Genomic DNA, 56,818 nt, shown 5'->3' on the forward strand with positions numbered 1-56,818 from the left:
GCCAGTTCACGGCGCCGGTGGAGTGTTCCATGAGCAGCCAGGGGCCGCCCGCGAGCGATCGCGTCAGGTCGCCGCTGAGCGCGACGTCGATCTCCGACGCCGGGTCGGCCGACATCAGGTAGTGGTCGTTGGACACGATGTCCAGCTCGGGGGCCCAACGCCAGTAGTCCAACGCGTCGAAGTTCTCCATCACCATGAAGTTGGTGGTGACCGGTGTCGACGGTGCCGCGACGCGCAGCGCGTCCCGCTCCGCCGTGTACAGCGAGAGCAGTTCGTCGGAGCAGAAGCGGCGCCAGTCCAGTTGGTGCGTCGGGTTGGGGACCGCGCCGGTGGCGCGGGGCGGCAGGATCTCGTCCCAGTCGTAGTACCACTGGCTCCAGAAGGTGGTGCCCCAGGCGTGGTTGAGGTCGCTCAGGTCCTCGTAGCGCTCGCGCAGCCAGCGGCGGAAGGTCTCGGCGCTGGTGTCGCAGTAGCAGGCCGCGTTGTGACAGCCGTATTCGTTGTGGACGTGCCACATCACCACGGCGGGATGCTCGGCGTACCGCTCGCCGAGCGTGCGGGTGATGCGCAGGGCGGCTTCCCGGTAGGCCGGGCTGCTCGCACAGAACGTCTGCCTGCTGCCGTAGGACAGTCGGCGACCGTCCCGGTCCACGGGGAGTGCCTCCGGATGGGACCGGAAGAACCAGGCCGGCGGTGCGGCCGTCGGAGTGGCCAGATCGGCGGCGATGCCGTTCTCCCGCAGGAGGTCCAGGAGGCGGTCCATGCGTGAGAAGTCGTAGGTCCCCTCGGCAGGTTCCAGAAGGGCCCAGGAGAAGATGCCGACGCTGACCATGGTCACACCGGCTTCGCGCATCAGGCGCATGTCTTCGGCCCAGACCTCTTCGGGCCACTGCTCGGGGTTGTAGTCCCCGCCATAGGCGAGGCCGGGGACGGACAGGGTGCGTTCGGTGGTCATGCGGCCCCTCCGGAGGACAGCAGGCGGCGCGTGGTGTCCACGCCCCATGGGTCGAGCGACAGCAGGCGGTCGCTTGAGGCCATCAGCCCTCCGGTGGCCTCCACGTGGGCGGCCCAGCGTTCCCGTGTCTCGACCTGGGGGCGGGCCATGAGGCAGTCGGGGTCGTTGATCCATAGCCGACCGTGCTGCCATTGCCGGCCGACGCCGGTGAACTCGGCCGGGTCCTGGCCGGGTTGGCTGTAGTCGTCCGCCTCGGATCGCCGGTGCGGGGCCGTGTCGGGGCTGACGCGCATGGCGTCGAAGAGCCCTGTGGAGGGCAGCGTCGGCGCGCCGCAGCCGAGCAGGTACGCGTCGTCGCCGATGGCCTCCCGGATGAGAGAGATGCCGGCCCGGTACGCGGACAGGGCGTCGCCGTCGGTGTGCCGCGCGCCGTCCAGGGCTCCGGCGTAGAGGAAGTCGATCTTGAAGTAGTCGTATCCCTCCGCGCGCAGGGTGGCATAGACGTCCGTCAGGTAGGCGGCCGCGTCCGGGTGCGTGGTGTCGAGGACGTACAGGTCGTGGTTCCAGTTGCGGCCCGCGTGCAGGGGCGCGCCGTCGCCGTCGCGCACGAGCCAGTCGGGGTGCCGGTCCGCCAGGTCGCTGTGCGGGGCCACGAGGTAGGGGGCTGTCCAGATTCCGGGGCGGCGGCCGTGCGACCGGATGGCTTCGGCGATGCTCCCGCGTGAGCGGAAGCGTTCGGAGAGCGTGAGCCAGTCGCCGAGGGCGCTCTGGTAGCCGTCGTCGATCTGGACGACGTCGACGGGCAGGTCGAGGGTGTCCATGGCGTCGAGGTTCTCGTGGATGTCGTCCTCGGTGACGGCGGTGAAGTACTCGTACCAGGAGCACCACACGGTCGGGGCGGGGCGGGGGGCGACCAGGTCGAGGCTCTCCGCCCAGCCGGCGAGGGCACCTTGAATGCCGTGGCCGCCGGCATAGGAGAACTCCTTGACCGGTCCGTCGGCGCTGACCTCGGCGTGACCGCCCACCGACTTCAGCCGTATCGAGGGGACGGCGAGCAGCGGGTCCGCGGCGGCCCACAGCCGGACCGGCGAGCCGTCGCCGGCGTCCAGGGCGAGCAGTCCCTCTCCCTGGAAGGTTGCGGCGGGAACGCTTCTGCCCGGGCGGTAGCAGACCGTCGCCCAGTTTTGGTTCGTCGGACGGTGGGGAGCGGCGTCGAGTCCGTAGCTGCCGCTGGGGCTCCAGGACTGCCAGCCCTCCTCGTGGACCCGCGCGGTGCGCGGATCCACTCGTACGGAGGCCAGCGGGGTGAAGGTGTGAGACACGGTGGTTGTCTTTCCCATGGGTCCAGGACAGGTTCAGGAAGAGTCGGTCAGCCCTTGTTGGCGCCGAGGGTCAGTCCGCTGACGAACTGGCGCTGGAGCGCGAAGTACACGATCAGCGTCGGGATCGCGGTGAGCAGGGCACCGGCGGCCACCAGGTTGGGGTCGGTGAAGTACTGCCCGGAGAGGTTGTTCAGGGCCGAGGTGATCGGCATGTTCTCACCGGTCGATATGAGGACGATGGCCCAGAAGAAGTCGTTGTAGATCCAGATGGACAGCAAGGTGCCCAGGGCGGCCATCGCCGGCTTGCACAGCGGCAGCACGATCTGCCAGTACATGCGCCACACCGAGGCGCCGTCGACGAGCGCGGCCTCGGTGAGTTCGTGGGGCAGTGAGCGCATGTAGTTGCTGAGGACGAAGGCGCAGAAGCCGGACTGGAACGCCACGTGGATGACGACCAGGCCGAGCGCGGAGTCGTAGAGCTTGCCGCTCTCCGTGATGCCGGGCAGATCGATCAGGAGGTACAGGCGGTAGAGCGGGGTGATGATGACCTGCTGCGGCAGCAGGTTGCCCGCGGTGAACACCAGCAGCAGCGACAGGTTGATGCGGAAGTCGAAGCGGCTGACGTAGAAGGCGACGCAGGACGAGAGGAACAGCGTCAGCAGGACGGCGGGGACCGCGATCAGCAGGGTGTTGCCGAAGTAGCGGGTCATCTCCGACTGCTGGAACGCGTGGGTGAAATTGTCGAAGCTTAGCTTGTCCGGCCAGGACACGTATCCCTTGTCGCTGGTCTCGGAGTACGGGCGCAGGGCGGCGTAGACGGCCCAGAGCAGCGGCGTGATCCAGGCAAGGGATGCTCCGGCGAGGAAGAGGTGGAGCAGGAGCCGGGCCGGACGCACGGGTGCGCGCTTCTTGAACGCGAGGGTGGAGGCGCTCACGATCGCCGCTCCTTCCGGAAGGTGGCCACCAGGTACGGAATGATCACGACGAGCGAGACCACCAGCAGGACGACGGCGATCGCCGATCCGTAGCCGATCCTGCTGGACTCCCCGATGATGTTGTTGGTCACCAGGATGGACAGCAGCTCGGTGCCCTCGGCGCCGCCGTTGAAGACGTACACGAGGTCGAAGGCACGCAGCGCCTCGATGATCGTGACGACCAGCACGATCGTGTTGGTCGGTCGCAGCACCGGGAAGGTGACATTCCTGAACGCCTGCCACTCGTTGGCACCGTCCAGCGCCGACGCCTCGCGCAGCGACGGGTCGACGCCCTTCAGGCCGGCCAGGTACAGGATCATCATGTAGCCGGTGTGGCGCCAGGAGGCGGCGATGAGGATCGCCCAGAGGTTGAGGTCGGGGTCCCCGATCCAGTCGATGTAGTGACCGGGCCTGTTGGCCCCGATGACGCTGTTGATCAGGCCGGTGTCGGGGTTGTAGACGAGCTGCCAGATGAACCCGATGACCGCCATGGACAGGACGACCGGCAGAAAGAACGCGGTCTGGTAGACCCGGCTGAAGCGGATCTTCTTGTCCAACTGCACGGCCAGGAACAGGCCGAGCGGCGTGGGGATGAGGATGAGGACGCCGAACCAGATGACGTTGTGTTCAAGGGCCGGCCAGAACTGCGGGTTCTGGGTGAAGAGTTCACGGAAGTTCTGGAGGCCGACCCAGTGGATGGAGTCGAAGCCGATGCCGTTCCAGGTCGTGAAGGCCAGAGCGATCGAGGCGAGGGCGGTGACCCAGACGAGCGCGACATGCAGGAAGGTGGGCAGGGCCGCCATCAGACCCAGCGTGATGCGGTCACGCCGGGTCAGAAGGCGGCGATGGCCCTGCACGGTCCGCCCCTTGGCGGGTTCGACGCCCGGGAGCGCGGTCGCCTCGTCCTCATGGTCCTTGGTCGGAGTGTCAGTGATCATGAGGAGGCGAAGATCGTCTTCTTCTGGCGCTCGATCGATGACAGCAGACTGTCGATGCCCTTGGGATCGCGGATGAACTTCTGGAGGGCGGGCTGCATGACCGTCGCGGTGAAGTCCGGTCGGCTGTCGCGGTCCATGAACTGGGTGAGGTGCTTGGCGCCGCTGATCATCTCGTAGGCCTTCTTCTGAAGGGCGCTGTACGAGGAGGTGTCCGCCTTCGTGGAGGCGGCGACGACGTTCGGGTCGGACGTGAGGTAGATCTGCTCCGCGGCCGGGCTGCCGAGGTACTCCAGGAGCTTGACGGCGCCGGAGCGGTTCTTCGGCGCCTTGGAGAGCAGGAAGCCGTCGGTGGGCGCCTCCACGGTGTCCTGTCCGTACGCGGAGTCGATCTCCGGGAAGGCGAAGAAATCGAGGTCCTCGCGGTCGGCCTCGTTGGTGAACTGCTGGCCCACGAAGGTGCCCAGCAGATACATGCCGGACTTCTTCGCCGCGAGGCTCTGTGCGGCGTCCTGCCAGGTGCGTCCGACCGCGCCCTCTTGGTGGTAGGGAAGAATCTCGGCCCAGTGGTCGAAGGCGGTGCGCACCTTGGCGTCGGTCCAGGCGGCCTTGCCGGCCATGAGATCGACGTGGAAGTCGTAGCCGTTGGTGCGGAAGTTGATCTGGTCGAACGTGCCGAGAGCGGGCCAGGCGTCCTTGTCACCGAAGGCGATCGGGACCAGGCCGTCCTTCTTCATCTGCTTGCACAGGTCGACGAACTGGTCCCAGGTGGTGGGGACTTCGTAGCCGTGCTGCCGGAAGACGCTCTTGCGGTAGAAGATCGCCCAGGGGTACGTGTAGAGCGGCACGAAGTAATACTTGCCGTCCTCGCCCTTGCTGAGCGCCTTCATGGCGTCCGGGAAGTTGCCGCCGATCTTGTCCCACACGTCGTCGATGGGCGAGGCGAGCTTCTTGGACGCGAAGAACTGCATGCGGTAGCCGGCGAACCAGTTGAACACGTCGTCCGGGGTGCCCTGGAGGTAGGAGTTGATCTGCTCCTGGAAGGTGTTGTGGTCCTTCGTGTTCACGTCGACCGTGACGCCGGACTGCTTCTTGAACGCCGTGTAGATGTCGGCGAAGGCCTTCTTCGGCACCGCGTCGGAGGCGTTGGAACCGACGCTGACCGTCTTCGGGTCCGCGGCGCTGCCGCTGCCGCCGCACGCGCTGAGCAGGGGTATGCCCACGCCGAGCGCTGCCGCGCCGCCGATTCCTCGCAGCAGCGTGCGGCGACTGGGAGTCGGGGCGGAATGGCCCGGGAAGTGAAGGTTCATGACGGCTCCTGAGGGTTGGAGTTGGCAGGACGGCGACAGAGAAGGTCCGCCGAAAGCGATCAGAAACAAACTCGTTCAAACATCGTGGCGGCAATAAGAGCGGGACCCGCCCCCGCACGTCAAGACGTGGACTGGCACTTGTTCGAAACGTGACCGAGACGTGGACCGTCGTTTCAGCCAACAGCTCGTCGCACTGCGACACTTGGCTGACCTGCAAGGATGCTTATCTGACGGCGCACGGTGGCAGCCGAAGGGGGGAAGTGGCACCGAACGGCTGCGAACTGACGCGGCGTGACAGCGCTCGACCACCCACCGAGTTGAGGCCGTTCGAACGCGGCCACCACCGCGGGTCACATGAGCAATGACGTCAAGGAGCCAGGAAACGAACAGGGTCGATCAAATCTAAACGCACGCAGGGGCCCCTCTGCGATAGACCAACAAGGCGCTCACGTCATCCCATAGGCCGTCAAAATTGACGCACGGCAGCCCCGACGGAGGCGTCACGGCCGTTCCGCGGCATCAGTCTCGCGCAACGTAATCGATTACGCCAGCATCAGAGGTGATCGATTCCCCACGGGATCCCGCGGGCCGGGAGGCTGAGGGAGACCTCGGCACAGACCGGCGTCAGACACTCGCCCGCGACACGAAATGGGCAGCGACACGAACCGTGCGGCTCTCCGTCCGCCCGTCGATCTGCTCCAGCAGCAGGCGAGCCGCGGCGGCGCCGACCTCCCGAGCCGGGTAGCGGATCGTGCTGAGCCGAGGCCGCACGAGAGCCGCGATATCGATGTCATCGTGCCCGAGCAGCGCAACGTCGCCGGGGATGTCCAGACCGAGGCGCTCCGCCGCATCCAGCGCGCCGACCGCCGTCACGTCGTTGACGCACAGCACGGCTTCGGGGCGATCAGGCGAGAGCATCAGCCTCTCGAAGCCTTTCGCTCCGGCCTCACGCGTGTGTTCCCCATGAACGATGTGCTCAGGCGACACCGTCAGGCCCAGAGCAGCCCCGTGCCTGGTGATGCGATCGAGCCTGGGATCGCCGCCGGTGGCATCGCTGGGCCCGGCGAGGACGCCGACACTGCGGCGGCCGGAGGCCGCGACATGGGTCATGGCGTCGACGACGGCTCCGTCCGAGTCGGGAGTCACCAGGTCGACGTCCCCGAACGGCGTGTCAGCGCTCACCACCACGGGGATCCCCGCTCCGCGAATCCCTTCGAAGGCGTCAGTGGCAAGTCGGAAGGGCGTCATGACCACGCCGGCGAAGCGCTGATGGAGGACCTCCTCGAGCAGTGCTTCCTCCTCACCCCGCTGTGCTCCGGTATTGGACACCACCACGTGATAGCCGCAGCCGCGCAGTTCGTCCTGTATCGAGCGGGCGAGCAACGCGTAGAAAGGGTTGGCCAGGTCAGGAACCACGAGAGCAACCATCGTGGAACGGCCCGTACGGAGACTGCGCGCCACAGGATTGAGGGTGAAGCCGAGACGCTGGATGGCCGATTCCACCGACTTGCGCGTCTCCTCGGCGACCGGACGCTTGCCACTCAACACGTACGAGACGGTCGCCGACGACACTCCGGCCGCACGCGCCACATCGTTCATGGTCACCCGTGGCGCCATGCAGACACACCCCTTCATCAACCCGTCCCGACAGCTGACCCTCCGGCCGACAGCCGCCATCACCGCAGCTTCCCATGTTCCCGCCCCGCGATCACCATCTCCCGCACTGCTGCCCACGGGATGGCAGGGCGCGCCCCCGCGGCCCGCCTTCCGGCTCGCCGCCGGTCCGCCTCACCGGCGACATACGGGTCGCTCCCTTGGACGGTGCTCCATCGCCGCGGCTCACAACATCGCGCCTGAGTAACTCCATCAGTTCCCGGCGGAGCCGTCGGCCCTGGCGCCGCCGCCTCGGCCGGACCGCCCGCGAGCCGACACCGCTCCGACCTTCCCCTGTGTGCCGCCCATGAATTCCTTGCCGCTCCGATGAGTCAGAGCCGCTCCCCATGCGTACTCCTCGACGTCCGCCCCCACCAGGGACGACAGCAGAGCGGCGGACAAGCCAACGGGTAGGAGAAACGGTGCAGCGCTCGCGGAACGTGATCGGAACCCTCTTTGTGGGCGGCGCTCTCACCCTGACACTCGCCGCCCTCGCGTACCCAGCGATGCTCGGCCTCGACACCGTGTCGACCTCGAACGACCGGATCATCGCCAACACGCAATGGGGCCCGCTCACGGAAGGCGAGCGGGACTTCGTGGTCAAGGTGCGCGCGGCCGGCCTGTGGGAGCACCCCCTCGGTCAGATCGGACTGCAGAAGGGGCAGAGCAAGGCCGTAAAGATCGCGAGCCAGCACCTCGTCGACGGGCACGCGGCCCTGGACACCAGTTGCCGCAAGATCGCGCCGATGCTGAACATCACGCTGCCCAACGTGGCGAGCCCCCAGCAGGAAGGGTTCGTCACCCAGCTCAAGGGGGAGTCGGGGCAGCAGTTCGACGTCGACTTCGCCAACATCCTGCGGATGACCCACGGCTCCATCTTCAACACGATCGCCAAAGTCCGCTCGACGACGAAGAACACGCTGATCCGCGCTCTGGCCGATCAGGCGAACAACACGGTCCTCGACCACATCACCGTGATGGAGAAGACGGGCCTCATCGACTTCGACACGACGGTCTTCAACCAGACCACCCCGCCCAAACTGCCGAAGTCCGACATGACCCCACCGGCCCCGGCACCCGGCCAGCCCCAAGTCGTCCTCAACCCGCCGCCCAACCCGACCTCCACACCGCTGGACCTGAACGCCGCCGTCAACGGCGGCAAGCCGAACGGCGGCTGATCCCACGAGCGCCATCGAGGCGCGGGCCGACCGCGGACCGACGCGCAAGTCGACTTCGCCGCAGATGCGGCTCCCCGACGATGGCGTCGGCCAAGCCGACGATCCCGGCGGTGGCGAAGCGCTGCTACGCAGACGGACCCTCGGTCCGTCGATGGACGTCGCCAACCGCCATGAAACGCTACTGAGGCCTCACCAACGGCAGCTGATGAGGCCTCACAGGTGAAGGGGGCGGCGTCGGCGGTCTCCGCTTCACTCGCCGGGATTCGGCAGGCCGCTTCGACGACACGATCGCGCGCGCTACTTCAGCGCGTGCGCCGCAGCCTGTGCGAGGGTGCTCGCGGCGTCGGAACGCGCCGCCTTGGTCGACTTCTTGTCGGCCAGCACCTTGGCGGCAGCGGTGAGAACCTTCTTGCCGGGCCTCCGCGTCGAGGTGCCCGGAGACTGGGCGAGGGCGCTGGCCGCGGCGCTCTTCTCGGACTTCGATCGCTTCTTGGCCCGCACGGTCCTGCCCGCCGCCGAGGCCGACCCGGACTTGGTCGTCTTGGCGTCGGCCGTGCCCGCCTTGCCGGAGGTCTGCGACAGCGCGCTCGCAGCGGCGGTCCTGCTGCTCTTCGACTTGCCACCCTTGGCGGCCCGGCCTGCCGCCGAGGCGGCCTTCGGGTGCGTAGTGCCGGATGCCTTCGTCTTCGCCATGGCGCTCTCCATACTCGTCCGTCGGTTGTCGTCCCAGCCGAGTACCCGAACTTCCCCGCCTGGAACGGCTGGAGGCCGGACGACCCGGGTGGCGATCAGTCGCGTGGCGGCTCCGGCGGGTCGTCCGACGCCCGCGCCAGTCGTCCGTCGGCGCGGACAGGCACCCTCATCCAGCCCGGCCGGATGACGAAGCCGCGGTGTCGCGAGATGCCCATCCGGCTGACGCGGCGGCCGGCCCCGCCCTACGATCGATGCGTGGCCACCAACAACTTCGCGTTCGACGCCTGTTGCCGCCCCTCGCGCAGCAACTCCTGTTGTTGTCCGGGCTCTTCGATCTGACGTCCTCCCTTTCGGTGACAGGCCTGGTCGACATTCCGCGTCGCTGACCGAGCGGTCCCCCTGAGCGTCCGATCCCCTCCTTCTCGCGAGCTTCGGCACGCGTCCCTCGGAACCCTCCTGCCGGCCGCACCCGTGCGCCCTCGTACGGCGCCGCGGCGCGCCCGCGCTGTCCTTTCCATCCCCCCAGGGAGCAGATACCTCATGCCTATCGACGAGTCCGCGTACGACCGGCGCCGCCTGGGCCAATGGCTGGCCGGTGAGGCCAGGGCCGAGGGAGTGTCCCGGCGTGATCTGCTGCGCCTGGCCGCCGCGGCCGGCGTACTGACGACGCTCGCGGCCCAGCCCAACCCCGCCGTCGCCGCCGCCGACACCCCGGTACCGGCGCCAGGGATCGTCAAGCCTCTGCCACCGGAGCTGTTCACGATCCGGGGCACCAACGCGGAGACGAACTGGTCCGCGCTGCGAGGAACGGGTTTCCACACGCCCGTGGACCGGTTCTTCGTCCGCAACCACACCTCGACACCACGCCTGGACGCGGCCGGCTGGCGGCTCAAGGTATGGGGCGGCGGGCTGCGCGGCGCGCCGGGCCTCGACAAGTCGGTCGAGTTCGATCTCCACGATCTCAGGCGGCTGCCCTCGGTGACGATCGACGCGTTCGTGGAATGCGCCGGCAACGGCCGGAGCTACTTCGCCACCCAGCAGGGGGACACCGTGACCGGGACCGCCTGGACTCTCGGTGCGGTCGGCACAGCACGCTGGCGAGGCGTCCCGCTCTCCCATGTCCTACGGCTCGCCGGGCTGACCCGGCACGCAGTGGACCTCCAACCCCGTGGTCTGGACGACGAGTACGTGACCGGCGGGATCAACCTCGGCCGAGTCCGTCGGCCGCTGCCGGTGGCCAAGGCCCTGGACGACGTGATCCTCGCGTACGAGATGAACGGCGAGCCGCTGCCGTACGACCATGGCCATCCGGTCCGGATCATCGCCCCCTCCTGGGTGGGCATCTCCAACATCAAGTGGGTCGGCGACATCGAGGTGTCCGACCAGCCGCTCTACTCGCCCTGGAACACGGACTTCTACCGGCTGTTCGGGCCCGCCTACCCGGCCGAGGGCAGCGCCCCGCTCACCGGACAGACCCTCAAGAGCGCGTTCGAGACGAGCGGCGGCGCTACGTTCGCGGCGGGGGTACGCCATCGCCTGACCGGACGTTCCTGGTCGGGCGCCGGGGGCATCCGGCACGTCGACGTCAGTACGGACGCGGGTGTGACGTGGAGGCGAGCCGACCTCCACGACCGCCCCCGGACCGGGACCTGGTCCCGCTGGTCCCTGGACTGGCGCCCCACCTCACCCGGCGCGACCGCCCTGCTGGCCCGCGCCACCGACACCGCGGGCCGTACCCAGCCCGCCACCACACCCCCCAACACCCAGGGCTACCTTTTCGACGCGGTGGTCCGGCATCCGGTCACCGTGCTCGAACCGGTGCCGGTCTAGGTCATTCTGCCCAGGGCGCGGTTCCTCCGGGAACCGCGCCCACGGGGTCCGTTGCCGCAGTCGGCCTATCCGTGGTGCCCGGGGGCAAGCGGGGTGCCGGCCTTGCGGACGACGTCGGCGATCCAGGCCATGGCCTCGGGCACGTCGTAGTTGCCGGCGTGCGGCTGGTTCCAGGCGAGCTGGTAGTTCACGTTCTTGACCTGCTTGTCCGCTTCGAGCGCCCGGTCGAGATTGAGCGAGATGATGAACGCGGTGTCCCGGTCGCGGGTGCCGTTGCGCACATACCAGTTCGGCGCGGTGTCGGCGCCCGTGCCGACGAAGTCCATCGGGTCGATCAGGTGGACCTGGTCGTCGACCGTGGTGCTCTTCTTGCTGGTGTACTGGTCCCACGTCAGCCCGGTGTCGTCGATGCCGCTTCCGTCGCCGGCGACGTTGTTGTGATTCCAGCTGTACTCGGTGTAGTTCATGTACTTCTGCGTCGGCGGGCCGAAGAGGTTGGTCTCGGTGCCGCTGGTGGTGTTGCCGTTGACGCCCACGGCGTCGAAGGCCGGAGTCGTCTTGAGGGTGGCCTGGGTGGCGACGAAGGCGAGGTACTTCGCCATGTCGACGGAGAGCACCTTGCCGGTGGTGTTGTCCGCGTCGATCCAGTCGTTGACGTACGACTTGGTGGTGGGCGGGCCGCCGGGGCCGCCGGACTGGATTTCGAACGTGCCGCCCAGGGGCGGGATCGTGTTGGCGGGATCAGCCTTCAGGTAGGTCTCCGCCGAGCGGATGACCTCTTGCCTGATGGTGTCGAGCATGTTGGCGGCGGTGAGCCGGGAGCCGTCGGGGTTGCGCAGCCCGAGGTTCTTCTCGTACGCGGGAAACTGGGCCGCGATGGCGGCAGCGTCCACGGGCGAGGGGTTCTCACTGGTGGTGTCGCGGGTGCCGAGGATGTTGTACAGCCACTCATAGGCGCTGTCGGCGTTGCCCAGGTCGGTGATCGGGCAGTACGCGTTGACGGCGAACACGTCATCGCGCAGGGTGCTTCGGTCCTTCGCGTCGATGCCGGCCGCGCCGATCGCGGCAAGGTAGGGGTTGTACTCATCGCTGTTGCCGGACGCGCCCAGGATCGAGGACAGTGCCCCGCCACCGCTGGTGCCGTTCACGACGATCCGCTCGGCGCTGCCGGACATCGCCGCGTCGTTGAGGCGGAGGTAGCGGACGGCGGCCTTGGCGTCGACCACCGGGGCAGGGGCTTTTCCGGGAGAGGTGCCGTCGGCGCCGATCAGTCCGCGGCTGCGGTTGGCGACGTCGGCGAAGACATAGCCGGCCTTCAGAGCGGCGCCGACGTTGCTCGTCGCGCTGGTGTAAGAAGCGCCGTTGGTCACGCTCGCCTTGAGGTAACTGGCCATCCAGCCGCTGTTGTTCACCGCGAAGTAGATCGGGGCCTGCTGGTTGCGGAAGGCGCTCTCGGGGACGAACACGTTCATACTCTCGTAGCCGCACGCGGTGTTGGGGATCGTGGTGCTTCCGCCACCGGGACCGCTGGGTTGCTGCGCGGCCGCGGCGACCGGGCTCGCGACGTAGCAGATCTCCTTGTACCAGCGCACGTTCATCGGCCGGCCGTCGACCGAGACGGTGATCGTCGTGTAGGCGGTGGAGTCGAACGCGAGCGCGGCGTCCTGCGGGTCCGTGCCCTTGACGCTTTCCCGCGAGTGGCCCGCTCCGGTGCCGGCCGCCGCGAAGGAGGCAGGCACGGGGCCGGCAGCGAGGGCGAGGGTGCCGGTGATCGCCACGACTCTCAGGAAGTCTCTACGGATCGCGGGGTGTCCTTCGCTTCTGGCCGTCGCTCGGGTCACTCCATCGCGTCCGAAGGACGCGGAGGGCCGCTGCATGGGAGGTCTCCCCTCGTTGAGCACCAAGTGCTCCGCCGATGCCTTGGGGCCAAGGCGTGAGGGACGCTACAAGATTGTTAACAATATGCCTAGCGATCCGTCGGACAATATTGCCGACGTTTACCCTCCTGCCGGCCGCGGCACTCGTCCCGGTCGCCAACTGCGCGCGGCGTGAAGCCCGGCCGATCGGTCCAGCCGTCTTGATCGTTGCCGGTCCCGCTGATTGATTGGTCGGCATGACCGATCTCGGACCCGTCTCCTGGCCACCTGCCCCGATCAAGACCGGGCGGCTCGTACTCCGCGCGCCCGAGGCCCGGGACCGTGCGACGTTCGTCGAACTGCTCGCGTCCCCGGAGGCGCACACCTACCTCGGCGGGCCCCGGCCGCGTCACGACCTTGAACGCGAGTTGCCACGGGTGCCCGAGCGGTGGCCCGGGAGCTTCGTCGCGGAGCTCGACGGGTCGATGATCGGCCAGATCCTGCTCAGGAGGGCGACGGAGCACCGTCGCGCGGCCGCCATGGGGAAGGCGGATCTCGGCTACCTGTTCCTGCCGCGGGCGTGGGGATTCGGGTACGCCACCGAGGCATGCGCGGCGGCACTCGGCTGGCTCGCCGACGCGCTTCCCGGCGAACCGGTGGTGCTCGCCACCCAGACCGCCAACGCCGCCTCCATGCGTCTCGCGGCGAAGCTGGGGTTCACCGAGGTGGAGCGGTTCGAGGCCTGGGGCGCCGAGCAGTGGCTGGGCATGCGGACCCCGCTCACACCGTCCGACTGAGTTCACGCCCGACAGCGATCCCGCGACTCGACGAGGAGCGGGCCCAGTTCAAGGGGCGCGCCACCGATCGACTGCCCTACGAGCCGGCCTCGAACGCGGTCCCCGTGTGGCTACTTACGGAGGAAGCCCGTGTAGTTGTGCTGCTCCACCTGGCTGTTGATCTGTTTGACCGTCTCCAGACCGACACTCACGATGATCAGGACGCTCGTGCCCGTCAGCTGGTTGGCGCCGCCGAAGCTGGCGAAGGCCACAGTCGGGACCAGGGCGATCAGGCCGAGGTAGAGCGATCCCGGCCAGGTGAGCCGGTTGAGTACGTAGCCCAGGTACTCGGACGTGGCCCGGCCCGCCCGGATCCCGGGGATGAACCCACCGGCCTTCTTGATGTTGTCGGCCACTTCCTCCGGGTTGAACGTGATCGCCACGTAGAAGAACGCGAAGAACACGATCAGGAGGAAATAGGCGGCGATGTAGAAGGGGTGGTCCCCGCGGGTGAAGTTGCGGTTGATCCAGGTCGTCCACCCGGCGGACGAGTCGGCGAACTGCGCGATCAGTGCCGGGATATAGAGGAGCGACGAGGCGAAGATGACCGGGACCACACCCGCCTGATTGATTTTCAGCGGGATGTAGGTGGCTGTTCCGCCGTAGGACTTACGGCCGATCATCCGCTTCGCGTACTGAACCGGAATACGGCGTTGCGCCTGCTCCACGAAGACGACCAGCCCCACCATCACGAACCCGATGAGAAGGACCAGCCCGAAGTTGACCCATCCGCCGGCGATGGTGCCCTCTTCCTTCACGGTCCACAACGCGCCGGGGAAGGTGGAGGCGATCGAGATGAAGATGAGCATCGACATTCCGTTGCCGATACCGCGTTCCGTGATGAGCTCGCCGAACCACATCACGCAGGCGGTCCCCGAGGTGATCGTGAGCACCATGACGATGGTGGTGAAGATCGACTGGTCGGGGACGATGTTGCCGGCTGTCGGGCAGTTGGGGAAAAGAGCACCGCTCCGGGCCGTGGCGACCAGACCTGTGCTCTGGAGGAGGGCAAGCCCGACCGCCAGGTATCGGGTGTACTGCGTGATCTTCCCCTGTCCGGCCGCGCCCTCCTTCTTCAGGGCTTCCAGCCGGGGAATCACCACCGTGAGCAGCTGCAGGATGATGCTTGCCGTGATGTACGGCAGGATTCCCAGGGCGAATACCGTGATCTGCAGCAGAGCCCCACCGCTGAACTGATTCACCAGGCCCAGCAGTCCGGTCCCCTTGGACACGGCACTCACGCACGTCTGGACATTCTGATAGTCCACGCCGGGGATCGGCACGTGCGATCCCACGCGGTACAGAACAATGATGCCGAGCGTGAAGTAGAGCTTCTTACGCAAGTCGGGCGTGCGGACGACCTGGACGAAAACGTTGGGCACGGCTTCCTCCTCCGCCCCCACGCAGGAACGTCAGGGGTGAAAAAAGCAAAGAACATTCACAGCATAAGTGGACATTAGCCGCATATGACTGGCGCCTCGCCCGCACAGGTTCGGAATGCCCTGTTCGCCGCAGTCCGTCGATCTGAGGCTGGGTCATGGAACAGCCGGCCCCATGGGCTGTCCAGCCAACCGCTCCGGAACAAGAGACAGCCGTCGGCACATGGAGCATCAGATGCCGGTGCAAGCAGACACGCTGGTGAGCGCGAGCCGTCGGGCCCGCGCTCGGACGACCTCAGTGCCCCGCGCTCTGCCCGCCGTCGACATGCGAGATCTCGCCGGTGACGAACGGGGCCTGCTCCAGGTAGAGGATGGCCCGCACCACATCGTCCACTTCGCCCATCCGGCGGACCGGGTGCAGCGCCGCCTGTTCGCCGCCGGGATCGGTCGGGTGCATCGAGGTCCGGATGACCCCGAGCGAGACGGCGTTCACGCGAATGTCCCGGGTGGCGTACTCGATCGCCAGCGACTTGGTGACGGCGTTCAGTCCCCCCTTGGTCAGGGACGCTAGCGCTCCCGTGACCCGGGCGTCGGCGTTGTCGACCAGGCTGGTGGAGATGTTCACGACATGGCCGCCACCTTCGCGGGACAGCATCGCGTCGATCGCACTCCGGGAGACCTCGAAGAAGCCGCGCACGTTCACGCCGACGACCGAGTCGTAGTCCTCGTCGGTGTAGTCGGTGAACGGCTTCGCGACGAACACTCCCGCGCAGTTGATCAGCGTGTCGAGGCGGCCGAACCGATCCATCGTCGCCTCGACGATCCTCGCGCCTGCCCCGGGCGCGGCCACATCGTCGGCCACGGAGAGCACATCCGGATCGTCCGACGGCTGAATCGAGCGGGCGACCGCGGTGACCATGTAGCCGAGCTGCCGGTAGGCCGCGACCACGCCTGCCCCGATGCCTCGCGAGGCGCCGGTGACGACGGCGACTTTGTGCGTGTTGTCCATGAGGGATTCTCGCCCGGCAGGGTCCTGCCGGTGCGCGCGTCGCCGTGCGTGTCGCGACACTCGGCGGCCGGGTGGACCGGCGGGGTCACGGCACCGGCTCCGTGCGATCGGTTCGGCGACGGGCGCGGGGCATCGGATCCGAATGCCAACCACCTGCGCCGCCCCTTCCCCCCGGTGCTCCGGGAACAGGTCCTGCGCAGTCCGAGTTCACCGTGCATCTATCGGCAGGAGCGGTACGCTGAAGAAAGCGGCATACCGCCCAACGGGGGACTTACTGTCGTCCCGCGGTCCAGATCCCTTCTTTTTGCGGGCAGTTGAGTACGGGCCCAGGTCATGCGTCCAGGGTCATCGAGCCCGCAGGCGTCTCGTGCCGCGGAGGGATCACGGCGTCGCCCATGCGCCGTCGAAACTGCATCTGGAGTCATCGCATGTCCCATCATCTCGATTCGCCAGCGGCCAGGGCCGATGCCCGGCTGAACATCTCCGACACGTACGTGTTCCGAGGTGACCGCGGAACCGTCCTGGTGATGAACGTCTGCTCCGACTCCGCGGGTCCTGACGCGCCGAAGGGGTTTCACCCCGAGGCTCGATATGAATTCAAGATCGACAGCACAGGCGACGCGGTCGAGGATCTCGCCTTCCGCTTCACCTTCGGGGAGTCGGATGCCGACGGCTCGCAGACGGTCGAGCTGAGCCGCATCGCCGGTGCGGACGCGGCCGACGACTCGGCGGCCGGCACCGTACTGCTCGCCGGCCGGACGGGGCGAGAGCTCAGCACCGATGCGGGTCTGCGGGTCTGGACCGGTCGGGCCAGCGATCCGTTCTGGATGAACCCGGCCGTCGTGGAGGCCGTCGGCCAGGCCTTCCAGCACGGCACCGACGTCGAACTGCCCGAGCCGGATTCCTCCGAGGTCAAAAGCCTGTTCTCCGGCATGAAGGTGCGTTCCATCGTGCTGGAGGTGCCCGACTCCGAACTGCTGGCTCACACGGACGGCCGGGATATCGGCGTATGGGGTGTGACGGCACTGGCGACCGATGCCGGCGGATGGCACCGCATCAACAGGTGCGGACTTCCGATGGTGTCGCCGATCTTCGCGCAGTTCGACGACGAGCTCGCGGAACTGCTGAACCAGACCCGACCGGCCGACGACACCCGCGTCCTGAGCCGGGAGATCACCGGCCGCGTCGCCGCGGTCGTCGGCGCCCGCGGCACCACGGCGGATCCCCATGTCTACGGCCAGGAAGTGGCCGAGCGGATCCTCCCCGACGTCCTTCCGTACACGGTGGGCACTCCCGCCGTCTTCGGCTTCGCGAAATTCAACGGCCGGGCACTCACCGACAACGCGGGCGAGGTCATGTTCTCTCTCGCGACCGACAGCGCCCTGAGCGTCGGACTGGGCAAGGAAGCGGTAGACGCGCCGACCACGGCGTCCTTCCCCTACGTGGCCCCGACCGTCTGACAGCCCGACGTCCTCGGAGCACTCGGGCCCTGTGCGCTGCCCGTCGGCATTCCGGTGGCCGAGGCTCCGGTGGGCACCGGTACGCGCGGTGCGACCGCCCCGGCGAATCGAGGAACCCTGTGTTCACGTGGAATGAGCTACATGACGGTGAGACAGCCGTCCTCGGCGAATGGCCTTCAGGTGTCCACCATCAAGCCTGATGCGCGCCCCCAGGGAAACCGGGCGACGCTCTCCTCCGCCGTGGCGAACCTCAACCCGGGCGCGCTCTCGTTCGTCATGGGCACGGGGATCGTGTCCACCGCGCTGTACGTCAACGGCGCCGGCACCGCTTCCGCGGCACTGCTCTGGGTGGGACTTGCGGGTTTCGCGGTGCTGCTGCCCGCTTACGGTTGGCAACTGCTGCGCCGGCGGGAGCGGTTCGTCGCGGGCCTGCTCGGCCCTCGCTCGTTCGCCTTTCTCACCATCGCCATCGCCTCCAACGTCCTGGCCGCACGACTGGTCCCGAGCGGACACACAGCGGTGGCCGGGGCGTTCCTGGCGTTCGGAGCGGCGATGTGGCTGCTCCTGGGTTACGCGATTCCCCTCGGACTGATCACCACCACACGGCGACGCCCCTCGATCGACCAGGTGAACGGAACCTGGTTCCTCTGGTCGGTGGGCTCCGACTCCATAGCCGTCGGGGCGGCCTCCCTGGCTCATGTGACCACGGGCGACCTCTTGCCGGTGGTGGCCGTGGTGTGCTGGGCCATCGCCCTGGTGCAGTACCTGCTGGTCGCGGGGATCGTCCTGGCCAGGCTGCTCGTGCGACCGGTCGCACCCGGGGATCTCATGACGTCGTTGTGGATCTTCATGGGTGCGGCGGCCATCAGTGTCCTCGCCGGGACGAGGCTGCTCGAACTCCCACCGGACAGCCTGCTCATTCCTCACGCGGTGCTCACCGGCTGGTCCGTCGTCCTGTGGTCGTTCGCCAGCTGGCTGATCCCCCTGCTGCTGGCTCTGGGCGTATGGCGCCACGGGGTGCAGAAGATTCCGCTGCGTTACGAGTTCGGCTGGTGGAACCTCGTCTTCCCGATCGGCATGTACGGGGTCGCCACCCACGAACTGGGACGCACGACCGGGACATCATGGATGACCTCGATGGGTCGTGGGGAAATCTGGGTCGCCACCGGAGTCTGGGCCGTCGTGATCGTCGCCATGGCCGCTTCCGCGGTCGGCCCCTACGCCAGGACCGGCCGTCGGGACGATGCGCCCACTCGCCCGCATTAGACGCGATGTCCTGATCTGCCGCTGATATGGCATTCAAGACTATCTATCCAGGCTGCGCCGGAGGCATATTGTCGGTGACCCGACACGGGCGAATGCCCAGCTCCCACAACGGATGTCCGGCGAAGACGAAGCTCGCGATCACCACGAGTGACGAACCGGATTCCGGCAGTGCCGGCCGTCGGTTGTTCCGAATGAGGAAGGAAGGCGATCCACACCGTGGCGTCGCAATCCCGTGCCGCAGAGCCGGCCCTGAAGGGGCTGGACTTCGGCATCAACGAATGGCTCGTGGACGAACAGTACGAGCGCTTCCTGCACGACCCCGACTCGGTGGGCCGGACCTGGAGGGAGTTCTTCACCTCCCCGGTCTCCCTTCCGGCTCAGCGGGCGGGACGTCGCGCGACAACTGCTCATGCCGGGTCGGACGAGGCTGCGATCAAGGCGGTCCGCGTTGCCGCACTCATCGACGCCTACCGGGCGCGCGGCCACCTGGCGGCCGACACCGACCCGCTCACGAACGGGCGCGGGGACACGCAGCCGGATCTCGACATCACGGCGTTCGGACTCCGAGACGACGACCTGCCGGAAGAGTTCGCCGTCGACGGGTTCACCGGCCGGACCACCATGACGCTCCACAGTGTGCTGAACGCTCTGCAGGAGTCCTACTGCCGTACGGTCGGCACCGAGTACACGCACATCCGCAGTTCCCAGGAACGCCTCTGGATCCAGCAGCGCACGGAAGCGACTTCCCCCCGGCCGGATGTCGCCGAACAACTGCAGATTCTCTACCGGTTGGGCGCGGCAGAAGCTTTCGAGACGTTCTTGCAGACGAAGTACGTGGGCCAGAAACGGTATTCGCTCGAAGGCGGGGAGTCGGCGATCGTGCTGCTCGATGCCCTGCTCCTCCGCTGCATCAGGCAGGGCATGAGCGAAGCCGTCATCGGCATGGCCCACCGAGGCCGCCTCAACGTACTGGCCAACATCATCGGCAAGTCCTACTCGGACATCTTTCACGAGTTCGAGGATGCCGCTGACGTCCGGTCGGTCCAGGGATCGGGCGACGTGAAGTACCACCTCGGCGCTGAGGGAACCTACCGCGCCCTGGACGGCCACGCGCTCGCCGTCTCCGTCGTGGCGAACCCCTCGCATCTGGAGGTCGTAGGACCTGTGGCACAGGGCGTGGTGCGCGCCAAGCAGGACCAGGCCGTGGGCGGTGCGCAGACCGACCCCATCCTGCCGATCGTCATCCACGGCGACTCCGCCTTCGCCGGTCAGGGCGTGGTCTCCGAGACGCTGAACATGTCGCAGCTGCCCGGGTACCGCACCGGCGGGACCGTTCACGTCGTCATCAACAACCAGCTCGGCTTCACGACCTCGCCCGCCAACGGCCGTTCCAGCACCTACGCCACGGACGTCGCCCGCTCGGTCGACGCGCCGATCTTCCACGTCAACGGAGACGACCCCGAAGCAGTCGTACGGGTCGCGCGCCTGGCGTTCGACTACCGAGAGACCTTCCACAAGGACGTGGTCGTCGATCTGATCTGCTACCGGCGCCACGGGCACAGCGAGGTCGACGACCCGTCCATCACGCAGCCGGCGATGTACGACCGGATCAACGACAGGCCTTCGGTACGCAAGCTGTACGCCGAGGCGCTGATACGCCGAGGGGACATCGGTGAGCGCCAGGTGGACGGCGCGTTGCGGGATTACCAGGGTCACCTGGAGCGGGCCTTCACCGAGACCCGGGCGCTGCCGGTCGCCCCCTCCCCCGTGCCGCAGCACTTTGCGGACGTCCAGAAAGCGGCACCCTCCGCGGTGTCCACCGCCATCACGGAGGCCACGGCCCGGCACGTCGTCGCTGTGCAGACCGATCCGCCGGAAGGGTTCACCGTCCACGCGCGCGTCGCTCCGCAACTCCTGCGGCGTGCAACGATGTTGGACGCGGGCACGATCGACTGGGCCACCGCGGAATCACTGGCCATCGGCTCCCTGTTGATGGACGGGGTGCCGGTGCGACTCGCCGGGCAGGATTCCCGGCGTGGCACGTTCGGCCAGCGGCACGCCGTGCTCACCGACCGGCACAACGGCGTGGAGCACACACCGCTGAACTCCCTCGGTTCCGGTGCCGCCGAACTCGCCATCTACGACTCTTCGTTGTCCGAGATGGGGGCGCTGGCCTTCGAGTACGGCTACTCGCTGGCGCGGCCCGACGCCCTGGTGCTGTGGGAGGCCCAGTTCGGCGACTTCGCCAACGGAGCACAGACGGTCGTCGACGAGTACATCTCGTCATCCGAACAGAAGTGGGGTCAGCGCTCGGGGCTGACGCTTTTGCTGCCGCACGGTCTGGAAGGACAGGGACCCGACCACTCCTCCGGCAGGATCGAACGATTCCTCCAACTGTGCGCGCAGGACAACATGACCGTCGCCATGCCCTCCCTGCCGGGCAACTACTTCCACCTGCTTCGTCGGCAGGCGCTCGGCGATCGCAAGAAGCCGCTGGTCGTCTTCACTCCGAAGTCGATGCTGCGATCGAAGGCGGCCACCTCGGGCCTGGCCGAACTCACCGACGGTGCGTTCCGTGCGGTCATCCCCGATGACACCGTGGACGCCGACCGGATCAAGCGCGTGCTGGTCTGTTCGGGCAAGGTCTTCTTCGACCTGGACGCCCACCGGCGGAAGGCGGACCAGACGGACACGGCGATCGTTCGCCTGGAGCGTCTCTACCCCTTTCCGGAGGAGGAGATCACCGCGGAGCTTGCCCGCTTCCCCGCCGGCGCCGAGGTGCGATGGGTGCAGGAGGAAGCCCAGAACCAGGGGGCGTGGTCTTTCGTCGGGCCCCGTCTGGAACGGCTGGCGGACCAGCCCGTCGCGTGCATCAGCCGACCGGATGCGCCGGCCCCCGCCGTAGGGTCTGCCCGACGGCATTCCGGCGAACAGAGGGATCTCGTGCTGTCAGCGTTCAACTGACCGCACGACCGCTCCCGACGCGGAGGACAGCAGCCGCAGCGTACGCAGAACCGTGCTCTCGGGCATTCCTCGGACCGCTTACGAGGAATGCCCGGTGCGGAAGGCGGCACATCGTGCGCCGTACTGCCGAGCAGCAGTGCCCGCGGTGACGGCTCAGTCCGCCGCCGTCTCCGTCACCGGTCGATCGTGCACCGGCAACGGGGGCAGCACGGCGGGCACCAAGTCCTTCCCAGCCGCGTGAGTCGTCCGGAAACCGGCCCGGAAAGCAGCGGGCGTCACACCCAGGTTGCGCACGAACGACCTGCGAAGCGACTCGGGTGAGCCGAACCCCGTGCGCCGGGCTATGACCGGCATGGAGTCGTCACTCGTCTCCACCAGCGCCTGGGCCGCTTCGAGTCTGACCTGCTCGACATAGCGCGCCGGGGTGGTTCCGACCTCTTCGTGGAAGAGCCTGGTCACGTGACGGACGCTGATGCCCGCTCTGGAGGCCATGGCCGCCAGCGTGTGATTGGCCCCCGGATTCTCGGCGACGGCATCCAGGAGCCGGCGGAGCACGTCCTGGGTGGTGTGCGAGGTTCGCGAGCGGACGCTGAACTGGGACTGGCCACCCGGCCGTTGCATGAACACGACCATGTCCTTGGCGACCGATCGAGCGACCTCCGCCCCGTAGTGCTCCTCCACGAGCGCCAAGGACAGGTCGATGCCGGTGCTGACACCGGCTGACGTCATCATCTTGCCGTCCCGCACGAAGATGGCGTCCGGGTCGACCCGCACGGACGGGTAACGAGTCGCCAGCTGACGCGAATACCGCCAGTGCGTCGCGGCGCGACGGCCGTTCAGCAGCCCGGCGGCGGCCAGCAGGAACGCTCCCGTGCACACCGATGCCGTGCAGTGGCTCTTCTCGTTCAGTCTCCGGACGACATCCAGAACCGCATCGTCCTTGATCAGCGATTCCCATTCCGGACCGCCCGGCACGACCAGCACATCCAGGGGTTCGCGCACTTCGTCGACGGAGAGGTCGGCGCCGAGGCGGGTCCCGGCGGAAGTCATCACCGCCGATCCGTCCTCCGAGGCGATCCGCACCCGGTAGCGCCCGCCGAACTCGTTGGCCGTCGTGAACACCTCTACGGGGCCCGTGACGTCGAGCAGCCGCACCCCCGGAAACACGAACACCGTCACCGTGATCGGATCCGCTCCAGGGCGCTTGCGGTGCATCGAATGCCTCCCGGCGGTCCGCGGCGTGAACACTAGATCGCTACGTGGTCGATGGCAGCATGCTCACCAATGATCGCCACTCCGCCACGGAGATCTCGGCGATCACGGACCGAGGGCAGCGCGGCGCCGCCGCGTCGGCCAAGAGCCACACATCAACTATGCGCCCGTAACCCGGACCGCGACCATGACCGGTTCGCTCCCTGCTGGAAGGCTCAGCCTCTCAGCCGACGTCATCGGCAGCCGACACCACCTGACGGACCCCGGCCGGGTCCGCGACCAGGTGTGCACGGACGATCGAGTTCGCCGTCCCCTCCACATCGGCGAACCGGGCCCGTCCGGCCGGAGTCAACGTGACCCGCACCATGCGTCGATCCCGGTCGAATCGACTGCGTTCGACCAGCCCCAGGCGCTGCAGGCCTCTCAGGAGGTAAGAGACCCGGTCTCCCGACTCTCCGAGAAAGACCTTCAGCTCAGTCACCGGCGCGGACCCTCCGGCTTCCTCGGCGAGGAACCCGAGCGTGAGGTAGTCGAGGAGCGACAGACCGTGCCGCGTGCGCAACTCGCCGTGCAAATGGCCCAGGGCCCGCAGAGTGCGGGAATCGTCCCGCCCCGTGATGTCCGGCGAAGTCCTGTCAGTCATGGCGTTCCCGAGAGTCGACCCGTCGGTCGCCGAAACCGCGACCCGAAGCCATAACCCCGCCGCCTCCCGCAGCGATGGCCACATCACTGGACGGGAGGCCCTCGGATCAGGACACAGCCGTTCGGGCCGCCACCCGCGGGCAAGGAGGTAGCTTTCCTGTACAGGCAGCCGTGTGAAGGTCCAATTACAATGAAGTTTGAACGGTGGATTTCTTTCAGCCTATTCGACATCTCGTTTTCTCATAGGCGTCTCCCAGCAATGTGGGTTGCCAAGCGGCAGAAGGAGATATCGGTGAACGACGCGTCCGAAGCACGTCTGCCCGCCCTGGGGACACACCTGACCTACGCCCCCAATCCGAGCCGTGCCGAGACCCGGGAGCAGCTTTCCAAGGCGACGTACGACCTTCTCGTGATCGGTGGTGGCATCCTGGGCATCTCGACCGCCTGGCACGCCGCGCAGTCCGGGTTGCGGGTGGCTCTGGTCGACGCCGGTGACTTCGCCGGCGCCACCTCCTCCGCCTCCTCCAAGCTTCTGCACGGCGGTCTGCGTTATCTGCAGACCGGCGCGGTGAAGCTGGTGGCGGAGAACCACTTCGAGCGCCGTGCGGTCTCCCGTCAGGTCGCTCCCCACCTGGCGAATCCGCTCACGTTCTACCTCCCCGTGTACAAGGGCGGGCCGCACGGCGCGGCGAAGCTCGGAGCGGGCGTCTTCGCCTACTCCGCCCTCTCCGCCTTCGGCGACGGCGTGGGCCACCTGCTCAGCCCCGCCAAGGCAGCGGAGAGCGTGCCCGAGCTGCGCACCGACAACCTCAAGGCCGTCGCCGTCTACGGCGACGACCAGATGAACGACTCCCGGCTCGCGCTGATGACCCTCCGCGCCGCCGTCGAGTCCGGCGCCTCCGTCCTCAACTACGCCGAGGTCACCGGGCTGCGCTTCACGAACGGTCGGGTGACGGGAGCCGAACTCAGAGATCAGCGCTCCGGTGACGAGTTCGGCGTGGACGCCCGTCTGGTGCTGAACGCGACCGGGCCATGGGTCGACCACCTGCGCAAGCTGGAGGACCCGAACGCGGCCCCGTCGATCCGGCTGTCCAAGGGCGCCCACCTGGTCCTGAAGCGGACCGCACCGTGGAAGGCCGCCCTCGCGACCCCCATCGACAAGTACCGCATCACCTTCGCCCTCCCCTGGGAGGACATGCTCCTGCTCGGCACCACCGACGAGGAGTACGAGGGCGACCCGGGCGCGGTCGGGGTGACCGAGAAGGACACGGCTCAGATCCTGGACGAAGCGGCTCTGTCCGTGCGGGATCAACAACTGTCCCGAGACCTCATCACGTACTCCTACGCCGGTCTGCGGGTGCTGCCGGGCGGCCCCGGCGACACCTCCAAGGCCAAGCGGGAGACGGTCGTCACCGAGGGCCGCGGCGGCATGCTGTCCGTCGCGGGCGGCAAGTGGACCACCTTCCGGCACATCGGCCGCACCGTGCTGAAGAAGCTGGAGACACTGCCCGGGCACCCGCTGGGTGAGGACATCGAGCCGATCTCCGAGCTGCCGAAGAAGATGCCGCTCCCCGGCATCGCCAACCCGCGCGCCGTCGCACACCGGCTGCTCATCGACAACCCGGCGCCCGGCCCCCGCATGGCCGCCGACACCGCCCGGCACCTGTCCACCCACTACGGCTCGCTGGCCTTCGACATCGCCCGCCTGGCGAACGAGAACCCCGAACTCGCCGAGCGCGTCCACCCGGACGCCCCGGAGATCTGGGCACAGGTCGTCTACGCCCGCGACAACGAGTGGGCCCAGACGGCGGACGACGTGCTGCGCCGCCGCACGACACTCACCATCCGCGGCCTGGCCACGGACGACATCCGCCGCCAGGTGGAGGACCTGCTGCAGGCGAAGTAGCCGCGCCGACCTGCGACCGCCGGAACGCGACCACTCCTCGAAGCCGAGCCGACTGATCCTGTCGGCATGTCGTCATGGGCGTTGTGCGGGGCGGCGGCCGTGCGGTTGCTCCGGGGCGGACTCCGGGGCGTGGGCCAGGAGGGGCATGGGCCGGGAGGGAGTGGTGGAGACCGTGAGCTGCGTTCCCTCATGGACGATGGTCAACGGCTCCCCCGCCGTGAGGGTGTAGGTGGCGGCGGAGGAGTCGATCTCCACGCGAAGGCAGCGCCCTCGTGTCTGGACCTTGAACGCCAGACGGCTCAGCCGACCGGGCAGGCGCGGTGCGAAGGTGAGCGTCGCCCCCTTCTGCCGCATGCCTCCGAAGCCGGCGACCAGGGCGAGCCAGGAGCCGGCGAGTGAGGCGATGTGGAGCCCGTCGCGCGTGTTGTTCTCAAGGTCGTCGAGATCCATGAGGGCTGCTTCGCCGAGATAGGCATAGGCGAGGTCCATGTGTCCCACTTCGGCCGCCATGATCGCCTGGCAGCAGGCCGAGAGGGATGAGTCGCGGACGGTGAGCGCCTCGTAGTAGGCGAAGTTGCGCCTCTTCTGCCGGTCGCTGAACAGGTCACCGCACTTGTACATGGCGAGGACCAGGTCTGCCTGTTTCACCACTTGTTTGCGATAGAGATCGAAGTAGGGATAGTGGAGGAGGAGCGGGTACTGGTCGGCCCCTGTTTCCGCGAAGTCCCACTTCTCGTGTCTGGTGAACCCGGCATGTTGCTCATGGACGTCGAGGTCGTCGTTGTACGGGATGTGCGTCCGCTCTGCCGCCAGACGCCAGGAAGTCGCTTCCTCCGCGCTGACGCCGAGGGCGGCGGCCTGCTCCGGGTAGCGCTGGACGGCGGTGACGGCGGTACTCAGATTTGAGCGTGCCATCAGGTTGGTGAAGACGTTGTCGTCGACCAGGGCGCTGTACTCGTCGGGTCCGGTGACGCCGTCGATGTGGAAGGTCCCGCCGGCGTCGGTCTGGCCGAGCGAGGCCCACAGGCGGGCGGTCTCCACCAGGATCTCGACTCCGGTGTCGCGCGCGAAGTCCTCGTCGCCGGTGGCGGCGACGTAGGTGGTCACCGCATCGGCGATGTCTGCGTTGATGTGGAACGCGGCAGTGCCGGCGGGCCAGTAGGCCGAACATTCGGAGCCGGTGACGGTCCTCCAGGGGAACGTGGCGCCTTTCAGGCCGAGTTGAAGGGCGCGTTCACGCGCGGCGGGGAGGGTGTTCTGTCGCCAGCGCAGGACGCCGGCCACGGCTTCGGGGTGCGTGTAGGTGAGCACGGGCAGGACGAACGCTTCGGTGTCCCAGAAGCAGTGCCCGTCGTAGCCGGAGCCGGTCAGGCCCTTCGCCGGGATGGCGCGGCCCTCGACCCTGGCTCCCGCCTGGAGCGCGTGGAAGAGCCCGAAGCGGACGGCTTGCTGGATCTGTGGGTCTCCGTCGACCTCGACGTCCGCGTGTTCCCAGAAGTCGTCGAGGTACGAACGCTGTTGCGCGAGCAGTTGCTCCCAGCCCGTACTCCGCGCGCCGGCGAGCGCGGCGTCCACCTGATCGCGCACGCTCGGCAGCGACCGCTCCGCCGACCATCCGTAGGAGACGAATTTGGTCAGCCGCAGCGACTGGCCGGGGGCGACCTGCGAGGTGACGGTGAGTCGGCTGACGTCGGCGTCGCTCTCGCTCGACGTCTGCGTCTCGGCGGGTCCTTCGACCAGGTGGTCGGCCGCGGCGGCGACCCGCAGGCGGCTGCCCTCCGTCGTGTGGATGAGGCGCAGCCGCATCTCGGCGGCGTAGTCCTCCTCCGCGACGAGGGGCGAGGTGATCGCCGCGGTGGCCCTGGGGTCGCCGGAGCCCTGTGGCAGCGCCTCGTTGGCCACGAGTTCGGACTGGACGACGAGGCGTACGTCGGCGTCCACGGCTTCCACCTCGAAGCGGATGGCTGCGATGGCCCGCTCGGAGAAGGCCACCAGCCGCGTGGACCTGACCCGGACCGTGTGTCCCGATGGAGAGGTCCACTCGCAGACGCGGTGCAGGAGTCCGGAGCGCAGGTCGAGCGTGCGCTCGTGGGAGCGCAGGGTGCCGTAGCGCAGGTCGAAGGGTTCGTCGTCGACCAGCAGGCGGATGATCTTCCCGTTGGTGACATTGATGACCGACTGACCGGACTCCGGATACCCGTATCCGGCCTCCGCGTACGGCAGGGGCCGCAACTCGTGGACCCCGTTCAGATAGGAACCGGGCAGGCCGTGCGGCTCTCCTTCGTCGAGATTGCCGCGCCATCCGATGTGGCCGTTCGACAGGGCGAAGACGGACTCGCTCTGCGCGAGCATGTCGAGCTGCAGTCCGCTCTCGTGGAGGGACCAGGGATCGACGCTGTACGCGGGGTGGGTGATCATCGCGTCTCCTGGAGGGCGCCGAGTCCTTGAACCACGATGTCGGCGCCGTGCGACCGCAGGGCGTCCGCCTGCCCGGCACGGTCTACTCCGACGACGTAACCGAAGTGGCCCGACCGACCGGCCTCCATCCCCGCGAGCGCGTCCTCGAACACCGCGCAGGCCGCGGGAGCGACCTCCAGTTCGTGGGCCGCGGCCAGGAAGGTGTCGGGCGCGGGCTTTCCCGGCAGGCCCCGGGCCTCGGCGACCACCCCGTCGATGCGCACGTCGAACAGTTCCTCCGCACCGATCGCCCGCAGCATCGCGCGGCAGTTCTTGCTGGAGGAGACGACCGCGGTCCGCAGGGCGGCCGTGCGGACGGCCCTGACGTAGGCGAGGGAATCGTCGTAGGCTTCGACGCCGTCCTCGCGGATCCGTGCGAGAAGCAGCTCGTTCTTGCGTTCCGCCAGCCGCCGGACCGTGTCCAGATCCGCTGGGTCGCTCGGGCTGCCCTCGGGCAGTTCCACGTCGCGCGAGGCGAGGAAGGTCCGAACACCGTCCGTTCGGGGTCGACCGTCGACGTATCTGTCGTAGTCGGTCTGGTCGAAGGGACGAAAATCCTGACCGAATCGGGTCCTCAGGAATTCGTCGAACATGTCCTTCCACGCCGTGGCGTGCAGACCGGCAGTACGCGTGATCACACCGTCGAGATCAAACAGGCACGCCTGGATGTCGGTGGGCAGACCGAGGTTCGTCACCATGCGGTCCTTCCTCGGCCCGTCGCCCTCCATGCCCGCCGGCAGCCCCCTTCACCCGCCTGACGGCGCACGGGCCTGATGCGCTCCACGCGGCCCTTCTCCGTGGCATTCGGACGGCGAGGTGGGCGAATGTCACGGAACCACGGTGACAGGCCAGAGGCCACGCTTGACCAGGCGGACGGCCATTGAACCGATGAGTCTGTGTCCAGCGGACTCGGAGGCGCCGACCACGACCGTGTCCGCCTTCAGATCACGCGCTGCTGTCACGAGCCCGTTGTACGGATCGTCCCGGAATGTGTGGAAGGACCATCGAACCCCTCCGAGGGCCTGCAGATTCTCGGTCGCCGACTTGATTTCGCCCGCGACCTCTTTTGCCAGTTCTTCGGTCAACAATGTGGCATTCACGCCGGCGGCAACACTCGCCGCCATGTACGGCTGGACGTAGACGAGAGCGAGAGCCGAGTTCTGCCTGCGCGCGAGGCCCGCGGCATAGGCTGCGGCCCGCCATGAGGATTCGGATCCGTCGACGCCCGCGAGAACGACCCTCGGCCCATCCGTGCCGCGCTCGAACACATTCTGATGCTCGTCAGTCACAGAGGAAAGGCTAACTGTTCCCGCTGTCGGAAGCGCTCTGGCGTACTCCGGCTGCCGGATGCGATCGGGTGGCCGCGACGCGGCGAGCGCACTTGGCCCATCAAGGTGATCCCGCTGCCTGCGCACTCCGGGATGAAGTGATTCAGCTGATCATTGGTATTGAATTCCTATCTGTGCCTGCAGCCATGGCACTCTGCCCGCAGGGGCGGCACTCCTGCGGGTATGCCGTGTCCCTTCCGACAGACAGGTGCGGCCCGTGCGGTTCAGAAAGAGGCCGGAGAATCCCGACGCCCGTCACGAGGGAGCAGGCGGCCGGCCGGCCGCCCCTCCCCCGGCGTCCTCTCCGCCCTCCGTGGGTGTGCCGTCCGCATCCGGCCGCCCCGAGCCCGTCTCCGTCGTTCCGTGGGGAATCCGGGTCGGAGCGGAAGTGGGATGGCGCCTGCTCGTCCTTGCGGCCATCCTGTGGGTGCTGATCCGCGTCATCAGCGTCGTGCACCTGATCGTGCTGTCCTTCGCGGCAGCCCTCCTGATCACCGCACTTCTTCAGCCCACCGTGACCCGTCTCCAACGCCATCGGGTACCGAAAGGCCTCGCGACCGCCGCGACGGCCCTGTGCGGGTTCGTTCTCCTGGGCCTGGTCGGCTGGTTCGTCGTCTGGCAGGTGATGGACAACCTGGACGACCTCACGGATCAGCTCCAGAACGGGGTCGACGACCTCAAACGCTGGCTTCTCAAGAGTCCGTTCCACATCACGGAAGCCCGGCTCAACCACATCTCCGACAGGCTGGGCGACAGCATCGGATCCAGCAGCGATCAGCTCACCGCCGCCGGCCTCCACGGCGTCACGGTCCTCGCGGAACTCCTGACCGGCGTCCTTCTGACGGTGTTCTCGACGCTGTTCCTGCTCTACGACGGACCGCGTATCTGGAAGTGGACCCTCAAGTTCGCCCCGGCTCCCGCCCGTTCCGCCATCGACGGCGCCGGCCCCCTTGCCTGGCACACCCTCACCGCGTACGTGCACGGCACCGTCATCGTCGCCTTCATCGACGCTGTCTGCATCGGGTTGGGGATCTACATCCTCGACGTCCCTCTGGCGCTGCCGCTGGCGGTCGTCATCTTCGCCGCCGCGTTCGTCCCCCTGGTCGGTGCGGTCGCCTCAGGAGCCTTGGCCGTGATCGTCGCCTTCGTCACCCAGGGCGTGTTCACCGCCCTCCTGGTCCTGCTCATCGTCCTCGGCGTACAGCAACTCGAAGGTCACGTCCTGCAGCCGTTCATCCTGGGCCGCGCGGTGCGGGTCCATCCACTCGGCGTCATTCTCTCGGTGGCCGCCGGGGGTCTCATCGCCGGCATCGGGGGTGCGGTGGTGGCCGTGCCTCTGGTGGCCGTGGTCAACACGGTCGCCGGCTACCTGCTGAACCGGGACACCGAACGACCGCACGAAGCCACGGAGTAGAGCCTCGACTCGATCCACCGAGGATCAGTCTCTGAACGCCCGCGACCCGGGGCCCGCCCACCTCCGGCGTTCGGGCCGGTTCACTCCTCGCGCTCGAACTCCGCCTGGGCTCGCTGCGCGTCCAGTTCGTCCTGTGCGGTGCGGTAGACGTCACGCACCAGGCTTCGGACCACCTCGGGGTCGGACGACGTGGAAGCTGTACGAACCCGGTCCTCCCAGCCGTCCGCCTCGCCCTGATTCCCATCGTTCCTGGCCATACGACAACCCTAGCCATGCCCTCACGGATCGCCACTCGGGTCGATTCTTGCCACTCGGGTCGAATCTCGGATGTAATTGTTCAGTCAAGTTATATCGAACCATCGCACGCGCGATTCCCGCACATATCCGACGGGGAGAATGACGTGACAGGGTGTTTCGCCGGAGCCCTGAGTACATGGGTAATATGCGCAACGCTATCCATGACGGTTCGAAGGAGTGACCGGTTGTGACCAGCCAGCCAGCCGCCACCCTCCGGTCGCGGTACGTCGAGCAGGCCGCGTCGGATCTGGAGGAGAACCGCCGTCGCCAGAGGGAACTGACCGACAAGATCTCGGCGTTGCGGCAGGAAGAAGCGATGTTGCTGGACATCCTGAGCCTGGCCGAGCGGTACGAAGTCTCGCCGGATCCGTCACGGGTGCCCGAGCAGACTCACGCGACGGTGCCCGGTGCGAAGGGGGCGTCGCGGCGGTCGCTGCTCGGGAGCGTTCTGCTGGAACTGCTCGCCGGCCACGACGAGCCGCGTCTGGCCAAAGAAGTGCGGGAAGAACTCCTGGTGAAGCACCCGGACCGCAGCCCGACGCCCCAAGTCGTGCGCAACACTCTCGAGTCGTTGGTGGCGAAGGGGCGCGTCCAGCGGCACAAGCAACAGCGAGCCGTGATGTACAGCCTCGCGAAGCGCCCGGAACTTCGCGTCTCCTCCGCGTCGAAGAACTTCGACTGACCCGCGGGCGGAGTTCGGAGTTCATACGTTTCACCGGCGTCCGTCAGCGGCACTTAGACTGCGGCCATGTCAGACGTGACGAACATCGAGCCTCTCCATCGTGATGAGGAGGCGTTCCTCCGGGCTCTGGGCAGGGTCATGGCGCTGCTGCCTCGAACCGTCGACGCCGACATGGTCGAGGACCATCCCATTTCCGGTACCGAGTACATGGTCCTGGTACACCTCTCCGAGGCGCCCCACCAGCAGATGCGGATGAGCGAGCTCGCCGGGATGTGCGGGCTGTCGCTGAGCGGCATGACCCGAGTGGTGGGCAGGCTCACCGCACAGTCGCTCGTCCTCCGGGAGAAATGTCCGGACGACGGACGGGCGTGGCTGGCCGTTCTCACCGACTCCGGGTGGGCACAGCTGAGGCAGGCGTGGCCCACCAACCTGGCGAGCGCGCGTCGCCACGTCTTCTCCCTGCTGGAAGGCTGCGACATCGCTGCGGCCGCCAAGGTGCTGGAGCGCATTGCACCGTCCTGACCAGGGTCTTGCTTCGGCGCGAACTCGTTCGGTGCGATGAGACGCGATCGACTCGGCTCAGGTCACAGCCCAAGGTCGAGGGCGAGACAGGAGAACTGGTTCCAGGAGGCTTCAGGGTTGTAGGAGGCGACACTCGGGCCGTTCGCCGCCTGCTCCTGGACCATCCGGTCGAAGCCGATGCGCTCAGGGAGCTTGCCGAATCGAGCCTGCCGCGCCGCCGCCGCATCCGTTGCACCCTCAGTGTCCATGATGACTTCCTCTCCCCTGCTGCCGCACGGTTCGGCCGACGATCTGATCACTTCGGCGTCCCGGATAGGAACAAGGCTGAACCCTCGCACGTCACCTGTCAAGACAGTGACGCGTCGTGGATCACCAGGAGCTCGCGCCGCCGTCCACGGCGAAGTTGGCACCCGTGATGTACGACGCCCGATCGGAGGCGAGGAAGGCGGATAGTTCCACGATCTCCTCGGGCTGCGCGAAGCGCTTGAGCAGCGTCTTGCTCACGATGGCGGCCCGAGCCTCCTGGTCGTCGCCCAGGTCGCGGTCACTGGCCGGGGTCAGCACCGGGCCGGGGCTGACCGCCACTGCCCGGATCCCGTGCGGGGCACCTTCGAGCGCGAGTTGTCGCGTCATCCCGACGACGCCGGCGTTGGCCGCGGTGTGCGCGACCATCGGAGGGGTCGAGCCCGCTATGAGACCTGCCACCGAGGCCACATTGATGATGACGCCACCGCCTCGCTGGACCAGGTGCGGCCACGTGAATTTCGAGACGAAGAAGGGAATGTCGAGTTCACCGGCCTGCGTCACGCGCCAGTCCTCCGCGGAGAACCCGGGCATGGGCCCGAATCGCTGCAACGCGGCGTTGTTGTACACCACGTCGAGTCCGCCGTAGACGGCCGCCGCATGGTCAGCCATCTGCCGCACCTGGTCCGGGTCGGTGAGGTCGACCGGCGCGATGCCCGTCATCTCGCCTCCGGCGCGCCGTACGAGTTCGGCGGTCTCCTCGTTGGCATCCGCCTGCACGTCGACTCCGACGATCTTCGCTCCTTCCCTCGCGAAGATCGTCGCGGCCGTACGCCCCATGCCCACCGCGGTGCCGGTGATGAGGACTACCTTGCCGTCGAGTGTGCCCATGGCCCTACTCCTCGCATTCCGAGCTGCTGACCGGAAGGAACGGGCGCGACTCGGGACAGGCCGTACACCGTCGCGGTGGAGATTCTCCAGAACCGGAATGGCCCGCAGACACACCCGAACCGACGGGCGTCGACGCCAAGCGCCTTGGCCCCGAGGGCAGTTCGCGCCGGAGACATCGCTCGTGAACGGAGCAAGCTCGCTTACCGGACGCCCGCCCTTCCCAGCTTAGGTACCAGTCCGGCCTGACGCATGCGGGCAGGTGGACCTGGACTGTGGTCCTCCCCCCACGGGGCGCGGCCGCTCGGCGTACGACGGTCAGGCCGATACCGAGGACCTCGAACGACCCTGCCGACTCCCGAACCAGCCGCGCCGAGCAGTTCTCCGACGCCTGCGCGTCGACGCACAGGGGAGGAGTCGACACACAGGGGAGGAACAGATCTCGACCCGCGCTGATCGTCGGAGACGTCGGACAGGTTTTCATCTGCTGAACTTCTGGGGGCGATTCGGCCTGTCGCCCGGTGCGATGCCGTACGCACCTGCCAGTTGACGCCGGTTGCCGAGGCGGAACCACGGGGTGGGTGTGATCGTGCGGACCGATTCCTTTAAGGTACCTGTGAATCCGGAGGCCGACTGCGGAACGCCGCCCGCTACGGCGAGGTGTGCTGCCGCAGTCGGTTCACCTCGTCACTGGGCTTCACGGCGCATCAGCACTGGTCCGATCACGAACGTGACCCGGACGCGCACCGCACGGCATGAGTCTTGACCGGCAGCCCGACACCGTCGGTCTGCCGGTCAAGACAGCGGGAATCGGAATGCGAGTACACACCGGGCCGGCCGGTGTCCGACCTCTTCACGGGGTCGGAGCGGCCTGCCGCCCCGACCTCGTATCGATCAACTCGTGCTGTCGGCCGTGCTGTTCGGCAATCCGGCTGCGGCTCACCCGGTGACCTGTCACTCGAACCCCACGTAAGGATCTTCGTCTTGCACAAGAGGAACAGACGGCTGCGGCTCCCCGCCCTGGTGGCGGCCGGCGCGCTGGCCGCAGGCGGCCTGGCCACGTTGCAGTTCACCGCGTTCGCCGACAGCCCGGACGACTCCGCCGGCACCGTTCGGCAGCAGGACTTCGCCTCCGCCGCCGCGGAGTACGACGTCCCCGTCGACGTTCTGCTCGGCGTCGCCTACCAGGAGTCGGCATGGGACTCCCACGGCGCGCGGCACAGCACCGACGGTGGTTTCGGACCCATGCACCTCACCGACGTGACCCCGGCCATGATGGCCGGCGGCGACGCCGGCGCGGCCGGTCGCGAGGACCTTGCCGCCCTGGCCGGGAAGCCCGCCCTGCACACCCTGCAGGCCGCAGCGAAGCTGACCGGACTGTCCCCGGAAGCCCTGCGTACGGACTCCGGTGCGAACATCCGTGGCGGCGCTGCCCTCCTCGCGTCGTACGAGAAGGCGGTGGCCGGCGGCACCTCGGCGGATCCGGCCAAGTGGTACGGCGCCGTGGCCCGTTACAGCCAGGCGACGCAGCGACAGGGCGCGGTGATCTTCGCGGACCGTGTCTTCGGCACCATCCATAAGGGCGCCTCCCGCGTGACGCAGGACGGCCAGCGCGTCCGCCTCGGCGCCACTCCCTCGGTTCGTCCCGCGGCCGCACAGGTGGACCGCCTGGATCTGAAGACGGCCGACACGGCGGACACCGAGTGCCCGTCGAGCGTGGTGTGCACGTTCGTGCCCGGCTCCTCGGTGGGTCTCCAGGTGTCCAACCGGCCCGCCAACGGCATCCGGATCGACACCATCGTCATCCACGACCTGGAGTCGACCTACGACGCAGGCGTCAAGGACCTGGCCTCCCCCACCAAGAACGCCGCGACCAACTACGTGATGCGGTCGTCCGACGGCGCGGTGACCCAGATGGTCCCCACCAAGGACATCGCCTTCCACGCGGGCAACTACTCCACGAACATGCACTCCCTCGGCATCGAGCACGAGGGGTACGCCGCGAACGGCGCCACCTGGTACACCGAGGCCCAGTACGAGTCCACGGCCGCTCTGGTCACGTACCTGGCCGCACGGTTCGACATCCCCCTGGACCGTCAGCACATCATCGGTCATGACAACGTTGCCGGACCGGCCGACGCCTACGTGTCCGGCATGCACTGGGACCCGGGCAACGCCTGGGACTGGGACCACTTCATGACGCTGCTCGGCCACCCGTACAGTGGCGCGCACCGCGTTCCCGAAGTGGGCCAGGTCGTGACCGTCGACCCGACGTTCGCGGACAACGTACAGACCGTGCGGGTCTGCCCCGGTGACGATCCGCTGGACCCCTCGACCCCTTGCACGGACAAGCAGCAGGCGTCGAACTTCGTCCAGCTCCGCAAGGCCCCGGACGCGAGCGCGCCGCTCTTCGGCGACCAGGCGGTCCACGGGAGCGGCGACGGCACGAACCGCATCAGCGACTGGGGCAGCACCGCCCAGTCCGGGCAGCAGTTCGTCGTCGCCGACGTACAGGGCGACTGGACCGCGATCTGGTACAGCGGTGCCCAGGTGTGGTTCTACAACCCGGCCGGCAAGAACGCCAAGATCACCTACGGCGTGAAGCTGATCCGTCCCGCAGGCTCCACCTCGGTGGCCGTGTACGGGCAGAGCTACCCGGACGCCTCCGAGTACCCGGCGGGCCTGAGCCCGTCGACACAGTCCGCGCTGAGCATGTACACCGTCCCGGTCGGCCAGGCGTACGTCGCGACCCAGCCTCCCGCCGTGACCGACGACTACTTCAAGAGCAGCGGGACCGTCGTCTTCGGCGGCAAGAAGATGTACACCATCCAGTACAACCACCGTGTCGTACTCGTCTACGCGAACGACGTGACGGCGACCCCGGTGTCCCACCACTGGGAGGACGGGAACTGACCAACCCGCCGACGCGGTGAGGGGCCCGGCCGGACCCACCGGCCGGGCCCCTCACCGCGTCGCGGGCGCCGCGCGGGTCTTTCGCACCGGCGATTTAGACTGTGGCCATGCCAGACGTGATGCATATCGAGCCCCTCGACCGCGACGAGGAGGCGTTCCTGCGGGCCCTGGGCCGTGTGATGGCGCTGCTGCCCCGGGTCGTCGATGCCGACATGCTGGACGAGCACCCTATTTCGAGCACCGAGTACCTCGTCCTGGTGCACCTCTCCGAGGCGCCGCACAACCAGATGCGGATGAGCGAACTCGCCAACACGTGCGGCATGTCGCTCAGTGGCATGACGAGGGTGGTGAACCGGCTGCAAGCCCGGTCCCTGGTCGTGCGCGAGAAATCGCCCGACGACGGCAGGTCCTGGCTAGCCGCCCTCACCGAGGCCGGCTGGACGCAGCTCAAGGCCGCGTGGCCGACCAACCTAGCGAGTGTGCGACGCCATGTGTTCTCACGCCTGGACGGTTGTGACATCGCCGCCGCCACGGAGGTGCTGCAGCGCATCGCGCCGCAGTAGAGGGAGCCGTCCGTAGCGTACAGCCGCGCCGATCGAGGCAGTTGACCCCAGATCCGGACCAGGCCCCGACGCGCCGCGCGCAACCCTACGACGTGCTCACTTGAGGATTTCGAGCAGCCTGTCCCCCAGGACGGCCGCAGAGTGCGGATTCTGTCCGGTGACGAGGTTGCGGTCCTCGACCATGTACGGCTCCCAGATCGGGCCGCGGCTGTACTCGACGCCCACCTTTTCCTTCAGCTCGTCCTCCAGCAGCCACGGCGCCCTGGAAGCCAGTCCGACTCCCTCTTCCTCTTCGTTGGTGAACCCGGTGACCCGGTAGCCCTTGAAGGGGGACACACCGTGGATCCGGGTGGACAGGAGGGACGCGGGGGCGTGGCACACGATCGCCAGAGGGTCGCCCGAAGCGAGTTGCGCTGTCAGCAGCCGGCCGGCGTCAGCGTCGTACGCCAAGTCCGACATCGGCCCGTGCCCACCGGGCAGGTACACCGCGTCGTAGTCCTCTAGGCGGACGTCCGACAACTTCAGCGGCCGGCGCATCACCTCCGCCGAACGGATGATCTCCTCAAGTTCCAGAGCGCCGTCCACACCGCCGGCCATCGAGGGCCGGAGACTCATCATGTCGACATTCGGCGTCACGCCGCCGGGTGTCGCGACGACGACCTCGTGGCCGGCTTCCGTGATCGCTTTGTACGGCATCGCGAATTCCTCGGCCCAGTAGCCGGTCGCGTACCGAGTTCCGTCCTTCAACACCCAGTACGTCGCGCCGCTCACGATGAAAAGTACCTTCGCCATCGCTGTCCGCCTCCTCACCCCCAGGCGCTTTGCCCGAAGGATTTAGCCGCATCCCAGCCTAGGTACGGCCATGGTCCGGCGCATGTGGACGAGGCCCCGAATCCGCACACTCAGCGTGAAATCGCTGTTGCCGCATGAAATCGTTTCGCCGCGTCTCCACTCAACTTGTCCGCAGTCGAGGGGTGTTGTCCGCACGGGCGGAAGGCGGCCCCCTTGGCGCAGGGAGCGAAAAGACATCTCCGCCTCTTCCGAAGTGTCCGACCAGGGTCGACGTGACGGTCGGACACGATCGGGGTCGACAGTGCGGCCCGAGCGCGTCCGGCAGGGACTGGAGAGTGACGTCACCTGCTTGACCGGTGACGGCACCTGTGACACGGTCAGGTCACACTCGCACCGGCAGCCCGCGACGACCCACCGGCAGCAGCCCCTGCGACCAGCTCGTCGAACTCAGGAACCGCACGACGGAGGACTTCCCATGCTCAACAGGCGTACGTTCAACAAGGTGCTCGGCATCGGCACCGGCGCCACCGCGGCTTCACTGGCCGCCTTCTCGGGCACCGCGAACGCCGCGACCGTCGAACGCAACGGGGTCGGCACCTCGACGCCGATCGCGCCCGCGACCACCCCGAGGACGCACACCTCTTTCGCACCTCTGAAGCAGGTCAAGGCGGGCCTGCTGGACGTCGGTTACGCCGAGGCCGGCCCCGCGCACGGCCCCGTCGTCGTCTGCCTGCACGGCTGGCCGTACGACATCCACAGCTTCGTGGACGTCGCTCCCCTGCTCGCGGCCCAGGGATATCGGGTCATCGTCCCCTACCTGCGCGGACACGGCACGACGCGGTTCCTGTCCTCCCGCACGTTCCGCAACGCCCAGCAGTCGGCCGTGGCCCTGGACATCATCGCCTTGATGGACGCCCTCAAGATCGAACGTGCCGTGCTCGCCGGATTCGACTGGGGCTCGCGCACCGCCGACATCATCGCGGCCCTGTGGCCCGAGCGCGTCAAAGCCCTTGTGTCCGTGAGCGGTTACCTCGTCACGAACGTCGAGGCGCAGAAGAAGCCGCTCGCTCCCCAGGCGGAGTACGCCTGGTGGTACCAGTACTACTTCAGCACCGAGCGGGGCCGCCTGGCCATGGAGGACAAAGCCGACCGGCACGACCTCTGCCGCCTCGTCTGGGACACCGTGTCTCCGACCTGGGACTTCGACGACGCCACGTTCGAGCGGACGGCCACCGCCTTCGAGAACCCGGACTACGCGGCCATCGTGATCCACAACTACCGCTGGCGGCTCGGTCTCGCCGAAGGCGAGAACCGATACGACCGCTACGAGAAGGTCCTCGCCACACGTCCCGTCATTGCCGTGCCGACCATCACCATCGACCCCGAGCGGGATCCGTTCACCGCACCGGGGAACGGCGCCGCGTACCGCGACCGTTTCACGGGCCCGTACGACCACCGCATCCTGACGGGCATCGGCCACAACGTGCCGCAGGAGGCGCCGGCCGCCTTCTCACAGGCCGTCGTCGACGTGGATCACCTCTAGAACATCTAGAACATGGGGGCCGGCGACCGAGGGCGCCACAAGGTACCGGGGTCACCTCAGCGCGCCGACAGCAGTCCGATAGAGGGCCTCCTCGGCGTCGTCCCAGGACCAGCCGCTCTCGCCCACCAACACACGCCAGCCGGAGGGGCCGAACCAGCACCAGAGCAGGTCGGCTGTCCGCTCGACCGGGAAGGCGGGCGCGGGCTCCAGAGTGTGCAGATGTCGGGCAGCGACCTGAAGAGCGTTCCGATACGCCGCGGTCGCGCGCTCCCACAGCATCTCGCCGTCCTCATGGACGGGCAACGCCTTCCTGATCGCCTCGTGCACGGCGAACTGGCTCTCGTTCCCCTCCCGCGTCCCGTGGGCCAGCGCCCTGAGCACCGACTCCCGCGTTCCCAGCGCCAGCAGACCCTCCATGGCCTGCGCGTAGCCCGAGGCAGCCACCCCCCGGTCGACGATGCGGTTGAGGATGTCGCCCTTGCTCCCGACACTCGCGAACACGGTCTTCGGCGCCACTCCCGCCGCCGAGGCGATGTCGGCCACGGTCACCCGCCCGTATCCGTTCGCGGCGAACAACTCGGTGGCCTGACGGAGAATCACTTCTCGCGTACGGGAGGCTCCCTGCTCCCGCAAGGGCGATACATATGGGCGTTTGAGCGACACGCAACGGACACTAGCATCGTGAATTGATTAGGTACGCTGTTACCCGAAAGGGTCGAGGACCGTCCCACGTCCGGATCGACGGCGGCGCACCGCCCGCCGGTCCTCACACCCCCACAGCACATGTCGCAACCTCGACGAAAGGCGTCACCATGGGACTGGATTCTTCGGAGTTGGGCCGCGGGCTCTTCCGTGTCCTCGAGACAGGCGATCGGGAGTTGGCCGTCGAGGTGGTGCACGAGGACTTCCGGAACCGGGAAGCCGCGGTGTCACCGACGGCCTGCTCGCTTCCCGGCCCCGCCGGCGTTCTCGCCTCGGGCGCGTGGATGCGCTCCGCTTTCAGCGGTCTGCGCTTTGCCGTCACCGGGATCGCCCACGAGGACGACCATGTCTGGGTAAGACTTCGCATGCAGGGCCGTCACACGGGACCCTTCGTCCGCTTCAATGACGGCGCGCTCGACCAGGCCGTTCCTCCCACGGGGCACGAGATCGACTTCGAGCAGATCCACGTGCTCGGACTGAGCGACGGCAAGGTCATCTCTCACGAGGCGGTGCGCGACGACGTCACCATGCTCGGACAGCTTGAGGTGTTCCCCCCGAAACCGGCACGCCTGCTGCGCATGCTCGGCTGGCGTCTCACGGGACAAGCCTCTCGTGCCGCCGCCCAGGTGTCGGCCGCGGCAGCCGAGGCGGCCGCCCAGCGCTGACGCCGTGCCGGGTGCCGTCGTGCACCCGGAGCACGAGCGGCATTCTGCCGTCGACCGAGACGGAACGGAGAACCACACGCCGCCACGCGGAGGCTTCGCGCCGGCACTGTCGGCTCGCCCGAAAATTCTTCCTTCCGAATACATCACCCCGGATACGTACGACTCGACGGCACCACCAGGGACGGAGCCGTCGAGAAGTGACCGCTCCGGCCGGGCACACACCGAGCCGTCCGAGCGCCAAGGCCGTGCGACAGCGCCCCCGCGCAGGCGCCGCAGCAGAGGCAAGGCCTTCCTGCCTTCATATATTTGACTCATCAATCATCTCGACGCATACTTCGCAAGGCAAGTACTTAGAGCGGCGTGTTCACAGCCGCTGCTGTCCGCACGAAAGGGTCTACCCGTGACCAAGATCGGAATCATCATCGGCAGCACGCGGCCGGGCCGCAACGCCGAGGCCGTGGCCCGCTGGGTGCACGAGGTCGCCACCGAGCGCACCGACGCCGAGTTCGAGCTCGTCGACCTGCTGGACTACAAGCTGCCGCTTCTGGACGAGGCCTACCCGCCGTCCATGGGCAACTACACCCAGCCCCACACCCAGGCATGGGCCGAGAAGATCGCGTCCTTCGACGGGTACGTCATCGTCACCCCCGAGTACAACCGCGCGGTGCCGGGCGCCCTGAAGAACGCCATCGACTTCCTCTACGCCGAGTGGAACAACAAGTCCGTGGGCTTCGTCAGCTACGGCGGCGTCGGCGGCACCCGCGCCGTGGAGCACCTGCGCGGCATAGCGGGCGAGCTTCAGCTGGCCGACGTCCGCTCCCAGGTGGCCCTCTCGCTGTTCACCGACTTCGAGAACTTCTCCACCTTCACGCCGGCCGACATCCAGCGGGACACACTCGCCACCACCCTGGACCAGGTCGTGGCGTGGGCTGACGCCCTCGCTCCCCTGCGTACCGCCTGACCGACCCGGACGGCCACCTCTCGGCTGACCGGATGTGAGCTGTGAGGCCGATGCGCCCTTCCGCGCGTCGGCCTCCACAGACGTGCCTTGGCAGTCACCACAGTCACCTGCCAGACTAGTGATGTGAATCTCGACCACGTCTTCGTCTGCGGGACTCCGGCCCTCGACTTCGCCGCGACGCTGCGCGCCCGGCGCTCGGTACGGTTCGAGATGTTCGCGACGCCGGACAGACTGGACGCCTGGTACACGGAGTGCGGCATCGTGGACGCCGTATCCCCTTGTCGGAGTGCCGACGTGGAGCAGGCGAAGGCCGTGCGTGAGGCGATCTACGAACTGGTCACGGCACGTCGCCTCGGCGAGGACTTCGGGCACGGGGCCCTTGCCGTGGTCAACAGCGCCGCGCGTAGACCACCGGCCGTGCCGCAGCTCACGCCTTCCGGGCGCTGGACGGCGGCGACACCCGACGAGGCTCTGTCCACGGTGGCGAGGCTCGCGATCGAGCTGTTGAGCGGGTCGGACGTGCCCCTGCTCAAGGAGTGCGGAAACCCCGAGTGCACCCGTACCTACATCGATCGCTCGCGCGGGATGCGTCGGCAGTGGTGCGGGATGGAGTCGTGCGGCAACAAGATCAAGGCGGCCGCGTACCGCGCCCGCAAGAAGGAAACCGCGCCGGCCTCCAGCTGAAGAGCGGCGCGTCGGGCGATCGAGTCCGTCCATCACGGCCGCTGCTTCGAGTTCGACGACGTCCGCACGCCGACCCGCTGAGACCCGGACACGCACGGCCACGCGCCGCGGACTCGACCAAGGCCGTTGCATGTCAGTGCCGGTGGATTCCCCGCGCGGTGCGCAACGCCGCCATCGCATCACCGACGGCCGCGATCCGCTCCGGACTCAGCGAATCGACGAACACTTCGCGGATCGCCCGCAAGTGCGGCAGCAGGGCCGCCCGGAAGGCGTGGGCCCCCTCGTCGGTGAGCACCACCTCCGCGCCCCGACTGTCGGTCGCACACTTGTCCCGCCGAATCAGCCCGCGGCGCTCCATCCGCCCCAGGTGATGCGACAGCCTGCTGCGCTCCCACCCCACGACCCCGGCCAGCTCCGAGGACCGCAGCGTGTGACCTGTCGCTTCGCTGAGCGCCAGGAGCACCGCGTAGTCGCCCGGCGACAGGGAGGAATCCCGCTGCAGCCGGGCGGCCAGCTCGTCATGGAGCGCCTGGGCGGTTTCGACGAAGTCGCGCCAGACCCGTAGCTCCTCGGCGTCGGGATACAGGCCGCGTCGTTCGCTCACCAGTGGTCCCTTCATTGTTTGACGTGTCAATCATATCGAGTGATACTTGCCGCATCAAGCACATGTTACTCCCGCATTTTTCAGGTGGCCCCCCATCCGGGAACCATCGAAGGAGGACGCCATGACGGCCGCGACATTCGAATTCGGCCTGAACTCGTTCGGGGAGGTCGCGACGGACGCCGGACGCGTCCTTGACGATGCCGAGACCGTTCGGCTGCTCGTCGAGGAGGCGCGACATGCCGAGGCCGCGGGGCTGGATGTCTTCAGCATCGGCGAGCACTACCGTCCCGGCCACGTCGACACCGCGGCTCCGGTGCTGCTCTCGGCCATCGCCACCGCGACCCGGCGCATTCGCCTCGGGACCTCGGTGACCGTGCTCAGCACCAACGACCCCGTGCGGCTGTACCACGACTTCTCCACGCTCGACGCGGTCTCGAACGGCCGCGCGCAGCTCGTCGTGGGACGCGCCTCGGCGACGGACTCGTTCCCGCTGTTCGGTTACGACATGAGCGACTACGAAGAGCTCTTCGAGGAGAAGCTCGAACTCCTCATGCGGCTCCAGCGCGAGGACTCGGTGACGTGGTCCGGCGCCTTTCGTGCGCCGCTGTCGGAGCAGCGGCTGCGTCCCCGGATGCGTCCGGACGGAATCCCCACGTGGATCGGCGTGGGAGGCAGCCCCAACTCGGTTCTGCGCGCGGCCCGTTACGGCCTCCCTCTGATGCTGGCCATCATCGGTGGACGCCCGAAGCGTTTCGCCCGTCATGTCGATCTCTACCAGCGCGCCCTGCAGCAGGCCGGACACGGCCCCCAGCCGATCGGCCAGCACTCCCTGGGCTTCGTGGCGGACACCGACGAGGAGGCCGCGGAGACCTGGTGGACGTACTGGAAGCCGGTGGTGACCGGCCTTGCGCAGGAACGCGGCTTCTATCCGCCGACCTGGGACACCTACCGCGACGAGATCGACCACGGTGCGCTCTTCGTGGGCTCTCCGGACACCGTCGCCCGCAAGATCGCCACGGCTGCGCGTGATCTGAGCCTGAGCCGCTTCGACCTCAAATACGACATCATGCACCTCCCTCGCGAGGCCCGCGCCCGCAGCATCGAACTGCTGGGCCGCGAAGTCGCCCCCCGCGTGCGGGAATTGCTCACGAAGGAGTCCCGTCATGTCTGATCTCGACTTCGGCCTCGACACGTTCGGCGACGTGCCGGTGGACGACTCCGGTGCACAGGTCTCCCATGCCAGGGCGATCCGTCAGCTCGTCGACGAAGCCGTTCTCGCCGACGACATCGGCATCGACGTCCTCGCGGTGGGCGAGCACCATCGCCCCGAGTACTCGGTCTCCACGCCGGAAACCGTGCTCGCCGGCATCGCCACGCGCACCAAGCGCCTGCGGTTGTCCTCCGGTGTGACGGTCCTCAGCTCCGACGACCCTGTCCGGGTCTTCCAGCGCTTCGCGACCGTCGACGCCCTCTCCAACGGTCGAGCCGAGGTGATCCTGGGGCGAGGGTCCTTCACGGAGTCGTTCCCTCTCTTCGGCTACGACCTCAGCGACTACGACAAGTTGTTCGAGGAGAAGATCGAGCTCTTCGTGCGTCTCCTCGACGAGAAGCCCGTCACGTGGAAGGGCAGTGTCCGGGCCCCCCTCGAAGAGGCCGAGGTCTTCCCTCCCACCGAGTCCGGTCACCTGACCACCTGGGTGGGCGTCGGCGGTTCACCCCCGTCGGTCGTCCGGACCGCCCGCTACGGCCTGCCCCTGATGCTCGCCGTCATCGGCGGCTCCCCCGCACGCTTCGCGCCCTACATCGACCTCTACCGGCGGGCCACGGCACAGTTCGGCACCACCGCGCACCCTGTGGGGATGCACTCGCCGGGGTTCGTGGCCGACACCGACGAGGAGGCCCGCGAGGTGTACTGGCCCAGCTACCGGACCATCCGCGACCGGATCGGCGCGCTACGCGGCTGGCCGCCGATACGCCGCGAGGAGTTCGACGCCGAGATCGAGCACGGCTCGCTGTACATCGGTTCGCCGGAGACGGTCGCGCGCAAGATCGCCCGCGCCGTGAGCGAGCTCGGGGTGGGCCGCTTCGACCTCATCTACACCGCTGGGGCGCAGCCGATCAGCGCCCGGCTGCGTGCCGTGGAGCTGTACGGCACGAAGGTGATTCCCATGGTCCGCGACATCCTGGCCGACTGACCGAAGGAGAGGGAGAACGATGAACATCGACGAAGCGCCCACGATCGGCATTCTGGGCGCCGGAAAAGTAGGGACCGTACTGGCCCGGCTGGCACTCGCCGCCGACTACCGCGTGCTGATCGCAGGTTCGGGCGCGGTCGAGAACATCGCTCTCACCGTCGAGGTGCTCGCCCCCGGTGCGGTCGCTGTCACCGCGGAGGAAGCGGCGGCCGGAGCGGATGTCGTGGTCCTGGCGCTCCCCCTCGGCAAATATCGCAGGCTCCCTGTCGAAGCCCTGCGGGGGAAGCTGGTCATCGACGCGATGAACTACTGGTGGGAAGTCGATGGTCTGCGGCAGGACTTCACCGACCCCGCCGTCTCCACCAGCGAGATCGTCCAGGGGTTCCTGCCCGACTCGCGCGTGGTCAAGGCGCTCAACCACATGGGCTACCACGACCTCGAGGACGGAGCCCTGCCGCCCGGCCTTCCCGGCCGCAAGGCGATCGCCCTCGCCGGCGACGACGCGCACGACCTGACCACCGTCGCGCACCTGGTGAACGCCCTCGGCTTCGACCCCGTGGACGCCGGTCCACTCATCGAGGGCGTACGACTGCAACCGGGCACGGAACCGTTCGGCGCCAACGTCGCGGCCCTCGAGCTGCGGGCCATGCTGGACCGCTTCCCGACGACGGAGCACGGCCGTGCGGTCCTCGCAGCCCGGGCCACAGGAACGGCGTCCCTCGACATGGCCCGCTGAGCCGCCCCGCCGCGAGACCCACCCGAGCGGCGGTGAACCTGGTCACCCATCCGGCTCTTCGCCGTCAGCAGGAGAGATCCCGCTGCCGCATCGTTCGATCCACTGGCATCAGTGGCGGGGTCCATGGTCTCTCGCACGGACTTCTCCGTTGCGTGGGCACCCCTCGACAGTCATTTTGCTGTCGCAAAGCAATGGGTCGATGTCGAGGCGTTCCACGGCCCTCCGTTCGCGCCGGGGCGCGGGAGAGGGTGAGCGCCTAGCCTGGCAAAGGAGCCAGGGAGGACGAGTCGATAGCCGTGATCTTCAGCATCGGTGACCTGCTGCCCGAGTCGAGCCTGCGTACCGGAGTCGATTTGTTGGTGCGCCTGGTGGAGGCCGGCGGCGCCATCATCATTTTCGTGGGCGCGGTCGTCTCTTTCACCCGCTTTGTCACGGTTGGGCTGCGGGAACGGCGGCCCGAGATCTTCGTGTCCGTGCGGCTCACGCTGGGTCGCTTCCTGCTTCTTGGTCTGGAGTTCCAGCTCGCCTCCGATATTTTGCGCACGGCCATCTCCCCGACCTTTCGAGAGATCGGCCAGCTGGCCGCGATCGCGGCCATTCGGACAGCGCTCAACTACTTCCTCGGTCGCGAGATCAAGGAAGAACGGGCCCAGATTGCGGCCGAAGAGGCGCCGGAAGTCTCCGAGAAGGACGCTTGACAGCGATACACAGGAGCCTGCCACCTGAGCTGCCCGCGGTTGCCCCCATGAGGCCTGGTCGAGTCGTCCAGCGACGGCGGGGTGGCGAGGACCGCCGACGCCGAGCACCTCAGCACTGCTGCTCGAAGTGAAGGTTCTCCCAGCGTCCGGCGGCGATGTCCTCGCGGGTCCCCACCATCAGGTTCAAGGTGAACAGGCCGTGGTCAACGCCGTTCCCGGATATCTGGGCCAGCAGCACCAGGCCGTCCTGGTCCGGTGGAACCTGCCACTGGTCGGAGAATCCGCCGATCTGCGCGACGGAGTGGGGCGCGGTTCCGGCGTGGACGCTGTTCACCAGCGCCTCTACGAAACGGTCCAACACCTCCGCGTCCTGGCCTTCGCCGTCGCCGTCGCCGTCACCGTCCAGGAAGGTCTGTACCTGCGGGCAACTGTGCCAGTCGTGGTCGATGGTCAGCCCCGGCACGGGGTACAGCACACGCGATTCGTAGGCAACGGTCTTTGAAACGTCCACGTCCTCACGCGACGGACGTTCCCCGGTCGGGACACCGGCGGGGACGTGGAGAACGGCGGAGTCCTCCGGCTCGTACTCGAACGTGGTGAAGAACAACAGCTGCCCATCCGGGGGAAGTTCGATGTCGAGGTAGTCGCGGGGCAGGGCCGCGCAGTCGACGGCCAGCACGAAGGGATCCGCCTGTCGGCTCTCTTCATCACCCTCGGCCAGGGGAGGAAGCCCGCCGGTCCTTCCCGCCGGACGGAGATCCTCCCGGCCGGCCTCGGGCAGATCAGCCCGCCTCACCAGGAGGACACACGGTCGCAGCAGTCCCGCCAACTCCCCGGCCACGTGCGCGGGAACGCCGTGCTGCCCCGCCAGCCTGGTCACGTTGCGCTCGTCGACGTATGCCATGCCGACGATCGTGTCACGGCCCACCGACACGGGCTGGGACCGTTCTCCGGAGGGGACGACCCGGGAGCGTGCGGCGTGCCCCGGCCCCTGCGGCCAGAACCTGATCCATGGCGCAGGCCCGGACACAACTTGCTCGTTTCCGGGCGCGTACAGTCCGTAAGCGCGTGCTAGAAAAGGAGGACTTCGGCTCTCGTGGCCGACGGGCGATCGGCGGTTCGGACAAGAGCAGCCTCCTCAGGGAATCCGCGGAGCGGTTTCTCCTGACCACGCTGCCTGCCCAGGATCTGTCCGGGACTCGACCGGATGGGCGGGCAAACTTCCTGTCATGCGAGGAGCCATGATGACGGACCGCTCAACCGCACCGCCGACGGTCATCGATCAGCTGGCGGTGAGCGCCGCTCTCGCGCACGCCAGTGCGGGTGTCTACGCCGTCGCGGACTCGGGGCGGATCGTCTGGGCGAACGCGCACGCGCTCGATCTCCTCATCCTCGGCGCCGACGACGTGATCGGGCACGACGCCCACGATCTGCTGCACCGCGACGCACACGGACGTCCGGTCCCGAGGAAGAGCGGCGGACGACGCCAACAGCCTGCCCGACAGGAGTTTCGGACCGGCCTCAACTGGTATCCCCGCGGCGACGGAACCCTCCTGCCAGGGCGATGGTTCTCCCTGCCCTGCGAAGCCGACGAGCAGGGCGTGGTCGCCCTCGTAGCCTTCCAACCCGTCGAGGCACCCGAGCCGGACGTGGCCCGGCCGACGTCGCCCCGCGCCCTGTCGGAAGGTGAGCGTCTGGCCCTGCTGGCCGACACGACCGCTCAACTGATCTCCAACGTCGACGTGCACGGGGCCCTGCGCCGCGTGGTGGAACTGATGCTGCCGCGGCTCGCGGACTGGGCCGTCATCGACCTGATCGCCGAGGGGGACGAGGTCACGCGATCGCTGGTCGTCCAGGCACAGGACTCCGTGCTGCGGATCCGCGAGGATCTGCAGGGTCCCATGCCCCCGATTCCCGCTTCCTCCCCCATGCCCCTGTCCAAGGCCCTGCGAGGTGCGGCATCGGCTCTCGCGAGCCCGGAGACCTACGACGGGCCACCCGATACCGGGATCGCCGTGGAACAGCGCAAGCTGTTCCAGGCGACCGGGATCCAGACCGCGGCCATCGCTCCCATCCGCGGCCCCCACGAGGTCGTCGGTGCCCTCACCCTGGGGCGCACCCGACGCGACGAAGCGTTCACGACGGGCGACCTGGCACTCGTGGAGGACATAGCGCGCCGGATCGGCATCGCTCTGGAGAACGCGCGCCACTACCAGCGTCAGCGGCAGATCGCCGCCACCATGCAGCGCTATCTGCTGCCCCAACTCCCGCAGTTGTCGGGAGTGGAGATGACCACCCGCTACCTGCCCGCCCCGGACGCCTCGCACGTCGGCGGCGACTGGTACGACGCCTTCACCCTCCCGGCCGGGGACACGGCCCTGGTCATCGGAGACGTGGTCGGCCACGACCTGGACGCGGCCGCCGGCATGGCACAACTGCGCAACATGCTCCGCGCCTACACCTGGTCACAGGACAACCCCCCGCACCGCACCGTTCAGGACCTCGACCAGGCGATGAGGCACATCACCGATGTCCGCATGGCAACCCTCATCCTGGCCCGTCTCGCCTGCGACGCCGCCGGACGATGGATCCTGCGCTGGACCAGTGCGGGACACCCGCCACCCCTGCTCGTCGACCACGACGGCGTGACCCGCTACCTCCACGAGGGCAACGGGCTCCTACTCGGTACGGGCACCGACCGCCCGCGTCACGACGCACAGGCGACGCTGCCGCCGGGATCGACGCTCGTCTTCTACACGGACGGACTCATCGAGACCCGCCGAGAACTCCTGGACACCGGCCTGGAACGCCTGCGCCGGAACGCGGCAGCGCTCTCCCACCGGCCCCTGAACTCCTTCACCGACCAACTGCTCGAACGCACCCGTCCGACCGACAACGACGACGACGTCGCCCTGCTCACCCTTCGCATCCCGCCCGGCACTCCGTAGGACCCGAGGCTCCGCGCCGGCATCCCGAGCCACGGGTCCGCCAGTAGCGATGCGGGCTTTCCGGTTCAGCCCGCGTCCGGGGCAGCGATGATGTTTCCGTCCTTGTCGAGTGTGTGAGTACGCCAGTACACGTCCCACTTGTCGTCGACCTGCCGCGGCACCTTGCCCGCCGGATATCGCGCATAGCCCGCCGAAGGCTCTTCCTTGTCCGAGAAGCAGGCCGATCCGGTGCTGCCCACCGACAAGGCGGGGTACTCGCCGTTGCCGCAGATGTTCTCCTCGTACCCGAAGCCGGCGCATCCGGTGAGGACCATGGCTGCGGCCGCGGCCGTGAGGGCAGCGACGACGACGGGAATCCTTCCGGCGCGGAAGACGGTGGCGGGTCGGTTCGTCCGGGGCACGTTCATGATGATCTCCAGTCGCTTGGTGTGTACCCAGCCTCGCCGTCGGGGATCCCCGTGCCTTGAGTACCCGTACTCAAAGGGGCCTGCTCTCGTGCTCAACACATGGCAGTGAGAGCCGATCTGATGGAGCATCGGATAGTGATCCGCTGTGACTGGGACAACCCACCTTGCCCCTGGAGGGCAGCCTGGTCAGAGCGCCATGCGATGCTGAGCGGCCACCAGGGCCGACGCCGTCGGCGACGGCATGCTCGGAGGAAGTCACGATGCGAATGCCATGGCGCCGGCGGTCGGCCGGACGCTTCGGACCGCTGCTTGTCGCGGCGGGGATCAAGCCCGGATCCGTCGATGAGTCGGCCGAGTTGACCGTGTCCCGGGAGGTTGCCTGGCGGGCCGCCCGCCGGGATCAACTCACAACCGCCGATATTCTGCGGGTCGTTGAAGGGATGCTGCGAGACGAACGGGAATACGAGTTCGTCGTCTCCGTTCTGGAAGGCATCCAGAACCTCGTGTCGCACGGTCTCGACGCGTTCCGTTCTCCGGACGAGATACACGGGCTGCTCGGGCCACGAGCAGCGGTCTGTTGGGACGGCTTGACCGGATTCTGGTCCGCGGTGGCAGGCTGGTGCGCTCTCACCGGGCTTCAGCTCGAGTCGTCGGCACCGCTCCTCACGGTCGAGAACGAGGAGCTCAGAATGCTGCTGTTGACAGCGAACCGGACCTTGGCCACCGGTGAGAAGCTCGGGCTCGCACAGGCCGTCCGTTACGAGAAGGCCGGTGGATCGCCAAAGCCCGGGTACAGCCACTTCGCCCTGGCACTCGAACGGATGGGACAAGGCTGAGCGCGGCCGACGCACGTTCAGAGCGTCGGATGCCTGACGCGGCAGTGGAGCACGGTCACCGGCAGGCTCGTCGACTGCCGGTGGGCGTGCCCTGCGCCGAGGATTTCTAGGGCCTGGGTGGGGTGTTCGCCGTACCGGTTCTGCGGGCGTGCAGCACGTTGCCGTCCAGGGGCAGAGGTGCCTGGCCCACCAGAGTGAGGCCCGCGTCGGCGAACAGCTGGGCGTAGTGGTCGGCGCGTCGTTCGCGCCCGCCGACGTTGCACATCATGTGCAGGTCCCAGGCCGTGGCCAGCGAGGCCGATCCATCGGTGGGCAGGACGCGTTCGACGACGAGCAGATCGGCGGTGTCGGGCATCGCGCGGGCGCAGTGGCGCAGGATGTCGAGGCAGCGGTCGTCGTCCCAGTCGTGCAGGACGCGGGACAGCACGTAGACGTCGCCGCCCGCCGGGACGTCGGCGAAGTCGCCCGCTCGGAAGGTGCACCGCGTCGCATGGCCTGCCGCGCCGAGGAGGCGGCGGGCGGTCTCAACGGTGTGCGGGCGCTCCAACAGGAGGCCGTGCAGGCGGGGGTGTGCGGAAAGGATTCGGCCGAGCAGCTCGCCGTTGCCGCCGGCGATGTCGACCACGGTGGCCCCTTCGGGGGCCGCGGTGAGTACGGGGTGGGCGGGCAGCGGGTCGAACATCCGTGAGCCGGCGGCCATCGACCGGTCGAAGAGTTCGGCGAGTTCGGGATCGCGGGCGAAGTGGTCGAAGTGGTTCTCGCCGAAGCGCTCTTCGAACGCCACCTGTCCGGTGCGCACGGTGTGCCCCAGCCCGGCGAAGGACTCGTAGAACGGTCCGCCGTACATCAGCGCCAGCGACCGCATCGACCCTTCGACGTCCGTGCGCAGCAGCCTGCCGGTGTCCGTGAGTCGGAAGCCGTCGCGGCCTTCGCTCACCACGCCGAGCATGGTGAGGTAGCGCAGCAGGGTGGTCAGGTTGGGCGCGAAGGCTCCGACTTCCTGCGCCAGTTCGGCCACGCCGGTGGCCCGCTCCTCGTGCATCGCGTCGGCCACCTCCAGCCGTGCGAACGCGGTCAGGGCCTGGGTCGTCCACGCCCCGGTCAGCAGGCGCAGCAGGGCCTCGGCGGGCTGCCGCTTGCGGTGTTCGTCGAGGTGGGCGGCGAGGATGTCCCGGTGGTCGCCGGGGACGTACAGTTCCACGCGCCGGTAACCGGCCTTCGCCTCTGCGGGCGCGGTGAAATAGAACACCGTGCCGTTCTCGTGGGGGTTGTAGCCGCCGCCTCCTGGGGTGGCGCCGTACCGGCCGAAGGTCGCGCACAGGCCGCGCAGCACCAACGGGTCCGGTGCCTCGACCTCGAAGGCGACGTGTGCCTCGTACTGTTGCTCCCTCTCCTGCGCGGCGACGGTGTCGAGGTCGGAACCCGGCGGCACGGCCAGCGTGAACACCTCGACCATGCGCCGCACCCCGTCCCGGCACTCCACCGCGGGTCGCAGAATGCCGACGTCGAGGTGTGCCGCGGACCGCTTGTGCCGTGCGGCCAGGCGTTCGCGGACGACGACGCTCGGCCGCGGCGGCGCGTCCGCGGCGAGCCCGCAGTCGACGAGCAGGGCGTTCAGCGCCGCCGCGTCGGGCGGGAAGACGAGGAGGGCCGCGTGCGAGAACTCGCAGCGCTCGGCCAGGGTCCGCAACTCCGGACCGTCGAGACCGGGGAGCAGGAGCGGGAGCAGGGTGGCGGTGTCCTGTTCCTTGACGAAGTCGACCGTCGCGCGCAGGCGGGACGTGTCGCCCGACAGTGCCGTGATCATTACGGGAGGTTCCTCATTCCGGGGTTCGGTCGTGTGCGTACCGATGTACGCGGGTGTGGAGCTTGGGGGCGGCGGGCTATACGCCGACGTAGTGCTCGGCGAACCAGTCCTGATGGCTCCGCGAGGTGCGCAGCGAGGTGAGGCGGGAGCGGCGCAGGGAGTTGTGGAACCGGGACTCGCCGTCCGCGCCGGAGGGGCCGTGCAGCAGCCCGATCATCCAGTGGGAGAACTCCTGCGCACGCCAGATGTGTGTCAGACACCGCGCCGAGTAGAGGTCGAGTCCCTCGGAGTTCCCGACGGTGAGGTCGTCGATCAGGGCGGGTGCCAGGACCGCCGCTTCGAGGACGGCGAGATTGGCGCCCTTGGCGGCGGAGGGGCTGATCAGGCCGGCGGCGTCGCCCACAAGGAACAGCGCGCCGTGGCGCAGCGGTTCGAGCACGTCGGACTCCAGGTCGACGACGGCCCGCTGCACGATGGGCCCGCGGCTCAGGGGGCCGTACTCCCGCGCCCGCATCCGCAGTTCGAGCTCGTCCCAGATCCGTTCCTCGGACCAGCCGTCGGCCGGGGTTCCACGCTCGCACTGCAGGTAGTAGCGGGTGACCTCGCTGGTGCGGGCCATGTGCCCGGCGAACCCCTGCTCGTGCACCGCGTACCCGACGGCGTCGAGACTGGGCGGCGCCTCGGCGAGCAGACCGAGCCAGGTCACACCGTGGTCGCGATGGTGGCGAACCGTTCCGGCCGGCAGTGAACGCCGGGCCGCACCGTGTCGTCCGTCGCAGCCGGCCACGTACCGCGCCCGCCACAGGCCGGGCCGCCCGTCGGCCTCGCGCACCGACACCTCGGGCCGCTCACTGTCCGCGCCGAGCACGGTCACGGCCTCGGTGCCGAAGCGGATCTGCCCGCCGCGTTCCAGGAACCGCGTCAACAGGTCGGTGACCAGATCCTGTTGGGGGTAGACGGTGTGCCGCTCGCCCTGCCCGAGCCCGCTGTAGTCCAGCCGGAACCGGCCGTCCTCGGTACGGAACTCGCAGGTGCTGTGGGTCTGCCCGTGCCGGTGCAGTCCTTCGGCGAGACCGTGCCGTTCCAGGATTCGCACGGTGTTGGCGGCCAGGTATCCGGAACGGGCTCGCGTCTGCACGTGCGCGCGCTCGGCCCGTTCCAGGATGACGCAGTCGATTCCCCGGTCGACGAGGATGTTGCCGAGCACGAGCCCGGCCGGCCCGGCCCCGAGGACGAGCACGTCGGTCGCGTGGTCGTCCGGTTGCCGACAACTCTTTCCGTCTGTCACGGAAACAGATACTAAGGAGACCGAAATCCTTGATCACACCGAAATCACCTGAATGCCCCGTACGAATGGAAGAGAGATCGCCGCTCCGGACGGCCCCGTGCGACCGGGTGAGGACATCGCCTCGGCCCACCGGCCCGATGCTGTCCGGGATGGTCGACGCACTCGCCCGGGAACGTCACGGCATGCGGACGAAGATCGCGACCGCCGTTCCGGGACTCACCGTCCCGTCCGCCGAGCGGTGATCCGTGACGGGAGTTGGTGACGACCGGCCGTCCTCAGTCCTCGGCGACCTGAATGATCGTCCTGCCGGAGACACGGTGACCGGGTACGAAGGCGGCGGCCGCTTCGTTGAGCGGACGCACCGCGGCCACCCGGGCGTCAAGGCGTCCGTCGCTGATCCGCTGCACGAGGAGCGTCAGACGCGCGCGGTCGGGTTCGACGACGAAGAACAGTGCTCGCCCGTCCTTGGGCCGAACGGTGGGCGGCCGGGCAATCGTGACGAGTGTGCCCCCGGGGCGCACGAGCTGTGCCGAGCGGTCGAGGACGTCACCGCCGATCACGTCGAACACCACATCGACTTCTCCGGCGTCCTCCAGCCGGTCGTTCTCCAGGTCGAGGAACGCGTGCGCGCCGAGTCCCAGAGCGGTCTCCCGGTCGGCCGCTCGGCCGGTTCCGACCACCCGGGCTCCGGCCTCCCCGGCGAGTTGCACCGCCATCGAACCGACAGCCCCCGCCGCGCCGTGGATGAGGATGGTCTGGCCGGTCCTGATCTGCGCGTGATCGAAGAGGCCCTGCCAGGCGGTCAGTCCCGAGACCGGCAGCGCGGCCGCCACCGTGTGGCTGACGTCCGCGGGCAGCGGGGCGAGATTGCGGGCCTCCACAGCCACGTACTCGGCGAGCGAGCCGTCGCGCGTCCAGTCGGTGAGTCCGAAGACCCGCTGGCCGACCGTGAGACCGGTCGTTCCGTAGCCGAGTTCCGCGACGACTCCTGAGACCTCGTGGCCGGGCACGCTCGGCGTGCGGTCGTGGCCCGCACGATCCCTCCATGTCGCGGGCCAGTCGAGTTCGCCTCGGGTGAACCCCGCGGCGTGGACCCGCACGATGACGTCGTTCTCCGCCGCGTGGGGATAGGGGAGGTCCGTCAAGGTCAGCCCCCTGACACCGGCGTCGCGGTCCCCGGCGGTGATGGCTCGCATGTCATTCCCTCCTTCGTCCGCGTCAGCTCGACCACGGCGCGTCGATGATGCGTTCGACCATGCTGGTACGCCGAAATCCCGGGATGAAGTGCTCCAGCACGTCTGCGTTGACCGTCCCGTACGTGGTGTCCGGGCGATTCCTCAGACCGTCGACGAATTCCTGCAGGAAATCCCTCTTGAATTCTCCGCGCGGGTGGGCGGCGACGATTTCGTCGGCCCGACCATTGTCCAGTTCCTTCAGGCCCCATCCGACGGCGTCGGTCAGTACACCGTAGTTCGTGGCTGCGATCTCCGCGCCCAGGCGACCGGGAATCCCCGGCGTCGTGTGCAGGGCGATCGCCATCCACACCACCTCGGCGGCGCTCTGCGGGAACCCGTGGTCGAGCAGGAACCTGCGGGCATGGTCGGCTCCGTCGAGCTCGAAGCGCTGTTCGTTGTCGGAGTAAGGGGACAGCAGTCCTGCGTCGTGGAACATGGCGGACACGTACAGCAGCTCGGGATCGGGCCGGAGGCCGAGCCTGCGCGCGTGCAGGGAACCGAAGAGGAAGACGCGGCGGGAGTGATGGAAGATGAGCGGATTCGTCGTCTCTCGAATGAGTTCGGCGGCAGCCGCAATTGCCGCCGTCTGAGGAATTTCCACTCCGGAAATGGTCTCGGTCATGAATGTTCGTGGCTTTCCGTGTGATGCGCCAAGGGGCTCCGCGTCGGTCCTGCGGTGCGGTCACTCCGGCCAGGCGGAGTTCTCGATGACGTCGACGAAGTCGGTACGCCGGAAGCCCGGTACGAAATGCGCGAGAACATCCGCGTTCACCGTGCCGAAGGTGGTGTCGGGGCGATGCTTGAAGCCGTCCGTGAACGCCTCGAGGATCTGCCGCTTGAAGTCCGGCCTCGGATGGACAGCCGTGACAGCGTCGATCTGCGCTCGCGTGATGTTGGCGAGGCGCAGGCCCAGCACGTCCGTCTCGACACCCGCGGTGGTCGCCGCGATCTCGGGCGCCATCTTGTACGGCACCTCTGGCGTGGTGTGCAGGGCGACGGCCGTCCAGACGGTGTCCGCGTCGCCCTCGGACAGACCGTGGGCCAGCAGGAAGGCGCGCGCCTGGTCGGCCCCGTCCATTTCGAAGCGCTGATCGTCGCTGCGGTAGGGCGCTACCAGGCCCGTGTCGTGGAACAGTGCCGCCACGTACAGCAGTTCCGGGTCGGGGCTGAGCCCCAGCGCGGCCGCCTGGAGGCTGCCGAACAGGTAGACCCGGCGGGAGTGGTGGAAGATCAGGGCCGGGGTCGTGTCGCGGATGAGGTCGGTGGCGTCCTGCGCGAGCTTGCTGTCGGGGATCGCGACGTCGGCGATGTACTCGGTCATGGCAGCCTTCCCTGGGCGGGCGGGGGGTTCCTGTCCCCAGCATCCGCCGCGCTGGGCCGCCGCGTCCGCGTCGAGATGGCCGAGAAGCCCTCGAAAACGGTCATGGCTCAGGCGGCCGGCTCATCTGGCGGTGCGTGCGGGCGGGGTCGGTGTCGTGGTGGCGAAGCGATGCTGGTACTGAGTGGGGGAAAGCCCGAGATGACGTGCGAAGGCGCGCCGCAGGCTCTCGTAACTGGGGAAGCCCGAGAGGGAAGCCGCCTCGGTCGCGTTGTGTCCGGCATCGAGCAGGGCCTTGGCCCGGTCGAACCGGATCAGTTCCACGTACTTCATGGGCGTGGTGTCCAGTTCGGCGCGGAACATCCGGGTCAGGTGCCGTGGGCTCACCCGGACCCGCGCCGCGAGAGACTCCAGGCCGTGGTCGGCTGTCGGATCGGCCTGGACCGCGTCCTGGATCATCCGTAGCACGGGAGTTCGGGGTGCCGGGCCCTGGAGCGAGGCGGAGAACTGGGACTGTCCGCCGGCCCTCTGCATGTACACCACCAGCGAACGGGCGATCTTGCGCGACAGGTCCGGTCCGTGGTCCTGCTCCACCAGGGCGAGAGCGAGGTCGATACCCGCGGTGACGCCTGCGGAGGTGTAGGTGCTGCCATCCCTGACGAAGATCGCGTCCGGCTCCACCCGCGTCTGCGGACAGCTACGGGCCAGCGCG

The 56,818-nt window shown here is 68.1% G+C and carries 51 protein-coding genes (2 of these 51 running past the window's edge); 22 read left to right on the forward strand and 29 right to left on the reverse strand.

Going from position 1 to position 56,818, the window contains the following annotated elements; translation table 11 throughout:
- From ACIRQH_RS01435 to ACIRQH_RS01460, 6 genes are all read right to left on the reverse strand, one after another.
- Positions 1-955, reverse strand: partial view of a beta-galactosidase gene (locus ACIRQH_RS01435; RefSeq protein ID WP_404223561.1) — the 5' portion only. It extends 1,082 nt beyond the left edge of the window; 955 of the gene's 2,037 nt are visible here — the first part of the coding sequence; the start codon lies at positions 953-955; its stop codon lies beyond the left edge, outside the window.
- Positions 952-2,277 carry a glycoside hydrolase family 36 protein gene (locus tag ACIRQH_RS01440; protein WP_404223974.1) on the reverse strand — a complete coding sequence of 442 codons (1,326 nt, stop codon included), beginning with the start codon at positions 2,275-2,277 and terminating at the stop codon, positions 952-954. The genes ACIRQH_RS01435 and ACIRQH_RS01440 overlap by 4 nt, the downstream gene beginning before the upstream one ends.
- A gap of 47 nt (positions 2,278-2,324) precedes the next feature.
- Complete coding sequence (locus ACIRQH_RS01445; protein ID WP_404223563.1) at positions 2,325-3,212, reverse strand: carbohydrate ABC transporter permease; 888 nt, start codon at positions 3,210-3,212, stop codon at positions 2,325-2,327.
- Positions 3,209-4,189 (reverse strand): carbohydrate ABC transporter permease, encoded by a 981-nt coding sequence (locus tag ACIRQH_RS01450; protein ID WP_388878945.1) that lies wholly within the window; start codon positions 4,187-4,189, stop codon positions 3,209-3,211. The genes ACIRQH_RS01445 and ACIRQH_RS01450 overlap by 4 nt, the downstream gene beginning before the upstream one ends.
- Positions 4,186-5,496, reverse strand: a complete 1,311-nt coding sequence (locus tag ACIRQH_RS01455) for an ABC transporter substrate-binding protein (RefSeq protein WP_404223565.1) — start codon at positions 5,494-5,496, stop codon at positions 4,186-4,188. The genes ACIRQH_RS01450 and ACIRQH_RS01455 overlap by 4 nt, the downstream gene beginning before the upstream one ends.
- A 624-nt stretch (positions 5,497-6,120) precedes the next feature.
- Positions 6,121-7,095, reverse strand: a complete 975-nt coding sequence (locus ACIRQH_RS01460; RefSeq protein WP_358816501.1) for a LacI family DNA-binding transcriptional regulator — start codon at positions 7,093-7,095, stop codon at positions 6,121-6,123.
- 512 nt (positions 7,096-7,607) lie between these two features.
- On the opposite strand from ACIRQH_RS01460, the gene ACIRQH_RS01465 reads away from it, so the two are divergent.
- Positions 7,608-8,327, forward strand: a complete 720-nt coding sequence (locus ACIRQH_RS01465) for a DUF4142 domain-containing protein (RefSeq protein ID WP_358816502.1) — start codon at positions 7,608-7,610, stop codon at positions 8,325-8,327.
- Positions 8,328-8,624: 297 nt separating this feature from the next.
- Here the strand turns inward: ACIRQH_RS01465 and ACIRQH_RS01470 are convergent, their stop codons facing one another.
- Complete coding sequence (locus ACIRQH_RS01470) at positions 8,625-9,020, reverse strand: hypothetical protein (RefSeq protein WP_388865770.1); 396 nt, start codon at positions 9,018-9,020, stop codon at positions 8,625-8,627.
- Positions 9,021-9,560: 540 nt separating this feature from the next.
- Here ACIRQH_RS01470 and ACIRQH_RS01475 point away from each other — a divergent pair.
- Complete coding sequence (locus ACIRQH_RS01475; protein ID WP_404223567.1) at positions 9,561-10,850, forward strand: sulfite oxidase; 1,290 nt, start codon at positions 9,561-9,563, stop codon at positions 10,848-10,850.
- Positions 10,851-10,915: 65 nt separating this feature from the next.
- Here the strand turns inward: ACIRQH_RS01475 and ACIRQH_RS01480 are convergent, their stop codons facing one another.
- Positions 10,916-12,628: a subtype B tannase gene (locus ACIRQH_RS01480; RefSeq protein WP_404223569.1), complete on the reverse strand. Its 1,713-nt coding sequence runs from the start codon at positions 12,626-12,628 to the stop codon at positions 10,916-10,918.
- A gap of 335 nt (positions 12,629-12,963) precedes the next feature.
- Here ACIRQH_RS01480 and ACIRQH_RS01485 point away from each other — a divergent pair, with 335 nt between their 5' ends.
- A complete protein-coding gene (locus tag ACIRQH_RS01485; protein WP_404223571.1) occupies positions 12,964-13,503 on the forward strand; it encodes a GNAT family N-acetyltransferase in 540 nt (179 codons plus the stop codon).
- 110 nt (positions 13,504-13,613) lie between these two features.
- Here ACIRQH_RS01485 and secY read toward each other — a convergent pair whose 3' ends face one another.
- Both secY and ACIRQH_RS01495 read right to left on the reverse strand, forming a co-directional pair.
- On the reverse strand, positions 13,614-14,924 hold the full coding sequence (gene secY, locus ACIRQH_RS01490) for a preprotein translocase subunit SecY (protein WP_358816487.1): 1,311 nt from the start codon (positions 14,922-14,924) through the stop codon (positions 13,614-13,616).
- Between the two features lie 292 nt (positions 14,925-15,216).
- Entirely contained in the window at positions 15,217-15,930 is a 714-nt protein-coding gene (locus ACIRQH_RS01495) for an SDR family NAD(P)-dependent oxidoreductase (protein ID WP_388865756.1), read from the reverse strand.
- Positions 15,931-16,358: 428 nt separating this feature from the next.
- Here ACIRQH_RS01495 and ACIRQH_RS01500 point away from each other — a divergent pair, with 428 nt between their 5' ends.
- The 3 genes from ACIRQH_RS01500 to ACIRQH_RS01510 all read left to right on the forward strand — a co-directional run bounded on the left by ACIRQH_RS01500 (position 16,359) and on the right by ACIRQH_RS01510 (position 21,620).
- Positions 16,359-17,390: a DUF4331 family protein gene (locus ACIRQH_RS01500; RefSeq protein WP_388865753.1), complete on the forward strand. Its 1,032-nt coding sequence runs from the start codon at positions 16,359-16,361 to the stop codon at positions 17,388-17,390.
- Between the two features lie 141 nt (positions 17,391-17,531).
- The gene (locus ACIRQH_RS01505; RefSeq protein ID WP_404223574.1) at positions 17,532-18,656 is read left to right on the forward strand and encodes a tellurite resistance/C4-dicarboxylate transporter family protein; all 1,125 of its coding nucleotides are present in this window, start codon (positions 17,532-17,534) and stop codon (positions 18,654-18,656) included.
- 216 nt (positions 18,657-18,872) lie between these two features.
- Positions 18,873-21,620, forward strand: coding sequence for a multifunctional oxoglutarate decarboxylase/oxoglutarate dehydrogenase thiamine pyrophosphate-binding subunit/dihydrolipoyllysine-residue succinyltransferase subunit (locus ACIRQH_RS01510; protein ID WP_404223576.1), 2,748 nt, complete (start codon positions 18,873-18,875; stop codon positions 21,618-21,620).
- Between the two features lie 153 nt (positions 21,621-21,773).
- Here the strand turns inward: ACIRQH_RS01510 and ACIRQH_RS01515 are convergent, their stop codons facing one another.
- Positions 21,774-22,835, reverse strand: coding sequence for a GlxA family transcriptional regulator (locus ACIRQH_RS01515; RefSeq protein WP_388931898.1), 1,062 nt, complete (start codon positions 22,833-22,835; stop codon positions 21,774-21,776).
- Positions 22,836-23,055: 220 nt separating this feature from the next.
- A complete protein-coding gene (locus ACIRQH_RS01520) occupies positions 23,056-23,559 on the reverse strand; it encodes a MarR family transcriptional regulator (protein ID WP_404223579.1) in 504 nt (167 codons plus the stop codon).
- A gap of 207 nt (positions 23,560-23,766) precedes the next feature.
- Between ACIRQH_RS01520 and ACIRQH_RS01525 the strand changes: the two genes are divergently transcribed.
- Positions 23,767-25,380, forward strand: a complete 1,614-nt coding sequence (locus ACIRQH_RS01525) for an FAD-dependent oxidoreductase (RefSeq protein WP_388865738.1) — start codon at positions 23,767-23,769, stop codon at positions 25,378-25,380.
- A gap of 72 nt (positions 25,381-25,452) precedes the next feature.
- Here ACIRQH_RS01525 and ACIRQH_RS01530 read toward each other — a convergent pair whose 3' ends face one another.
- The 3 genes from ACIRQH_RS01530 to ACIRQH_RS01540 form a co-directional block, all read right to left on the reverse strand.
- Positions 25,453-27,798 carry a glycoside hydrolase family 65 protein gene (locus ACIRQH_RS01530; protein WP_404223581.1) on the reverse strand — a complete coding sequence of 782 codons (2,346 nt, stop codon included), beginning with the start codon at positions 27,796-27,798 and terminating at the stop codon, positions 25,453-25,455.
- The gene (locus ACIRQH_RS01535) at positions 27,795-28,532 is read right to left on the reverse strand and encodes an HAD family hydrolase (RefSeq protein WP_404223977.1); all 738 of its coding nucleotides are present in this window, start codon (positions 28,530-28,532) and stop codon (positions 27,795-27,797) included. The genes ACIRQH_RS01530 and ACIRQH_RS01535 overlap by 4 nt, the downstream gene beginning before the upstream one ends.
- A gap of 132 nt (positions 28,533-28,664) precedes the next feature.
- Entirely contained in the window at positions 28,665-29,126 is a 462-nt protein-coding gene (locus tag ACIRQH_RS01540) for a universal stress protein (protein WP_358819681.1), read from the reverse strand.
- Positions 29,127-29,373: 247 nt separating this feature from the next.
- On the opposite strand from ACIRQH_RS01540, the gene ACIRQH_RS01545 reads away from it, so the two are divergent.
- Positions 29,374-30,579, forward strand: a complete 1,206-nt coding sequence (locus tag ACIRQH_RS01545; protein ID WP_388865732.1) for an AI-2E family transporter — start codon at positions 29,374-29,376, stop codon at positions 30,577-30,579.
- Between the two features lie 80 nt (positions 30,580-30,659).
- Here the strand turns inward: ACIRQH_RS01545 and ACIRQH_RS01550 are convergent, their stop codons facing one another.
- Positions 30,660-30,836, reverse strand: a complete 177-nt coding sequence (locus ACIRQH_RS01550; protein ID WP_358819680.1) for a hypothetical protein — start codon at positions 30,834-30,836, stop codon at positions 30,660-30,662.
- 227 nt (positions 30,837-31,063) lie between these two features.
- On the opposite strand from ACIRQH_RS01550, the gene ACIRQH_RS01555 reads away from it, so the two are divergent.
- Both ACIRQH_RS01555 and ACIRQH_RS01560 read left to right on the forward strand, forming a co-directional pair.
- Complete coding sequence (locus ACIRQH_RS01555; RefSeq protein ID WP_404223585.1) at positions 31,064-31,558, forward strand: hypothetical protein; 495 nt, start codon at positions 31,064-31,066, stop codon at positions 31,556-31,558.
- Between the two features lie 66 nt (positions 31,559-31,624).
- On the forward strand, positions 31,625-32,080 hold the full coding sequence (locus tag ACIRQH_RS01560; RefSeq protein ID WP_388865730.1) for a MarR family winged helix-turn-helix transcriptional regulator: 456 nt from the start codon (positions 31,625-31,627) through the stop codon (positions 32,078-32,080).
- Positions 32,081-32,142: 62 nt separating this feature from the next.
- Here ACIRQH_RS01560 and ACIRQH_RS01565 read toward each other — a convergent pair whose 3' ends face one another.
- The gene (locus ACIRQH_RS01565; RefSeq protein ID WP_388931908.1) at positions 32,143-32,328 is read right to left on the reverse strand and encodes a hypothetical protein; all 186 of its coding nucleotides are present in this window, start codon (positions 32,326-32,328) and stop codon (positions 32,143-32,145) included.
- Positions 32,329-32,449: 121 nt separating this feature from the next.
- Complete coding sequence (locus tag ACIRQH_RS01570) at positions 32,450-33,214, reverse strand: SDR family NAD(P)-dependent oxidoreductase (protein ID WP_388865726.1); 765 nt, start codon at positions 33,212-33,214, stop codon at positions 32,450-32,452.
- Between the two features lie 981 nt (positions 33,215-34,195).
- On the opposite strand from ACIRQH_RS01570, the gene ACIRQH_RS01575 reads away from it, so the two are divergent.
- Positions 34,196-36,124 (forward strand): N-acetylmuramoyl-L-alanine amidase, encoded by a 1,929-nt coding sequence (locus ACIRQH_RS01575; RefSeq protein ID WP_404223589.1) that lies wholly within the window; start codon positions 34,196-34,198, stop codon positions 36,122-36,124.
- Positions 36,125-36,231: 107 nt separating this feature from the next.
- Positions 36,232-36,687 carry a MarR family transcriptional regulator gene (locus ACIRQH_RS01580; protein WP_358819674.1) on the forward strand — a complete coding sequence of 152 codons (456 nt, stop codon included), beginning with the start codon at positions 36,232-36,234 and terminating at the stop codon, positions 36,685-36,687.
- Positions 36,688-36,783: 96 nt separating this feature from the next.
- Here ACIRQH_RS01580 and ACIRQH_RS01585 read toward each other — a convergent pair whose 3' ends face one another.
- Positions 36,784-37,479 carry a type 1 glutamine amidotransferase domain-containing protein gene (locus tag ACIRQH_RS01585; RefSeq protein WP_358819673.1) on the reverse strand — a complete coding sequence of 232 codons (696 nt, stop codon included), beginning with the start codon at positions 37,477-37,479 and terminating at the stop codon, positions 36,784-36,786.
- Between the two features lie 475 nt (positions 37,480-37,954).
- Between ACIRQH_RS01585 and ACIRQH_RS01590 the strand changes: the two genes are divergently transcribed.
- Positions 37,955-39,022: an alpha/beta fold hydrolase gene (locus ACIRQH_RS01590; protein ID WP_404223593.1), complete on the forward strand. Its 1,068-nt coding sequence runs from the start codon at positions 37,955-37,957 to the stop codon at positions 39,020-39,022.
- A gap of 51 nt (positions 39,023-39,073) precedes the next feature.
- On the opposite strand, the gene ACIRQH_RS01595 is transcribed toward ACIRQH_RS01590, so the two are convergent.
- Entirely contained in the window at positions 39,074-39,622 is a 549-nt protein-coding gene (locus ACIRQH_RS01595) for a TetR/AcrR family transcriptional regulator (RefSeq protein WP_404223595.1), read from the reverse strand.
- 212 nt (positions 39,623-39,834) lie between these two features.
- Here ACIRQH_RS01595 and ACIRQH_RS01600 point away from each other — a divergent pair, with 212 nt between their 5' ends.
- The 3 genes from ACIRQH_RS01600 (at position 39,835) to ACIRQH_RS01610 (ending at position 42,034) form a co-directional block, all read left to right on the forward strand.
- Positions 39,835-40,389, forward strand: a complete 555-nt coding sequence (locus ACIRQH_RS01600; RefSeq protein WP_404223597.1) for an ester cyclase — start codon at positions 39,835-39,837, stop codon at positions 40,387-40,389.
- Between the two features lie 400 nt (positions 40,390-40,789).
- A complete protein-coding gene (locus tag ACIRQH_RS01605) occupies positions 40,790-41,350 on the forward strand; it encodes an NADPH-dependent FMN reductase (RefSeq protein ID WP_404223598.1) in 561 nt (186 codons plus the stop codon).
- A 123-nt stretch (positions 41,351-41,473) separates the two neighbouring features.
- Positions 41,474-42,034 (forward strand): CGNR zinc finger domain-containing protein, encoded by a 561-nt coding sequence (locus ACIRQH_RS01610; protein ID WP_404223600.1) that lies wholly within the window; start codon positions 41,474-41,476, stop codon positions 42,032-42,034.
- Between the two features lie 133 nt (positions 42,035-42,167).
- On the opposite strand, the gene ACIRQH_RS01615 is transcribed toward ACIRQH_RS01610, so the two are convergent.
- Positions 42,168-42,638 (reverse strand): MarR family winged helix-turn-helix transcriptional regulator, encoded by a 471-nt coding sequence (locus tag ACIRQH_RS01615; RefSeq protein WP_388865705.1) that lies wholly within the window; start codon positions 42,636-42,638, stop codon positions 42,168-42,170.
- 121 nt (positions 42,639-42,759) lie between these two features.
- Here ACIRQH_RS01615 and ACIRQH_RS01620 point away from each other — a divergent pair, with 121 nt between their 5' ends.
- The 4 genes from ACIRQH_RS01620 to ACIRQH_RS01635 all read left to right on the forward strand — a co-directional run bounded on the left by ACIRQH_RS01620 (position 42,760) and on the right by ACIRQH_RS01635 (position 46,267).
- Positions 42,760-43,809 (forward strand): LLM class flavin-dependent oxidoreductase, encoded by a 1,050-nt coding sequence (locus ACIRQH_RS01620; protein ID WP_388865702.1) that lies wholly within the window; start codon positions 42,760-42,762, stop codon positions 43,807-43,809.
- Positions 43,802-44,833, forward strand: coding sequence for an LLM class flavin-dependent oxidoreductase (locus ACIRQH_RS01625; RefSeq protein ID WP_404223603.1), 1,032 nt, complete (start codon positions 43,802-43,804; stop codon positions 44,831-44,833). The genes ACIRQH_RS01620 and ACIRQH_RS01625 overlap by 8 nt, the downstream gene beginning before the upstream one ends.
- Before the next feature lie 19 nt (positions 44,834-44,852).
- On the forward strand, positions 44,853-45,569 hold the full coding sequence (locus ACIRQH_RS01630; RefSeq protein ID WP_358819664.1) for an NAD(P)-binding domain-containing protein: 717 nt from the start codon (positions 44,853-44,855) through the stop codon (positions 45,567-45,569).
- A gap of 296 nt (positions 45,570-45,865) precedes the next feature.
- Positions 45,866-46,267 (forward strand): DUF1622 domain-containing protein, encoded by a 402-nt coding sequence (locus ACIRQH_RS01635; protein WP_358819663.1) that lies wholly within the window; start codon positions 45,866-45,868, stop codon positions 46,265-46,267.
- 109 nt (positions 46,268-46,376) lie between these two features.
- Here the strand turns inward: ACIRQH_RS01635 and ACIRQH_RS01640 are convergent, their stop codons facing one another.
- Positions 46,377-47,171: a DUF1963 domain-containing protein gene (locus ACIRQH_RS01640; protein ID WP_404223605.1), complete on the reverse strand. Its 795-nt coding sequence runs from the start codon at positions 47,169-47,171 to the stop codon at positions 46,377-46,379.
- Between the two features lie 325 nt (positions 47,172-47,496).
- Here ACIRQH_RS01640 and ACIRQH_RS01645 point away from each other — a divergent pair, with 325 nt between their 5' ends.
- Entirely contained in the window at positions 47,497-49,215 is a 1,719-nt protein-coding gene (locus ACIRQH_RS01645; protein WP_404223607.1) for a SpoIIE family protein phosphatase, read from the forward strand.
- Positions 49,216-49,280: 65 nt separating this feature from the next.
- On the opposite strand, the gene ACIRQH_RS01650 is transcribed toward ACIRQH_RS01645, so the two are convergent.
- Positions 49,281-49,622, reverse strand: coding sequence for an SCO0607 family lipoprotein (locus ACIRQH_RS01650; protein WP_358819660.1), 342 nt, complete (start codon positions 49,620-49,622; stop codon positions 49,281-49,283).
- A 260-nt stretch (positions 49,623-49,882) separates the two neighbouring features.
- Here ACIRQH_RS01650 and ACIRQH_RS01655 point away from each other — a divergent pair, with 260 nt between their 5' ends.
- Positions 49,883-50,458, forward strand: coding sequence for a hypothetical protein (locus ACIRQH_RS01655; protein ID WP_404223609.1), 576 nt, complete (start codon positions 49,883-49,885; stop codon positions 50,456-50,458).
- Between the two features lie 106 nt (positions 50,459-50,564).
- Here ACIRQH_RS01655 and ACIRQH_RS01660 read toward each other — a convergent pair whose 3' ends face one another.
- From ACIRQH_RS01660 to ACIRQH_RS01685, 6 genes are all read right to left on the reverse strand, one after another.
- Positions 50,565-52,265: a methyltransferase gene (locus tag ACIRQH_RS01660; protein WP_404223612.1), complete on the reverse strand. Its 1,701-nt coding sequence runs from the start codon at positions 52,263-52,265 to the stop codon at positions 50,565-50,567.
- A gap of 76 nt (positions 52,266-52,341) precedes the next feature.
- The gene (locus ACIRQH_RS01665) at positions 52,342-53,505 is read right to left on the reverse strand and encodes a 4-hydroxybenzoate 3-monooxygenase (RefSeq protein ID WP_404223979.1); all 1,164 of its coding nucleotides are present in this window, start codon (positions 53,503-53,505) and stop codon (positions 52,342-52,344) included.
- Between the two features lie 323 nt (positions 53,506-53,828).
- A complete protein-coding gene (locus ACIRQH_RS01670; RefSeq protein WP_404223615.1) occupies positions 53,829-54,749 on the reverse strand; it encodes an NADP-dependent oxidoreductase in 921 nt (306 codons plus the stop codon).
- A gap of 22 nt (positions 54,750-54,771) precedes the next feature.
- Positions 54,772-55,410 (reverse strand): HD domain-containing protein, encoded by a 639-nt coding sequence (locus tag ACIRQH_RS01675; RefSeq protein ID WP_404223618.1) that lies wholly within the window; start codon positions 55,408-55,410, stop codon positions 54,772-54,774.
- 60 nt (positions 55,411-55,470) lie between these two features.
- Positions 55,471-56,109 (reverse strand): HD domain-containing protein, encoded by a 639-nt coding sequence (locus ACIRQH_RS01680; protein WP_358819655.1) that lies wholly within the window; start codon positions 56,107-56,109, stop codon positions 55,471-55,473.
- Between the two features lie 120 nt (positions 56,110-56,229).
- On the reverse strand, positions 56,230-56,818 hold the 3' portion of the coding sequence (locus tag ACIRQH_RS01685) for a GlxA family transcriptional regulator (RefSeq protein ID WP_404223621.1). Its footprint extends 398 nt past the window's final position; only the last 589 of its 987 coding nucleotides appear in the window; the start codon falls outside the window, past its right edge — the gene reads right to left on this strand; the stop codon is at positions 56,230-56,232.

The sequence above is a fragment of the Streptomyces sp. NPDC102279 genome (assembly GCF_044766365.1).
In the GTDB taxonomy this organism is placed as follows: domain Bacteria; phylum Actinomycetota; class Actinomycetes; order Streptomycetales; family Streptomycetaceae; genus Streptomyces.

Excerpts from the sequence above, each read along its gene's own strand:
- ACIRQH_RS01475 (WP_404223567.1), top strand. The coding sequence starts at position 9,561 with ATGCCTATCGACGAGTCCGCGTACGACCGGCGCCGCCTGGGCCAATGG.
- ACIRQH_RS01580 (WP_358819674.1), top strand. The coding sequence starts at position 36,232 with ATGCCAGACGTGATGCATATCGAGCCCCTCGACCGCGACGAGGAGGCG.
- ACIRQH_RS01470 (WP_388865770.1), bottom strand. The coding sequence starts at position 9,020 with ATGGCGAAGACGAAGGCATCCGGCACTACGCACCCGAAGGCCGCCTCG.
- ACIRQH_RS01505 (WP_404223574.1), top strand. The coding sequence starts at position 17,532 with ATGACGGTGAGACAGCCGTCCTCGGCGAATGGCCTTCAGGTGTCCACC.
- ACIRQH_RS01680 (WP_358819655.1), bottom strand. The coding sequence starts at position 56,109 with ATGACCGAGTACATCGCCGACGTCGCGATCCCCGACAGCAAGCTCGCG.
- ACIRQH_RS01520 (WP_404223579.1), bottom strand. The coding sequence starts at position 23,559 with ATGTGGCCATCGCTGCGGGAGGCGGCGGGGTTATGGCTTCGGGTCGCG.
- ACIRQH_RS01585 (WP_358819673.1), bottom strand. The coding sequence starts at position 37,479 with ATGGCGAAGGTACTTTTCATCGTGAGCGGCGCGACGTACTGGGTGTTG.
- ACIRQH_RS01565 (WP_388931908.1), bottom strand. The coding sequence starts at position 32,328 with ATGGACACTGAGGGTGCAACGGATGCGGCGGCGGCGCGGCAGGCTCGA.
- ACIRQH_RS01495 (WP_388865756.1), bottom strand. The coding sequence starts at position 15,930 with ATGGACAACACGCACAAAGTCGCCGTCGTCACCGGCGCCTCGCGAGGC.
- ACIRQH_RS01645 (WP_404223607.1), top strand. The coding sequence starts at position 47,497 with ATGCGAGGAGCCATGATGACGGACCGCTCAACCGCACCGCCGACGGTC.
- ACIRQH_RS01560 (WP_388865730.1), top strand. The coding sequence starts at position 31,625 with ATGTCAGACGTGACGAACATCGAGCCTCTCCATCGTGATGAGGAGGCG.
- ACIRQH_RS01515 (WP_388931898.1), bottom strand. The coding sequence starts at position 22,835 with ATGCACCGCAAGCGCCCTGGAGCGGATCCGATCACGGTGACGGTGTTC.
- ACIRQH_RS01620 (WP_388865702.1), top strand. The coding sequence starts at position 42,760 with ATGACGGCCGCGACATTCGAATTCGGCCTGAACTCGTTCGGGGAGGTC.
- ACIRQH_RS01655 (WP_404223609.1), top strand. The coding sequence starts at position 49,883 with ATGCGAATGCCATGGCGCCGGCGGTCGGCCGGACGCTTCGGACCGCTG.
- ACIRQH_RS01450 (WP_388878945.1), bottom strand. The coding sequence starts at position 4,189 with ATGATCACTGACACTCCGACCAAGGACCATGAGGACGAGGCGACCGCG.
- ACIRQH_RS01640 (WP_404223605.1), bottom strand. The coding sequence starts at position 47,171 with ATGGCATACGTCGACGAGCGCAACGTGACCAGGCTGGCGGGGCAGCAC.
- ACIRQH_RS01675 (WP_404223618.1), bottom strand. The coding sequence starts at position 55,410 with ATGACCGAGACCATTTCCGGAGTGGAAATTCCTCAGACGGCGGCAATT.
- ACIRQH_RS01630 (WP_358819664.1), top strand. The coding sequence starts at position 44,853 with ATGAACATCGACGAAGCGCCCACGATCGGCATTCTGGGCGCCGGAAAA.
- ACIRQH_RS01500 (WP_388865753.1), top strand. The coding sequence starts at position 16,359 with ATGTCCCATCATCTCGATTCGCCAGCGGCCAGGGCCGATGCCCGGCTG.
- ACIRQH_RS01530 (WP_404223581.1), bottom strand. The coding sequence starts at position 27,798 with ATGATCACCCACCCCGCGTACAGCGTCGATCCCTGGTCCCTCCACGAG.
- ACIRQH_RS01660 (WP_404223612.1), bottom strand. The coding sequence starts at position 52,265 with ATGATCACGGCACTGTCGGGCGACACGTCCCGCCTGCGCGCGACGGTC.
- ACIRQH_RS01590 (WP_404223593.1), top strand. The coding sequence starts at position 37,955 with ATGCTCAACAGGCGTACGTTCAACAAGGTGCTCGGCATCGGCACCGGC.
- ACIRQH_RS01460 (WP_358816501.1), bottom strand. The coding sequence starts at position 7,095 with ATGAACGATGTGGCGCGTGCGGCCGGAGTGTCGTCGGCGACCGTCTCG.
- ACIRQH_RS01600 (WP_404223597.1), top strand. The coding sequence starts at position 39,835 with ATGGGACTGGATTCTTCGGAGTTGGGCCGCGGGCTCTTCCGTGTCCTC.
- ACIRQH_RS01550 (WP_358819680.1), bottom strand. The coding sequence starts at position 30,836 with ATGGCCAGGAACGATGGGAATCAGGGCGAGGCGGACGGCTGGGAGGAC.
- ACIRQH_RS01570 (WP_388865726.1), bottom strand. The coding sequence starts at position 33,214 with ATGGGCACACTCGACGGCAAGGTAGTCCTCATCACCGGCACCGCGGTG.
- ACIRQH_RS01455 (WP_404223565.1), bottom strand. The coding sequence starts at position 5,496 with ATGAACCTTCACTTCCCGGGCCATTCCGCCCCGACTCCCAGTCGCCGC.
- ACIRQH_RS01670 (WP_404223615.1), bottom strand. The coding sequence starts at position 54,749 with ATGCGAGCCATCACCGCCGGGGACCGCGACGCCGGTGTCAGGGGGCTG.
- ACIRQH_RS01485 (WP_404223571.1), top strand. The coding sequence starts at position 12,964 with ATGACCGATCTCGGACCCGTCTCCTGGCCACCTGCCCCGATCAAGACC.
- ACIRQH_RS01625 (WP_404223603.1), top strand. The coding sequence starts at position 43,802 with ATGTCTGATCTCGACTTCGGCCTCGACACGTTCGGCGACGTGCCGGTG.
- ACIRQH_RS01650 (WP_358819660.1), bottom strand. The coding sequence starts at position 49,622 with ATGAACGTGCCCCGGACGAACCGACCCGCCACCGTCTTCCGCGCCGGA.